The sequence below is a fragment of the Tardiphaga sp. P4_G1 genome (assembly GCF_056401215.1).
On record NZ_JBFUJU010000003.1, the window covers coordinates 503,736 to 561,406 of the forward strand.

Genomic DNA, 57,671 nt, shown 5'->3' on the forward strand with positions numbered 1-57,671 from the left:
ATTCCAAAAGGGGTGCTCAGGCCTTGTCGCCCACCGGGGAGAACAAATAGCCCCCGCCGCGAATTGTACGGATCACGGCGGGTTTCGTCGGATCGGGCTCGATCTTGCGGCGGATTCGCATGATCCGCAGGTCAACCGCCCGGTCGAAGGCCTCTGCATCGCGGGCATTGGCCAGTTCGAGCAGCCGTTCGCGCGAGAGCACGCGCTTCGGATTCGCGGCGAATACCTTGAGCAGGCCAAATTCAGAGGCTGTCAGCGGATGTTCGTTGCCTTCATCATCGCGCAGGGCCTGCGCTTCCAGATCGAGCCATTTCGTGCCGAAGCGCACGAGATGATCCTTGCTCTCCTTGGCAGGCGTTGCGTCTGACGCTGCGCCCTTCACCGGCGTGCTTCGGCGCAAGACCGAGCGGATGCGCGCCATCAATTCGCGGAGTTCGCAGGGTTTGGCGATGTAATCGTCGGCGCCGAGTTCGAGGCCGACGACACGGTCGATCGGGCTCGCGGTGGCGGTGAGCATGATCACCGGCACATTGATACGGCTCTTGAGGTCACGGATGATCGAGAGCCCGTCTTCCTCGGGCATGTTGAGGTCGAGCACCACGAGATCCGGCACCTTGGTCTCGATCTCGCTGCGCAGGCTCTTGCCGCCGTCGCACAGGGTCACGGCAAAGCCGTGCATCTTGAGATAGTCGCCCACCATCTCGCGGGCGGGCGCTTCGTCGTCGACGATGACGATATGCGGGCTCTGGCTCATGACAGGCCCTCACTGGTGGCTGGCAGCAGGATGGTGAAGGTGGCGCCCTGGCCAGGGCTATGTGCATTCACCTCGCCGCCATGCATGTCGATGATGCGTTTGACGATCGACAGGCCGAGGCCGGTTGAACTTTCACCACCGGTCGGCTTGGCTGAAAGCCGCTGGAAACGACCAAACAGGCGGTCGAGATCCTCCGGCGACAGGCCGGGACCTTCGTCGCTGATGCTGATGCGGACATAATCGGCATCGCCTGTGATGAGCAGCGCGATCTTGCCGCCGATCGGGCTGTATTTGATGGCGTTGCTGACGAGATTGTCGATGGCTTCGCGCATCCGGTCGGCGTCGCACATGGTGAGATCGTGGTGAGCCGGCGCGGAGACGGAGAGATCCTGCTGCTTGTTCACCGCAGACGGCCGGTTTGCTTCCGCGACGTCCCGGACCAGCGTCGCCAGATCGACCGGCTCGCGGCGGATGGTGATATCGAAGGCGTCCGCCATGGCGTCGGAGATCAGGTGATCGACCATCGAGGTCAGTCGCTTGGTGGCGTCCCGAATGTGATCGACCTGCGCGGAGATGTTTTCCTTCGGCGATCCCGCGGATATCAGCTCGGTCAGCATCTCGGTGCGGCCGAGGATCACGCCGAGTGGATTCTTCAGGTCATGGGCGACGGTACCCAGAATCTCGTTCTTGAAGCCGTTGGCGCGCTGCAGCCGCAGCCACTGCGCGGAAAGCCGGCGATTGGCCTGCATCAGGGCGCGGGTACGCTGCGCCACGCGGTCTTCCAACTGCGTATTGGCCTCGTGCAGTTGCTGATAGAGGATCACGTTGTCGAAGGCGATCGACAGCCGGCTGCCGAAGATCTCAACCAGAGAACGGTCTGTCTCCGACAATTGCCGCTCCGCCTGCAGCAGCACGACAACCTCACGGCCGCTGCCGGTGCGAATATAGAGCGCCGTCCGATGGTCGGCGAAGTCATGCTTGCGGCGTTTGAAGGCATCTTCGACCATCTGGCGCAGGTCCGGATCGAGCGACTGCGCGGTGGCGGTACCCATGAAGCGGCTGTAACAGCCTGATCCGGCGAGGACGGCATAGTCGTCGCCGACAACGCCGCCATCGCGCAGCACCAGAATGCCGGCGCAATCCACATTCAGCAGCGAGGCGATCTGCGTCAGCACGCCTTCGGCAAGCCGCTGCATCGACTTGAAATCATAGAGCGTCGAGGCGGCGTCGATGATGATTTCGAGGCCGCGCCGTGTCTGCACCATGCGTTCGAGTTGCTGATAGCTGCGCAGCGCGGCCGTCAGCGAGGTGAACAGCTTGTCGGCGGTCAGTTCGGTCTTCGCCTTGTAATCGTTGATGTCGTAGTCGACGATGACCCGGCGCTCCGGCGCCTGACCGGGCTGGCCGGTGCGCAGGATGATACGAACGGTTTCGTTGTGCAGCTCGTTGCGGATGAACTCGACCAGCTCGAGGCCGGCCGCATCCGTCTCCATGATGACGTCGAGCAGCACGGCTGCGATATCCGTGTGCTCGCGCATCAGGGCCTGGCCTTCCGCGGCGGAATAGGCCGACAGGATTTCCAGTGACTGGCCGTTCAGGGTGTAATCGCTCAGCGCGAAGCGCGTGCCCTCATGCACGGCCTGGTCATCGTCGATGACTGCGATCTTCCATTTTCGGTTATTGGATTCTTCCGGGACATCACCGGAGTCTTCAATCAGGTAGAGGACATCGTCCTGGTCGGCCATTGCGTAGTCCCGTCAAATGATCCGGCGGCGCCAGTGGCGGCCCGCGGCATGATAATGCGAAATGTCGTGCCTTGTCCCAGTCTTGACTCCAGCATCATCCGGCCACCCAGCTGCTGGGTCACCAGATTGTACACGATGTGGAGGCCAAGGCCGGTGCCGCCTTCGTTGCGGCGCGTAGTGAAAAACGGGTCGAAAGCCTGTCGCTGGACGTCCGGGCTCATGCCCGCGCCGTTGTCGGAGAAGCTGATCTCGATATCGTCGGTGCCGCGCGGCTTGGCGGTGATGGCAATGGCGCCGGGCTTGCCATCCGGGAATGCGTGATTGGCCGCATTCAGGAACAGATTGGTCAGGATCTGGCCGTAGGACCCGGGATAGCCATCGATCATCAGCCCGTCCGGCACGTCGACCGTCAGTGTGATCGGAGCCTTCTTAAGGACGGGGCGCAGACTGGCGATGATCTGATCGGTGGCCTCGGAGAGGCTGAATTGCCGTCGTTCAGCGTGGGACCGATCGACGGCGACCTGTTTGAAGGACTGAATAAGCTCGCCGGCGCGATGCAGGTTGGCGACCAGTTGCTGCGCCGCATCGCGTGACGTCTTGACGAATTCCTCGAGCTGCGAGCGCCGCAGCGGGGCATTGGAGCGCAGCTCGGCCTCGAACATTTCCGAGCGCCGGGCGAAGCTCGATGCCACCGTCAGGCTGATGCCGATCGGATTATTGACCTCATGGGCCACGCCGGCGACCAGACCGCCAAGTGCGGCCAGCCGTTCGGCGTCGATCAAATTCTGCTGTGCGGCATTTAGTTCGAGCAAGGCGCTCTCGGCCTTCTCCTTCGACGCGCGCAGCTCGTTCTCGGCTTCGCGCTTGGCGACGGCGTTCTCACGGAACACTTCGACCGCGCGGGCCATGGCGCCAACCTCGTCCTTGGCAGCGGTGCCCTGAACCTTGCGATCATAGTCGCCGGAGGTGATTGCGCGCATCGAGGCCATGATCTGCTGCAGCGGCAGGCGGATGCTCAGCGCGATGATGATGCCTGCGGTGATGATCAGCCCAAGAAAGCCCGTGGCGATGACCATGACATTGCGGGAGATCGCCGTCAGCGTACGGTCGAAAGTGGCTTGCGCGGACTGCTCGCGCTGGCGCATCTTGACGGACAGGCCATCGATCGCAGCAATCGTGTCGGCCTGGCTGGCATCGATCGAATTGCGCAGCAGGTCCGTGCGGCTGGAGAGTTGTTCGGACAGTTTTGCGAGCCCCTGGCGGAGGGCAACTGAGCGTCCCTTGAGCCGCTGCAACGCAATACGCTGCAGATCATTGTCGGCGAGGTCGGTCATGACCGGGATAGTACGCTCGATCGTCTCGGTGTTGCGGCGTGCATCTTCGGCCGAGGCGGATGCCAGCGACAGATAATAGGCGTTGGCGGCGACCAGCATCGCGGTGAATGCCTCACGCGACTTGCCGAGTGCCGGCCAGATCAGCGCGTCGCGCTGGCCGGTGGCGCCCTCGATGATGGAGTACAGTCCCGCCATGTCCTTGGCAGGCCCAAGCACCTGTTCTTCGTAGGTCTTGGCAATGGTGGTTTGAAGCGTCCGCAATTCACCGAAGCCGCTAAGGAAGCGTTCGGTGACGCGCTCCAGCTCGGCGACCGAGCCTGACAGCATGGGGTCGGTCGAGGCACGGGTATTCAGTGTCCCAAGCACAGCCTCGCGCAGCAGCAGGATTTCGGCGAACAGTTCGGGGCTGGGCTGATTGATATAACGATGGATCAGGTTCTGCAGCCGGCCGGTCTCGCTCTCGAGCAGGGCAAGAACCTGATCGGACTGCCGGACCTGGCGCACGTCGTCCCAGGCGGAGGACAACACCCGCGAGCCGCTCCAGATCAATCCCGCCAGGACGAGGACGACCGCCGAGTTCAGGGCTGCGATGGACAAAATGCGCCAGCGGATCGGAATCGCACGGACAGCCGCGACGAGGCCGGTCCGGCCTCGCGCCGCCAGCTCGTCCTGTCCTTCAGAAACTCCGTTGTGCGGGCTCGTCACCACAGGTGTGTCATTCGGCCTTGCGAAAGGTTCAATCGGTGAGACAGCCGTGCGTCGCAACCCGGCAATTCGTTTTTTCTAGTCTGAAAGAGTTTCGTTGAGGTTGCGAGACAGTTCAATGTAGCAAATACAGGCGGTGCTGGCTATTAACCTGCAACAACTGGTTGAACTGGCGCAGTCCCGATTGAACCGAACGCCGCGAAGTCGCAACAGAGTGCTGCGGCCGATCGTGTCCGGTGAACGTCACCGTGCGGGGCAATTTCGATCAAAACTATAATGGAATCATTATTTTATTGGGCGGCGGAAGCTTTGGCCTCCCAACAAGAATGATTAGCACAGCGGGCCGGCAGCCGACGGCGTTGTAAGGGCAGAATGAAATGAAGTTGAAGGCGGCGCTCGGATATCTCGCGCTCGTGATGACAGTCAGCCAGACGGCGACGCCCGCACGCGCCACCGACATTCAGTGGTGGCACGCGATGTCCGGAGAACTCGGGCGGCACGTTGAAAAGCTGGCCGCGGATTTCAACGCCACGCAGACGGGCTATCGCATCGTTCCGGTCTACAAGGGCAACTATACCGAGACCGTCACGGCGGCGATCTTTGCCTTCCGGTCCCGGAGCCAGCCGGCCATCGTCCAGGTCAACGAAATCGCGACGGCCACCATGATGGCCGCCAAAGGCGCAACCTATCCCGTCTATGAGCTGATGCGCGATCAGGCGGAGGCGTTCAATCCGTCAGCCTATCTGCCAGCCATTACGGGCTACTACACCGACATGGCCGGCAACATGCTGTCCTTCCCGTTCAATGCGTCGACGCCGATCCTTTACTACAACAAGGATCTGTTCCGTGCCGCCGGGCTCAATCCGGACGAGCCGCCGCGGACATGGCCGGAACTCGGCGCCGCTGCCAAGCGATTGCGGACGGCAGGCGCGGTTTGCGGCTTCACCACGGCTTGGCCATCATGGATCAATGTCGAGAACTTCTCGGCATTCCACAACATTCCGGTGGCGACCAAGTCCAATGGCCTTGGCGGGTTGGATGCGGTGCTCACCTTCAACAATCCGCTGATGGTGAGGCATATTACGCAACTTGCCGAATGGCAGAAGACCAAGGTCTTCGACTATAGCGGCCGTGCGACAGCGGCTGAGCCACGCTTTCAGAAGAGCGAATGCGGGATTTTTCTGGGCTCGTCAGGCACCCGCGCCGACATTCTCGCCAATGCGAAATTCGAGGTCGGCTATGGCATGATGCCGTACTGGCCGGATGTCACGGCCGCGCCGCAGAATTCGATCATCGGCGGCGCAACGCTCTGGGTGCTGCGGGATCGACCGCGCGAAGAATATAAGGGCATCGCGAAGTTCTTTGCGTTTCTTTCGCAGCCCGAAGTGCAGGCGACCTGGCATCAGAAGACGGGTTACCTGCCGATCACGCGCGCCGCTTATGAACTCACGCGCCAGCAGGGTTTTTACGACCGCAACCCGGGCACCGTGAAATCCATCGAACAGATCACCCTCAAAGCGCCGACGGAGAATTCGAAGGGATTGCGCCTCGGCTCGTTCACGCTGATCCGTGACGCCATCGAGGATGAGCTGGAGCAAGCCTTCAGTGGCAAGAAGCCTGCGCAGGAGGCACTCGACGCTGCAGCAGAGCGCGGCAACAAATTGCTGCGCCAGTTCGAGCGCGCCAATCCGGTGCAGTGATATCTGCCCGGTCGCGGCGCATATGATCTTCGTTAGTCGCTAACGTAGATCATATCTCAATGGAACGTTGAACGCCTCCGTACCGCCGGTCTTCTCCGGCGGAAATGCCGGGAATGGCTGCGCGCGACGAACCATGGCGAGCGTTTCGGCATCGAGCGCTTGATTTCCCGACGATCCCAGGAGGCGGGACGACAGCACGCGACCGCTGCGATCGAGTGTAAAGGCGATCCTGACGACTGCCGTGCCTGACTGACCGGTGCGTGCACTCTGGGGAAATTGCTTGAAGCGTTGCAAGTGTGATTGAACGAGCTGATTGTAAGACGCAGACGCTGCCCTCGAGGCACCGGCCGCTGCAGCCGATGCTGCAGGCGCAACGCGTTCTGCGCGCGGTGCTGCGGTCGTCTGCGGTGTAGCCGGCGTATCGTTGGGCTTCTTCTTGACCTCGGCGCGTATCGGCTTCGGCTTGGGCTTTTCCGGCACCGGCTTTGGCGGATCGGGAATGATCTTGGCGGGCTCGGGCGGGGGAGGCGTCGGCTCGGTCTTCTGCTCGGGCGGCGCTTCGACGACCGGCTTCTCCATCAGCGGCGTCGGCGGAATCTGTTCTTCCACCTGCTTCTGCTGAACCGGTTCGGGCGGCGGCTCGGACGGCGCTTCCGCTTGCTGCATCTCGGGGCCGGGCGCGATATCCAGCGGCTGCGTTTCGGGCGCAGCGGTGGCCGGCGCCATATCGATCATGATGGTCGGCATCGTAACGCCCGGCGGGTTCGGCTGATGGTACCACCAGATGCCTGCGGCGATCAGGCCGGCATGGATCGCGACGATAGCGATCGCCGACCCGGTCCAGCGAAGACCGACGCTGTCGGTCGGCGCATGTAGCGCAAAGACGTTCATGGCGCAGAGGTTCGTCCGTCGAGGCCGACCAGCGCGATCTTGAGATAGCCTGCATTACGCAGCAGGTTCATCACTTCCATCAGATCGCCATAGCTCACGACCTTGTCCGCGCGCAGGAAGATGCGCTCGTCCTTGTTGTTCTTGGTCGCAGCATCCAGCGTGCCACTCAGCGTATCGCGTGGGATGATGTCTTCGCCGACGGCGATCGTCAGGTCCGGCTTGACGGTGACGAAGACCGGCTTGTCGGGGCGCGGCTGTGGTTCTACGGCGCTTGCCGGCAGATCGACACCGAGATCGACCGTTGCAAGCGGCGCCGCCACCATGAAGATGATCAGCAGAACCAGCATCACGTCGATGAAAGGCGTCACATTGATTTCGTGGTTGACCTCGAGGTCGTCACCGCCGCCTGAGCGTCCACCTAATCTTGCAGCCATGATCTATTCCGCCGCCCGCGAGATCGGCATTCCGCGACGGCCGTGATCGCGGCTCATCAGCAGCATGACCTGTGCGGAGGCATCGCCGAGTAGCGCACGGTAAGTCGTGATGTTGCGAACGAGCTGGTTATAGATCACCACGGCCGGAATGGCTGCGACAAGACCGAGTGCTGTCGCGAGCAAGGCTTCTGCGATGCCCGGCGCGACGACGGCGAGGTTGGTGGTCTTGGTTTCCGAAATGCCGATGAAGGCGTTCATGATGCCCCAGACGGTTCCAAACAGGCCGACAAAGGGTGCAGTCGCACCAATCGTTGCGACGACGCCGATGCCGCGGGAAATCCGGCGCGACATCGCCTGTTCGACGCGCTCAAGTCGAAGCGCAATGCGCTCCTTGAAGCCGTCATCGAACAGTCCATGGGAGAGGGCAGTCTCGCGCACCGCCGAATGAATGAGCTGGGCCACGGGATCGCGGGCGTTGGCGCTATCGCGCTCGACCTGGGCTAGCGTCGTGTCGCTTTCCAGTATATCGAGCCGCCGTTTGGCGGACCGCGTTTCGCGGTTGAGTTCGATGGTCTTTGCGAGCCAGACCGTCCAGGTCACCAGCGAGGCGATGGCAAGCCCGATCATCACGGCCTTCACCACGATGTCGGCGTTCATGAACATGCCCCATGGGGACAGATTATGCGGCAGCAACGCGTCCGTGGTCGCAGCTACGGCAAACTGCGGAAGCGCCGCCGTTCCGCTAACCGCCACCAATACGGTTGCAATGGGAGACCAGGATCTTGTCATAGGGCTGCATTCCGTCGGTCGAAGTTTGCAATGGGAGATGATGGCGAAGAATACCTTCGCATGTGAACGATGTCGCCCTCTGGAGGCCGAGTTGAGGCCCAAACTGGAGCGATTCCAAGGTCATTGGGCTCAAAATCTCATACTCGTGAAGAGCCGCACGCCGCGTCCGGGCTGCAACACCTCCGCCTTCTTGAAGGAGATGTGGTTGCGGACCTGCTCGTCGAGCAGATTGTCGCCGGTCACGCCGAAGGTGATGTCGCGCAGGCCGCCGTCGACCTTCGCGAATGTGTGGGTATAGCTCACCTCAGCCTTCAGCAAGTTGTAGCCGGCCGTCGAAGTTTCATTGAGCGCAATGTCATTCTGCGTGAATGCATGCAGGACGCCCAGGCGCGCATACCATTCGGCGCCGCGCCACCAGATGCCGCCGCCCACGCGCATCGGTGCGATGCGCGGAACATTGCTGCCATCGGCGAAGGTCGCGCGAACCACGTCGAACTGGGTGTCGATTCCGAGCATGCCGTCGCTGAGCGGCGTCACGTCGAGTTGTGCCATCAGCTCGGCGCCGCGGAAGTTCGCATCTCGTTGACCGTAGGCCACTTGCAGCAGTGGGCCGGTCGCGCCGCAGCTTGCGAAAGTATCGGTGCAGAAGTTGCCGGTCACCTGCTTGAAGATGAAATCAAGATAGCGCGTGTAGTAGAGGCTGGCCTCGAAGCGAAGCTGGCCGCTGCTGCGTTTCAGGCCGACTTCGACCGACTCTGCGGTTTCGATTTTCAGATCCGGATTGCCGATGACGAAAGTGCCGGATGCGCCGTCAGAGCCGCGCGAATAAAGCTCGGGCGCGGCAGGCGCGCGCTGTGCACGCTGTACGCTCAGATTGGCAACCATATCCCAGGGCAGTGATTTCAGCAGTCCGAAGCTGAAGCTCTTCGGGGTGAAATCGCGCGTCGCTGCGGTCTCGGAAAATGTGTCGGGTGGTGGCAGGAAATTGCTGGGGAAGATTGGCGCCATGCCGGATACTGACAGGCTCTCGATACGGCCTGCGGCCTGGAATTTGAGTGTGTCCGAGAGCTGCAATTGCTCGAACACGAAGCCTGCGACGGTGTCTGTGTTGGTCGGTGCGAGCAAGCCGCCGAGCAGGCCCGCGGTGCCGAGCTTGCGGTTGCTGGCCTGTACGCCCCAGCTTCCGGTCAATGCGCCGAGCGGTGTTGCGACCGCGGCGTGGTCCAGTTCGAAACGGCCTTCGATTTCCTTGTTGGTGATGGTGTTCTGCAGGCCATCGACACCATTGCTGCCGATGCCGAGCTCGCCATGCTTGTAGTCGCTGACGCCGAACGTATAGCGGATCGCGGCGATGCCGTCGCTGGGCGCGCGCCATTCGCCCTTGCTGGTCACCTTGGTCTGCTCGAGATCGATGCGAGTCCGCGACGCGGATTCAGCGATACCTGGGATATGATACAGGCTGGTGATGTGTTGGATCGCGGTGCCGATATAACCGCCGTCGAAGATGTAAGAGCCGCCGACCGACTGGCCTTCCGAGCGTAGCCTCGTATTGGCCTGCACGCCGCCGCCGGGAATTCTGTAATCGCCGGCGCTGCGGCCGAAGGCATCGACGTGAATGGCGACATTGTTGCCTGACGCATCGATGCTGGCCGCGCCGTCGATGCTGCTATCCACCGAGGAGCCGCCACCCTTGATGCGCGCGCTGAAATTGTCCGGCACGAGATTTTCCGGAATGCGATTGTTGCTGGCATTGACGACGCCGCCGATGGCCTGATTGCCATAGCGCAGCGTTGCGGGACCGCGGATCACCTCGATCTTGTCGGCGGAGAGCGGATCGACCGGGACCTGATGATCCTGGCTGAAATCCGAGGCGTCTTGGCTGCCGATGCCGTTCTCCTGAATGCGGACACGATAGTCGTCGAGACCGCGGATATTCGGCCTGCTCGCGCCCGGCGCGAAGGTCGATGCCGCAACGCCCGGCTGGGTTGCCAGCAAGTCGGCGATGGAGGCCGAGGTGGTGCGCTGGAGGGCATCACCGGTCAGCAGGGTGGTGGACTGGAAGGCGTCTGCTTCCTTCTGCCGCTCGGCACTGACCACGATTTCCGACAGCGTTTGCCCCTCCTGGGCCTTCGCCTCTCCAATCCAGATTGATGAGAGGCACGCTGCTCCCGTGATCGACGCCCACAACCTCAAACTCACGCCATTCCCCAAGGTTACTGATCTGATGCGAATGCTAATGCGAACTATTCGCAATAAGGAGACGTAAGCCGTTTATGTCAAGCCGGAATCGGGCGAGTAATGACCGGGCAAGCACGCGGAGTGGTCTAAATTTTATGCATATCAATATCTTTGTATGCAACGTGACTGAGTCTCTGGCGATGCTGACCGTCGGAGGCGTCGCGGAAATGCAAGGTTTATCAGATGCCTAGGCGCGCATTAGGTGTTCGTTAAGCTCTGGCACGAAGTTTGCGATGTCTGTTCCCAAGCCGATCCACTCGCGCCCTTGGGGAGAGCCAGAATGAAGCGTCGTGATTTTCTGAAAACCGCCACAGGCGCCGCGGCCGGCGCCATGGTCTCCGGCCCGGCGATCTTTTCGTCCGCCAAGGCAGACGCCCGATCCGAAACCCTGCTGATCGTCTCCGAAAGCGGCCCCAACAACCTCGATATCCATGGCGTGGGCACCAATGTGCCCGGCTATGAAGTGTCCTGGAATTGCTACGACCGCCTGATCGGCCACGAGATGAAGGCCGGCCCCGGCGGCGTGCCCTATTACGACCGCGACAAGTTCAAGCCCGAACTCGCCGAGGACATGACCATCAGCGACATGTCGGCGACCTTCAAGCTGCGCAAGAACGCGAAGTTTCACGACGGCACGCCGGTGACGGCGAAGGACGTCAAGTGGTCGCTGGATCGTTCGGTCAGCGTCGGCGGTTTTCCGACCTTCCAGATGAGCGCCGGATCGCTGAAGAAGCCCGAGCAGTTCGTCATTGTCGACGATCACACCGTGCGCGTCGATTTCGCCACCAAGGATCGCCTGACGATTCCGGATCTCGCGGTCATCGTGCCCTGCGTGATCAATTCCGAGCTGGTGAAGAAGAACGCCACCGAGAAGGATCCGTGGGGGCTCGAATACACCAAGATGCAGACGGCAGGTGGCGGAGCCTACAAGGTGACCAAGTGGACGGCAGGCACCGAAGTCATCCTCGAGCGCAATGATGATTGGGTCTCCGGCCCGATGCCGAAGATCAAGCGCGTGATCTGGCGCATGGTGCCGCAGGCCGGCAACCGGCGCGCGCTGCTCGAGCGCGGCGATGCCGATATGTCCTATGAACTGCCCTACAAGGATTTCCAGGAGATCAAGGCCAACGGCAAGATGAATGTCGTGTCGCTGCCGTTCTCCAACGGCATCCAGTATATCGGTATGAACGTCACCAAGCCGCCCTTCGACAATCCGAAGGTGCGCCAAGCCGTGGCCTATGCGCTGCCCTACCAGAAGATCGTCGATGCCGTGCTGTTCGGTCTCGCCAATCCGATGTACGGCGCATCAGCCGACAAGCCGACCGAAGTCGCATGGCCGCAGCCGCATAAATACAATACCGACATGGCCAAGGCGAAGGCACTGCTGGCCGAGGCCGGCTATCCCAACGGCTTCGAGACCACGATCTCATTCGATCTTGGCTTTGCCGTCGTCAACGAGCCGCTCTGTGTGCTGGTGCAGGAAAGCCTCGGCCAGATCGGCATCAAGACGACCATCAACAAGATCCCCGGCGCCAATTGGCGCACCGAGCTGAACAAGAAGGAGATGCCGCTCTACACCAACGTGTTCTCCGGCTGGCTCGATTACCCCGAATACTTCTTCTACTGGTGCTATCACGGCGACAATTCGGTGTTTAACACCATGAGCTACAAGTCGCCCGAGATGGACAAGTTCATCAACGGCGCGCGCACCGCCGCTGCAACCGGCGATAAGGCGGCTTACGATGCCGACGTGAAGGGCTTCGTCGATCTCGCTTTCACTGACGTGCCGCGAATCCCGCTGTATCAGCCCTATGTCAACGTGGCGATGCAGAAGAACATCTCCGGCTACCAGTACTGGTTCCACCGTCGACTCGACTATCGCGCGCTCGTGAAGGCGTGATGTGATGGGTGCGAGGAAGCTCGCCTGGTTCGATGACGGGGCGGTTCTATCGTCCCCTCCCCCCTTGCGGGGGAGGGTGGCGCGAAGCGCCGGGAGAGGGGGGAGCCACGAACTCTGGCGCTTGGTGCTCCCCCTCTCCCCAACCCTCCCCCGCAAGGGGGGAGGGGGCGCCTTGAGTTTGTTTGCAACTACGTCGATGAACACGAGGCATGCACCATGCTCAGCCTGATCGGCAAACGACTGATGTTCGCGATCCCCTCCCTGATCGGGGTCGTGATCGTCACATTCCTGCTGACGCGCGCGCTGCCCGGCGATCCCGCCGCCTATTTCGCGGGGCCGTCGGCGGACAAGCAGGCCATTGAGGAGATCCGCAAGAAGCTCGGTCTCGACAAACCGCTGATCGAGCAATTCTTCCGCTATACGGCGGATCTGGCCAAAGGCGATTTCGGCAACTCGCTGACGACCGGCCAACCGGTGGCGACTGAAATTCGCAATCGCCTGCCGGCCTCGGCCGAGTTGACGCTGCTGGGTCTGCTGGTCTCGGTCATGATCGCCATTCCGCTCGGCATTCTCGCCGCCACCCGGCCGGGCTCGTGGATCGATCATCTCTGCCGGGTGACGACGACGGCCGGCGTATCGCTGCCGGTGTTCTTCACCGGCCTGGTACTGGTCTATGTCTTCTATTTCAGGCTGGGCTGGTCGCCGGCTCCGCTCGGACGACTGGATGTGTTCGCATCGACGCCGCCCAACGTGACCGGCTTCTATCTGATCGACAGTCTCATCGCCCGTGACTGGGAAGCTTTCAGGTCTGCCTTCAACCAACTGATCCTGCCGACAGCGACGCTGGCGATCTTCTCGCTGGCGCCGATCGCGCGCATGACGCGCGCGTCGATGCTGGCGATCCTGTCATCGGACTTCGTGCGAACGGCCCGCGCCAGCGGACTGTCGCCACGCGCTGTGATCGTCACTTACGCCTTTCGTAACGCCATGCTGCCGGTCATCACCACRCTGTCGATGACGTTCTCGTTCCTGCTCGGTGCGAACGTCTTGGTCGAGAAGGTTTTCGCCTGGCCGGGCATCGGCTCTTACGCGGTCGAAGCACTAATCTCGTCGGATTTCGCACCGGTGCAGGGCTTCGTGCTGACAATGGCCGTCATGTATGTGCTGATCAATCTGATCATCGACATTCTCTACGGCGTGATCGATCCGCGCGTGCGGCTGGAAGGGTGAGGTGTAAACCATGAACGCTGTCACGCCTGTCGATTCCGAAGCCGTTCCCGCGCCGAAACCTGAGCCCGCAAAGCGTACGTCCGGCTTTGCCGCGACGCTGTCGCACACCCGCTACATCCTGGGCGAGAACCGCGTCACGGGTTTTGCTTTCGGCCTGCTGGTGCTGATCGTGTTTGCAGCGCTGTTCGGTCCCTATATCGTGCCTTACGATCCGCTCGCCAGCGACACGGCGCAGGCGCTGAAGGCGCCGTCCGCGGCGCACTGGTTCGGCACCGACCAGCTCGGCCGCGACATTTTCAGCCGCGTCATTGTCGCGACACGGCTCGACTTCTTCATAGCGATTGCCTCGGTCATCCTGGTGTTCGCCATGGGCGGCCTCGCCGGCATAGCCTCGGGCTATTTCGGCGGCTGGACCGATCGCATCGTCGGCCGTATCGCCGATACGATCATGGCATTTCCGCTGTTCGTGCTGGCCATGGGTATTGTCGCAGCACTCGGTAACACCGTGCAGAACATCATCATTGCCACGGCGATCGTGAATTTCCCGCTCTATGCGCGCGTCGCGCGCGCCGAGGCGAACGTCCGCCGCGAAGCGGGCTTCGTGCAGGCGGCGCGGCTGTCGGGCAATAGCGAGATGCGCATCCTGCTGGTGCATATCCTGCCCAACATCATGCCGATCATGATCGTCCAGATGTCGCTGACCATGGGTTACGCGATTCTCAATGCCGCGGGCCTGTCCTTCATCGGTCTTGGTGTCCGTCCGCCAACCGCGGAATGGGGCATCATGGTCGCCGAAGGCGCGTCCTTCATGGTGTCGGGCGAATGGTGGATCGCACTGTTTCCCGGTCTCGCGCTGATGGTCGCGGTGTTCTGCTTCAACCTGCTCGGCGACGGTCTGCGCGACATCGTCGATCCGCAGCGACGCACCTGAGGGCCCGGACATGACCGCTCAACCGCTTCTCGACGTCAGCGATCTCACCGTCGAATTCGCCACGCGGCGCGGCATCGTCAAGGCGGTGCAGCACGTCAATATCTCCGTCGCCAAGGGCGAAACTCTGGGCATCGTCGGCGAGTCCGGCTCGGGCAAGTCGGTCACGTCCTATGCGGTGATGCGCATTCTCGATCGCGCTGGAAAGATCGCCGAAGGATCGGTGATGTTCTCTGGTGTCGACATCAAGGGCGCAACCGAGAACCAGATGCGCGACCTGCGCGGCCGCGAAATCTCGATGATCTTCCAGAACCCGCGGGCGGCGCTGAATCCGATCCGCAAGGTCGGTGACCAGATCGAGGATGTGCTGCGCCAGCATGCGCAGGCCGGCAGCGCAGACCGTGCGGAGAAAGCCATCGAGGCGCTGGAGCAGGTCAAGATCGCACGTCCGCGCGAGCGCTATCACGCCTATCCGTTCGAACTCTCGGGCGGCATGTGCCAGCGCGTCGTGATCGCATTGGCGCTGGCCTGTAATCCGCAGCTCCTGATCGCTGACGAGCCGACTACCGGTCTCGACGTCACCACGCAGAAGGCGGTGATGGATCTCGTCGTCGAGCTTACCAAGAGTCGCGGCATGTCGACCATCCTGATCACCCATGATCTCGGCCTTGCCGCTGCCTATTGCGACCGTGTCGTGGTTATGGAAAAGGGCAGGGTGGTCGAGACGGCACTGTCGGCCGATATCTTCGCCAATCCGAAACACGCTTATACGAAGAAGTTGATGCAAGCGACGCCCCGGCTTGGCGTCTCGCTGCGCGATCTGCTGCCGGCCGAAGAACGCGCGGCGATGCCAGTGCAGCAGCCGATTGCTGACAGTGTCAGCGCCGATACTGCCGCAAAGCCGCTGCTGGTGGTCGAAAATCTGGTCAAGGAATATGCTCGCCAGGGCGCAACCGCCTCTCTGGCAAAACTGTTCTCGCGCAAGCCGCCGACCGAGCCGGACAAGTTTCGTGCTGTCGATGGCATCAGCTTTACGGTCGGCCATGGCGAGAGCGTCGGTCTTGTCGGCGAATCCGGTTGCGGCAAGTCGACGACGTCGATGATGGTGATGCGACTGATCGACAAGACCTCGGGGCGTATCTCGTTCGATGGCGACGAGATCGGCGAGATGGCGCCGAATTCCTTTGCGCGGTTGCCGCTGCGCAAGAGCATCCAGATGGTGTTTCAGGATCCCACGGACAGCCTGAATCCTCGTTTCACGGCGGCGCGGGCCATCGCCGATCCGATCATGCAGCTCGGCGATATCAAGGGCTCCGATGCATTGCGTGCAAAATGCGAAGACCTCGCGCGACAGGTTGGGTTGCCGCTCGAGTTGCTCGATCGCTTTCCGCACCAGATGTCCGGCGGCCAGAAGGCGCGTGTCGGCATTGCCCGCGCCATCGCGCTGCAGCCGAAGCTGATCATCCTGGATGAGCCGACGGCGGCGCTCGACGTGTCGGTGCAGGCGGTGGTGCTGAACCTGCTGCAGGATCTCAAGCAGTCGATGGGGATGAGCTATTTGTTCGTATCGCACGATTTGAATGTGGTGCGTTTGTTGTGCGATCGTGTCATCGTGATGCGCACGGGGCGGATCGTCGAGCAGGGCCTGACCGAGGCCGTGCTGGACGCGCCGCAGGACAACTACACGAAGGAGCTGCTGTCGGCGATCCCGCATCCGCCGCTGCCGGTTCATTGAGACAGATCGAGAGAGGGACCGTGGCCGAACCGCTTGATGACTATATCGACGCCGTCGCCGGGGCGTTGGCGCTGCCGATCGAGGATGCGTGGAAGCCATCCGTCCGTGCCAATCTAGCAGTGACGCTGAAAATGGCCAAAATGGTCGACGAATTTGCGCTGCCAGATGAAACCGAGCCGGCGAGCATCTATGCAGCTTGATCCGGTCATCACCCCCGAAGGCGACTGGCGCCCGGCTTCCGAAATCGCCCAGGCGGTTGCCGCGAAGAAGATCTCGGCGCTCGCTGTCACCGAAGCTGCGCTCGCGCGGATCGCGCAGCACAATCCGGTCCTGAACGCATTCACCGATGTCACCGCCGATCGCGCGCGCGCCACGGCCAAGGCGCTGGATGCCGCTATTGCTGCGGGTCAAAGCGTAGGGCCGCTCGCAGGCGTGCCATTCGCCGTGAAGAACCTGTTCGATGTCACCGGCCTGCCGACCCGCGCCGGCTCCAAAATCAACCGCGATCGTCCAGCTTCGACCCGCGATGCGACACTGGTTGAGCGCATGGAGGCGGCCGGCGCCGTATTGGTCGGCGCGCTCAATATGGGCGAATACGCCTATGATTTTACGGGCGAGAATATTCATGACGGCCCGTCGCGGAATCCGCATGACGTGACCCGGATGACCGGCGGCTCATCGGGCGGTTCCGGGGGCGCAGTCGGCGGCACTCTCGTGCCGCTTGCCTTGGGGTCGGACACCAACGGATCGATCCGCGTGCCGTCGTCGTTTTGCGGTATCTTCGGCCTGAAGCCGACTTACGGCCGGCTGTCGCGGGCGCGCTCGTTTCCGTTTGTCGCGAGCTTCGATCATCTCGGCCCGTTCGCACGATCGGTCGAGGACCTCGCGCTGTCCTACGATGCCATGCAGGGACCCGATGCCGAGGATGCGGCGTGTTCAACCCGCGCCATCGAGTCGGTGACGGCGCTGCTCGGACAGGATATCGGCTCTCTCCGCATCGCTGCGGCCGGCGGATACTTCCGCAAGAACCTGTTTCCGGAGGCCCAGGAGGCGGTTGCGCGTGTCACGAAGGCGCTCGGCGTCACACGCGACATCGAGCTGCCCGAGGTCGCCCGCGCGCGTTCGGCGGCCTACGTCATCTCGACCGTTGAAGGCGCCTCGCTGCATCTGGACCGTCTGCGGACACGGCCCAATGACTTCGACCCGGCGGTGCGAGACCGGTTGCTGGCCGGCGCCATGGTGCCGGCGCCGCTGGTTGATCGCGCGCAGAAATTCCGTCGCTGGTACCGCGCGAAGGTGCTCGAACTGTTTGGGGATGTCGATGTGATCATCGCGCCGGCAACGCCTTGCATCGCGCCGAAACTGGGTCAGGCGACTTTCGTGCTCGACGGCATCGAGCTGCCGGTGCGGGCCAATATCGGCATCCACACCCAGCCGATTTCGTTCATCGGTCTGCCCGTGGTCGCCGTCCCCGTGCCGCTCGATCCGATGCCGATCGGTGTGCAGATCATTGCGGCGCCGTGGCGGGAAGACATCGCGCTGCGCGTCGCTTATGCTTTGGAGCGGGCCGGCGTCGTTGCCGCGCCCCGCGCAAAAGGGTTCTGACATGGACATTGATCTGCCGGACGTCATCGCCGAAGTGGGCGCCGCTTTCGCACGCTATGAGAAGGCGTTGACGACCAACGACACGGCGGTGCTCGGCGAGTTGTTTCGCAACGATCCGCGGACGCTCCGTTACGGCATGGGCGAAAACCTCTACGGTTATGACGAGATCCAAGCCTTTCGCGGTGCACGCTCGCCGGTCGGATTGATGCGCCGCACTGCGCGCACGGTGATTTCCGCCTATGGCCGCGACACTGCGGTCGCCTCGACGCTATTTTATCGCGACACGGCTCCGGGTAAGGTCGGTCGACAGATGCAGACGTGGATCCGCTTTCCGGAAGGCTGGCGAATCGTGGCGGCGTCTGTCAGCCTGATCGACGAACCGCAGGGCGCCAAGGGATGAGTTTCGACGACATGCTGATCCAGCCGGGGAAGCCGCGCCGCAAGGCGGGCATCGCCGGGCCGGTCAGCCGGGTTGACCGTGCCGGGACTATCACCGGCAAGATGACGCGCGCCGAAGAACTCCGCCTGCAACTGGCCGACGAGATCGTGCGCGGCGTGCTGGCGCCGGGCACACCGCTCGACGAAACCGATCTGGCACAACGTTTCAATGTTTCGCGCACGCCCGTTCGTGAAGCGTTGCGCCAGCTCACGGCCAGCGGCCTTGTCGACTCGCGCGCGCATCGTGGCGCCGTGGTGGCGCAGCCGTCGATCGATCGCCTCACCGGGATGTTCGAGGCGATGGCGGAGCTCGAAGCGATATGTGCCGGCTTCGCCGCAGAACGGATGCCGGCCGTGCAACGTCACGGGTTGGAGGCCATTCACGAAGAGCTGCGGGTGCTGAGCTATGACGGCAATCCGGATCGTTTCCACGAAGTGAACGAGCGTTTTCACAACGCGATCTATGCGGGTTCGCAGAACGAATATATCGCCGAGATCACGCTGGCGACCCGGGTGCGGGTGCAGCCGTTCCGGCGCGCGCAGTTCCGCAATCTCGGCCGTCTTGCCAAGTCGCAGGCTGAGCATGACCGCGTCGTCGTCGCCATCATGCGCGGCGATCGCAACGGCGCCGCCGCGGCGATGCGCGCCCATATCGAACTGGTGCGCGGCGAATACGAGCATTACGCCGTTTCGCTCTAGGTCCCAATTCCCCGCATAAAATGGGAACCAACGCGTTCTTCGTGGATTGGTCCACGTAGAATGTGACCCTTTGGCGCTGAATCACCCGTCACCGCAAGGTTTCGGGCTTTTCGCGTTGATGTCGATTTCCGCTTGTCCATGGGGGTAGCGAGCAAATGCTCAGGAGCAAGGCGGCATGGCTTATCTGAGCAGCGCGGATATCGCGGCTTCCCCGATGCCGGGCCAGACGCCAGCTTCTGACTCGGATCGTATCATCGAAACTGACATTCCTGCGCGCCTGGATGCGCTGCGCTGGAGCGGCTTTCACACACGGGTTGTCCTGGCGCTCGGTATTACATGGATTCTCGATGGCCTTGAGGTGACCCTGGCGGGGGCGCTGTCCGGCGCGCTGAAGGAAGATCCGGCGCTGCGGTTCTCGAATCTCGATGTCGGCTTCGCCAACAGCGCCTATCTTGCAGGCGCTGTGATCGGCGCGCTGGGCTTCGGTTGGCTGACGGACCGCATCGGCCGGAAGAAGCTGTTCTTCATTACGCTTGCGCTTTATCTCACCGCGACTGCCGCGACGGCGATGTCATGGAATCTTGCCAGCTATGCCGTGTTTCGATTCCTGACGGGCGCCGGCATTGGCGGGGAATATACCGCGATCAATTCAACGATTCAGGAGCTCGTCCCGGCGCGTTATCGCGGCTGGACCGATTTGGTGATCAACGGCAGCTTCTGGTTAGGCGCTGCAATGGGCGCCGTTTGCGCCATTGTCCTGCTGGACCCCGCAGTGATTTCGCAAGCCTATGGCTGGCGGCTGGCCTATTTCACCGGTGCTATTCTGGGTCTCATCGTGCTGTTCATGCGGATGTGGATTCCGGAAAGCCCGCGCTGGCTGATGATCCATGGTCAGCCGCAGCGCGCCGAAGAGATCGTGGCTGAGATCGAAATCTCCGCGCATCAGAAGGCCAAGCCGTCGGTTCTGGCCGCGCTGCCGAAGATCAGGCTGACGATGCGCGATCATACGCCGCTGAAGGAGGTCGCGCAGACACTGTTCGTGCTGTATCGGCAGCGGTCGCTGGTCGGACTCGTGCTGATGGCGTCGCAGGCGTTTTTCTACAACGCGATCTTCTTCACCTATGCGCTGGTACTGACGGATTTCTTCGGTATCCCGTCCAACCATGTCGGCTGGTATATCCTGCCGTTTGCCGCAGGCAATTTTCTTGGACCGCTGCTGCTCGGCCGGCTGTTCGATACGCTCGGGCGTCGCGTCATGATTGCGGTGACCTACGGCATGTCGGGCATCTTGCTTGCGATCTCCGGCTATCTGTTCTCGATCGATGTGTTGAGTGCACAGACCCAGACCATCGCCTGGATGATCATCTTCTTCTTTGCGTCGCCGGCGGCGAGTGCGGCCTATCTCACCGTCAGTGAGACGTTCCCGATCGAGGTGCGCGCATTGGCGATCGCTGTCTTCTACGCGATCGGCACCGGGATCGGCGGCGTTGCCGGCCCGGCGCTGTTTGGCGTGCTGATCGATACCGGGTCGCGCAATAGCGTGTTTGCCGGCTACCTGTTTGGCGCTGTTCTGATGATCGTGGCTGCGATTGTCGGCTGGCGCTATGCCGTCGCGGCGGAACGCCAGCCGCTTGAATCAGTTGCACGGCCGCTGGCCGTGGTGGAGTAACTTGATGAACATGTCTCAGAAAATTATCGAAATTCATGTCGACGATGCGCCGCACTCCGAAGAGGTACTGTATCCGGGTGCGGAATTGCCGCGGCTTAGCGAATGTGCGCTGCTGCTCGATATCGACGGTACGCTGCTCGATCTGGCGCCGACGCCGCGTGAAGTATGGGTGCCGCCGGATCTGGCGACGTCCATGGGCAAGCTGCTGCAGCGCACGAATGGCGCTATGGCGCTCGTTTCGGGCCGCTCGATCAACGATATCGATCTGATCTTTGCGCCGATGCAGTTTCCTGCCGTCGGCGGTCATGGCGCCGAAATGCGATTGTCAGGCGACAATGAATCGGTAGCGTCAGGCGCGCCGCCGATGGACAAGGAATTAAAGCGTCGCCTTGCTGCCATTGCGAAGTTGAGCCCGGGCATTCTGCTCGAGGACAAGGGCTATGCGCTCGCGCTGCATTATCGCCTCGCGCCGCATGCGGAGAAGGCGATCTATGATGCGGTCTCCGCGATCCGTGCCGATCTGCCGAATGCGCCGATCGAAGTGCTGCCCGGCAAGGCTGTCTGCGAGATCAAGCCGGCTGGTGTGACCAAGGCGACGGGCGTGATCGAATTGATGACGCATGAGCCGTTCAGCGGGCGCCGTCCGATCTTCATCGGCGATGATGTCACCGATGAATCGGTATTTGCGATCATGCCCGGCATGAATGGTCTCGCATTCTCCGTCGGTCGCCGTGCGCAAGGCGTATCGGGTCACTTCGACGAGCCGCGCGATGTGCGCGCATGGCTCGCGCGCTTGCTGATCGACGATGCGGCGAAATCGAAGTGATTCAGCTCATGTCTTGATACCGATGCAGATGGAACTCACTGAAAGGTGAGTTCCATCGTCGCGTGCCCGAATTTGGTTTCAATTGGGTCGAATGGTGACGAGGAACCATATTGATGAACGGACGTTTATCAATGTGTGCAATCAGGAGGGGACCCTGTGAATCTCGTCGTAGTCTCAAACCGAGTATCGCGCGCTTCGGCGAATGAGCCGATGACCGGCGGTCTGGCAGCAGCCTTGCTGCCCGTGGTGGAGAAATCTGGCGCGATTTGGGTGGGTTCCAGCGGCCGCGTGCGTGATGGCGCGCAGAAGGAACCGTTTGCCGAAATCGAGGCGCTTGGTGCCGGTGCGCTGGCAATGCTCGATCTGCCTGCCGCGCATTACGGTGGCTATTACGAAGGCTTCGCCAATTCGGCGCTTTGGCCTGCACTGCATTCCCGTACCGACCTGATTTGCACGTCGCACGATGATTATCAGTCGTATCGCGAAGTGAATTCGTTCTTCGCGCGCGCGCTGCTGCGGTTCCGCAAGCCCGATACCGCGTTCTGGATTCAGGATTACCATTTCCTTGCGCTCGGCGCAGAATTGCGCGGGCTTGGCGTGACGCATCCGCTCGGCTTTTTCCTGCATACGCCGTGGCCGGCACGCGATATTTTTGGCGGCGTACCGCATCATCGCGAACTGGTCGAGGCAATGCTCGCTTACGATCTGATCGGCTTCCAGACCGAAGGTGATCGCGACAACTTCCTGTCTTATGTCGATGGCGAGCTCGGCCTGGACACGACGGGTGGTGTGGTGATGTCGCGGTACGGCGTGTCGCGCTGTGCGGTATTTCCGATCGGCATCGATCCCGCGAAGTTTGCTGCGCATGCCGCCAAGGCGGCGTCGCATCCAGATGTGTCGCGGCTGCGCCGCAGCCTGAACGGCGAGAAACTCGCGATCGGCGTCGATCGCGTCGATTACTCCAAGGGTCTCGTCAATCGTCTCGATGCGTTCGATCGCATGCTAACGCGGCAGCCGCAGCTCAAGCGCTCGGTCTCGCTGTTGCAAATCGCGACGCTGTCGCGCGGCACGATCGAGGCCTATGGCGATCTGCAGAACCAGCTTGCCAAGCTGGTGAGCGATATTAACGGGCGTCACGGCGAAGTTGACTGGACGCCGATCCGCTATCTCAACAAGGGCTTCAGCCAGACGGTGCTCGCTGGCCTCTATCGCACCGCGCAGGTCGGCCTCGTTACGCCGCTGCATGACGGCATGAATCTGGTCGCCAAGGAATATGTCGCTGCACAGAACCCGGTCGATCCCGGTGTGCTGGTGCTGTCGAAATATGCCGGCGCCGCCAACGAGCTCGATACGGCCTTGCTGGTCAATCCGCATGATGTGGACGGCATGGCGCGCACCATCGCGACCGCATTTTCGATGCCGTTGCTGGAGCGCCGGATGCGCTGGGAAGCCATGATGGCGAAGCTGCGCGCCGGCACCATCCAGGACTGGTTCGCCGATTTCGTCGAGGCGCTTCAGCAGGCCCATGTCGCCAATGACAAGACGCCGGTGGAAACGCTGCCGGTTGAGCCGGCCGTACTCTGGCCGGTCCAATCGCTGGGCGCTGGGGTCGGTAGCCGGTTCCACTGAGCCGCGGCGCCGCCCAGGCGAAATGGGGAGGTCCCCCCGCGGCGCGCTAGCGCGGGGATTGCTGTGCCGACGCATCGCAAGCCGATTCGCCGCTCGCCAGGACGGGCAGGTGGCGCCAAGGCTCCCCGGAATTCCCTATATCCTTCAATAATTTGAGAAAAACCGCCGGGCCGAGCCGGCGGTCCCTTGCAAATCTCGCTCCGGCCCGTCATGAGAAGGCGCGCCGGAGAGATGGCCGAGTGGCTTAAGGCGCACGCTTGGAAAGCGTGTGTGCGGGAAACCGTACCGTGGGTTCGAATCCCACTCTCTCCGCCACTCCTCCTGCCTCTTCAGTAGTTGAGTAATATCAATAACTTAAATTGAGCGGTTTGCGCGGTGTCCCCCAAAATGCCCCCCGATGTGTCCCCCAAATTAAGCGTTAGTTTTTTTGGCGGGGTCTATGCTTCTGGGTCGTCGGACGAGCAAGCTGTTCCGTTCGGCCAGTCTCCGGCCCTCTGCTACGGTGGGTCGGCGTTAACGCCTCGATCTGCCGCCGAGCCATCCTGATCTGGTCGTAGACCCTGTTCGCGGGGATCGTGAGGCGTCCGGTATCTTGCTTCAGCAAGTACCGCACGAAGGTATGTCGGACATTGTCCAACCCATGCGGGTAATTGTTCTTGCGCATCTCGTCCCGAACAAAGAGTTCATTGACGCCGGTGGTGAGGGCGATCTGCTCGACATAGGGTGTGGACCCCAGTGCAAGATCAAGGTGGGCTAAACCGCTGTCTTTGATGGCTACCCTGTCGCCGACGCCGATAGCCTTCACGTTAGGGTCCAAAGCTTCGATCAGCCGACGCTCGTACAAGCGGTTCAGAGCCTTCATTACAAGCTCGTCTGCGACGCCACAGCCCTCAAAGAAGGTGCACAGTTCTGATACTGGCCAATGCTTGCTCTCAATGCCCTCATCGCGGACGCTGTTCAGGCGTTGCCGCATTATCCAGAGCAAATAGAAGGCTAATAGTGGTGACGCAGGCCGCATGGGGTTGGTGTAGAAGAGGTTAGATACGAACTCGTTCTCGACTTCGCTGAAGCGGTCGTATTCCCCCTTGAGAAGGGCGCGGTGTGTCCTGTGACGGTCGGCCGTTACGCTCTCGCCCCCGAACTTCGACTTGATAATTTCGTCGATCTTGATTTCTGGCGACAAGAAAATGCGTTCGGCGAGTCGCAACATGACACGGATGTTGAAGTTCCCAAGACGCCCCAGCAGCCCTGACACATAGTCGCTCTCGAGGAAGACCTTGCCGACCGCTTCCGCGAGCATAGCAAGGTCATTGATCTGCACTTGGAAGCCAAGCCGGGAGAAGTAGGTCTTCGCCGCGTCGCCGGGCTTGTTCACCTTCGCCTTCAAAAACTCAACGCGCTTCGCAATGATCTCCTTGGCTTCGGGCACGGGCAAATAGAAGCTGCGCGACGAATAGCTCTGCAGCGCACCGTCCTTCGACAGACGCCACACCGTTCGGTCGGTGATGGGTACGAGGTTGAAGACCACTCCCGCACTCTCATACGAATGAGCGAGCTGGTAGACCATATCCTGAATACCGGGTGCGAACTGGTCGGTATTGTCAAAGATGAGGCACGGCAGCTTGTCGAGGCCGTTGCTCGCCCGCTTCAACAGCCAGCGCACATATTCGTCCGGGTTCTTCTCGCGGCGCTCTTCCATATGGTTGCCGAAGAAGATCTTGAATTGCTCCTTGTCCTGCGCGTAGAGGTGGCGCTGCGACCCCTCGGACAGCCTTTTGTATTCCCAGTGAAAGATGCCCATTAGGTCGTCGTAGGACGGCGGGTCGTTGGCGCAAATTTTCTTCTCAAGAACCGTCCGCAGGCGGTCGATGGCCCAGCCCACGATCATGTTGGGGTCGCCGTGGTAGTCCTCAAGATCGACCCGAGCCACCACGCACTTCTCACGCATACTGAGCGGGAGGACCTGCTCAAAGAAGCGATCAATGAAGGTAGACTTGCCCGAGCCCTTGTTGCCCACGATCAGCACAGTTTCGGACCTTTTGACCCGAATAGTGCGTTCCATCTCTTCCTGAAGTGCACCGCCTTCGCCGGTGTTGAGCGCTGTGATGTTATTCATCACGCGCTGGATGAGCTTTTCTAACTCGAAATCTGCCTTGCGGCTCTCTTGGGTTTCGACGAAGCAGTCGCGCAGCATCTCTTTGTCTTTGTCGTCCGACATACGCGAGAAGAACTGGGAGAACAGCAACGCCGCATCGCTTGCCAGCTCGTCGCGCTTACGCATACGTGCGTCAGCCGGGTCCATCACATAGAACTGTTGCTCTGTGTCTGGTATGCGTAGACCTTCAGCTTCGTTGATGTGCGCCAGATGTAGGCGATCAACGATGGCCCCTCGGCTCAGCAATTCTACGAACTTGCCCATGTTCGCCGTCACAGAGGCGAGGTCGGGGAATAGGACGCCCTTGCCGTCCATCGGGCGCTTGCCGTCTGTTCGGGACGCCTTGAAGAACAGCCAAGTGTTGCCATCAGTGACGCAAGCGACTGGGACACCTTGCTCCAGTGCGTAGGCCATTGCCTGCTTGATGCCAGGTATCAGCGGCTTCACAACGGGGCCGGAGAGACTGACATGCATAACTTCGCTGGACTTGGTCGTCGGCTCTAATTTGCCGTGACGCTTGGCCTCAATGACTAAGGCGTTAACGTTCTCGCCAACGCGTAGTAGGTAGTCGATGTAACCGGAGGCCGTGGGCGGTTCGGCGAGGACCGAGCTATCGCGTTGCCAACCAAGAACTTCAAATAGGAACCGATCAAGCACCTTAAGGCGCGTGTCGGCTTCATTGGGTTCTGCATCAAGCGCAGCCCTAATTTCTGGTTCGAGCTTCGCGAGCCTATCAGCTGCGAGTTCGATCAGGTTAGACATTGAACGTCCCCACAGCACAGCTTCTCGTTGCGGGAACAATGCCCTTGTCGGTCCTGAGCCGCAAGATGCTGTGCCGTCTTGTGGTCGCCACCGGGACGGGCTAGGCCGCAAATACACTGATACGGCCACACGGATCATTAAGCCGCTCGGTCAGCCTTCTGCAGCCAGCTCACAAGCGACGCTTCCGCTCCAGCTCGGTCGTCCTTTATCCGGTAGATCGTCTGCCGACTAAGGCCGGTGGATGCTGCGATCTCGCCGATCCCGGTCGATAGGTCCAGCATGTCGCAGACCGTCGTGAGCTGATCCCGAGTGAAGCTGGGCTTGCGACCGCGATACTTCCTCTCGCTCTCGGATGCCTTCGCAAGGGCGATACCGCCCCGCTGAGCTTCCTTGATCGCTTCCGCGTTGGCCTGTGCGGTCGCCGCCATGAAGGCGATCAGCGCATCTCTAACGGCCATCTGCATGGGGTCCTTGGTCGCGCCGTCGAAGGTCATGTTGTTGATGACAGTACGGACGATGACGCCTCGTCGCATGAACTCGCGGATCGCATCGCAGACGTCGCTGTAGTTTCGGCCCAGCCGGTCAACCCAGCGGACCACCAAGGTGTCGCCGCTCCTTAGGATGTCGAATAGCCGCCTGCCCTGAGGGCGCTCGTCTAGTCGGGTGCTGACGCCAGATACGCCATGATCAGCCAGCTCTCGGTCGATCTTGAAGCCTGCGGCCTCGGCTTGAATGCGTTGATGTGCGAGCGTTTGATCCTTGGTCGAGACGCGAGCGTAGAGGACGGTAGCCACCGGGACATCTCCTTGTACGATAGGCTTATGTCCGTTGAGTATGTTGTCCGTTGATTGATGTCAACCCTATCGGACGCGATCGGTAGCTGATTTGCGATGTCCGTAAGGGCAAACCCTAACGGATACTGCGACTCTCGTGGATACGCTCGTTTGGCGTATGGCCGAGGTCGTCTTTCACCCGTACGTTGCGCTGGGCTGAGGAGAGGATGAATGTCAGACGAGGGACTATCGGACGCAACAGCGTCGCTCGCGCGTGTCCAAAACTACGATACGAGCACACTGCCGAGGCGCGAAGATCTTGGTCGTCAGCTGTCTTTTGAGGAAGCTGTGCCCTATGCCGACAAAGCGGTGACGCTCTTCCGCATGGTCCCACAGGAAGTGCTCCCGCAGCTTTCGAGGACCTTCCGCAACCAAGTCCGGTCATCTGCTGACCAGTTCTACAACATCCTCGACCAAATCCAGACCTTCTCCCCTTCGGATCAGGGTGCAACCGAGCTCAGGCAGAGCTACATCAACGCGCTGCAGGCTCATTGGGAGCCTTGGTACAACGCCTTGATGCCCGCCATCTTGTTCGCAACAAGCACTCAGCGGGACTTCTCCCAGCTCCAGCGTGACGCCCGAGCGGCATCGCAGGCTGCGACTGACGAGGCAACGAGGCTCACTGCGAAGCTGACTGAGCATGAGGCAGAGGCGAACCGCGTTCTGGCAGAAGTACGGAAGGTCGCAGCAGAGCAAGGTGTGGGCTTTCATGCCGCGTACTTCAAGACCGAGGCGGACAACCACGACAAGATCGCCCTGCAGTGGCGGAGCTACACGATCGTTGCGGGCGCGGCTGTTGGCATCTTCGCCGTCTCTGCCATGTTCCTCTACAAGTGGAGTGCCTTGCATCCTGCCGACGCCACGGAGGCGGTACAACTGTCGCTGGCGAAGATAGGCCTCTTCGCCGTACTCGGCTTCGCCTTGGTGCTGTGCTCGAAGACGTTCTTGGCGCACACTCACAACGCCATCGTCAACCGTCACCGGCAGAACGCGCTGCTGACGTTTCAGGCACTCGTCAACGCCGCTAAGGACGAAAACAAGAAGGACATTATCCTCACGCACGCATCAGCATGCATGTTCTCGCCGCAGGAAACTGGCTTCACGAAGCATTCTGCAGAGGGCACGTCGAACATCATTCAGTTACTAACCAAGGCACCCGGAGCTGAGAAGGCTGCAAGCTAACCGTCAGACCCATGTGGGACACGGTATGCGTGCTCTACTTCCGTCGAAGCGAGCTCCAGAGTTCCGGGCACCCGCGAGGTTACTCAGCGTGGGATACGAGGTTCTCGCCGAGTGCGTGCAACTTCGTTCGAGCAAGGGCGATGTCGTCTTGGATCGCCGAGTGTAATGCACGGAGGCTTATGAGAGCTGCGTTAATGGTCGTCTCCAAACTGGCTTCTGCTTCGGCAGCCTTGGCCCGCAACTCTGATTGTCCATCTTCGTTTGGAGCGTCTTCATCGTCCAGATAGACATCCCAGTTCAATACCCATAGCGCATCGGACAGTGATTTGAGCTTGGTCATCAGATCGGCTCTTGCCGCCGCAACCCGCTCTCCATCGAGACGCAGCGCTTTCTGCTCGGATACAAACCTCGAAAAGGCATCGACGTGCTGTCCGGTGTCGTGCGCCCAGAAGCTGACTGAGTCGACGTGATCCGGGTATAACTGCAGCTCTTTGCGCAGAGGCTCAGCTCGCTTCACCAATGTATCGCGCATCTTGCCGAGGGTGGAGACGCGCTCACGAAGTGCCTCACTCTTGAGGATGTCAGTCTGCATTCCTTGCAGACGTACTTGCCGCCAGACCGGAAACACGGCGATAGCTGCAATGGCAGCGGCTATCATCGTCTGGTATCGCGAGAGCAGAAACTCCGCGCAGCCGAACGGCGCGTTCTGTGGGTCAAGCGGGCATCCTGTGGAGAATGTCGCGCCCAGCGCAAAGCCTGCGATCCCGGCGAACACGATTGCCGCCAAGTATCCCACAGCCGTATTCCATGTTCGGTCGCTCAGCCGCTGCATCGGTGTATCCCCCCACGCAGTTGCTTACATGCCTGCGACGAGCATGCCAACGCCGAGTGCAACGGTCGAGTTCGGTGACGATGAACTAGTCCGTGGCGGCGACATCAAAGAGAGCGATTGCGTTTGCTCTGATCGAGGGGGCGCGGGGGAAACGCGGAGGCACATCCCCCTCAAACCCCCTTTCAGAGATTTTCCCCAGATATGCGCGGGTCCCCTGATCGTCGTCCATGTCGTCATGCCAGCTAATGTGGCTCGGAGAACGATGCCGCAGTTGTCCCAAATTCCACCGAGGGCTCCCGGTCCACGGCCCAGTTCGACCACGGATCAATCCGCGCGACGTAGCCCTTCCGTGTCATGGCGTTGACGAGCCGGTGGACATCGGGCGGCAGGTATTCGTTCGCAAAGAACCTCAGGTCGCGGTCAGCGGCGTACTTGACCGCTCGCTGTAGAACGGCAGTGCCGTATCCCTTGCCCTGTTGGTCGTGTTGCATGCTGCCGATGTGCAGCAGTATCAACGCGCCGTCCAGGATCTTCGTACCCATGTTGAACCCGCCCGGAAGTTCGAAGGTAACCTCCATCGCAGGGGCGGCATTGGCATGGTCGTGGTAAGGCCGCTCAGCAATCGCGACAGACCGCGCAGTTTCGGAGAGGTCGTCTATCACCTCACGCGGTGTCACGTTGGAGGGTATGACCGGACGCCTAGCGGCATCGGACGATCTTGCGGTCGGAGCTGACGGTTCATCAGGGTTCATGGGCTCTCGCATTGAACGGTTTCTGGAGGGGCTGGGGGCGCTCTGGGCGTGTGCTGCGGTGCGCTAGGCGAGACGGCGAGAGCAGCGCTATCGGGCCTGCAGATCGATCTGAGGCAACATCGGCAGGCTGTGTCGGGTAGCGCGTGGTCTTGCTAGGGTCTCAGTCGGGCATTCGCGACAGCCGGTCGGCCAGCTCGCGTTCGTAGCCCACCATCAGTTCCTTCGTCTCGGCGTCCCCCCCCCCCGACCCACAGCTTGAGCAATCGCCTCACGGTGGACAGCTTCCGAACCACCTCTTGGCGTTCTTCCTCCGGGTCAACGTACATACCCGCACCTCAGGCTCATCCTTCTTGGGGATCATAACGAGGACACTGCTTAGGGGTTCATTCGTATTGGACCTCCCAGTCCACCATCCCATACACCCTCTCATGGTCTTGCTTAGGTCTCATCCTTCACAGGGGACCCCCAAGCTACCATCGGTCTACGATAGCTAACCATCAGCCCCCCTCAGTGTCCCTATAGTGTAACGGAGGGGAGCATAGGAGTAAGAGTGCAACCTATTCCAAGCTAGGGTTGTACCCTATCGCGGCTGCCCACTCATGATAGAGCTGGCGAAGCGGTCATTGGAGCGGCGTCGAACCTTCATCACGGGTTGGCCGGGTAAAATTCTCTCAGCAGCCAGACGGGGAAGGTGGGTTCGGCGCTTGCGCTGTAGCTGACGCCGTGTCGCTCGCACATCGCTATAAGGTCCTTTGCGTCGGCAGCGAAGGTGCCGAGCGGGTTGTCCAGCAACTGGATAGGTTCGTCGAACTCAGCCCAGTAACTAGCGACCGAAAGCATGCGCAAAGGATCGGCAGCGGCCTTCCGCCCCTTGGCAATGGCAGCAGCAGTTATTGCGTGAATGTTATGATTGCGGCGCATAGCGATCCCCTTGATGATCTGCATCAGTTGTCAATCGCAGATATTCTACGATTGGAAGGGGATATATTCCCTTCACAGATACACAACGGCGGGGGTGACCGTCAAGGCGCTCAAGTCGTGGGAAGCGATTGGTCTTGCTTGTCAGGGCCGCGCTTCACGACCTTCAACCCATCATCGGGCCAAGGTCGCTGCAGCGTCAGTGCATCTGCAGGCGGCGCGGTCAGCCAACGATCCCAGTCGTCTTCGTGCAAGATGACCGGCATTGCTTTCGGATGGATCGGTCCCACGACTGCATTCGGCTCGGTGGTCAAGAAGCCGTAGAGCAGATGGTCGCCTTCGATTGGATTGGCCTTCGTCCCTCGTGCTCCGGTCCACGGCGTCCATATGCCAGCGAAGGCAAACAGAGGCCGACTGTCGTCCAGCGCAAACCACACGATTTCCTTCTTGCCGGTGGTTGGGTTCTTCTCTGGTGCGTATTCCGAGAAACTGGTGACGGGCACCAAGCAACGGCTCGACGGTCCCAGCCAGCGCCGCCAGTGCGGTGACTTCGTATTCCTGATGTTGGTGACGGGCGGACCACCGAACTGCGGTGGGCTCGGCATGCCCCAGCGCATCATGGTCAGCTCACGCTCCCCATTGACGGTGCGGACCACCGGGGCGGCATTGTCAGGGAACACGGAGGGGAGGGGCGGGAGGTTGCCGGTGGTGTCGTTGACGATGCTGAAGAGGCGTCGGATCGCGTCTTGGTTGCGTGTGATCGAGTAGAGGTTACACATTGACCAGCCTCTTGTGTGCCGCCGTGGCACTTGCCGCGAATGGTAGTGGATTGATCCTCGTCGCCAAGAGGGCTCATTCTGGGCCATGGGTGGCAAGACAAGACAGCGCATTTTCGGTGACCGCGTCATGGCGGCGAAGGTCTATGCCACGAATGCTGCTGAACGCGCTGTCGAGGCCATACGTGAGCGTGACCGAACGGCATGCCTATTGTGGTCGGAGCAAATGGAGGGCTTCGGTGGCCCTGCACAGCCTTCTCCAAGCATCGCTGAATGCCTCAACGGTGGGTACGGTTGGCTGGAGATAATGTGCAAGCGATGTGAGACGAGAGCGAGTATCCCGCTTGTCCATGTCCGCCGCCCTCGGGACACGCCGGTCTGGAAGTTGGAAGCATCGTTCCGCTGCGAACAGTGTGGCAACTTCCGTTATCGGCCCCCTGTGAGGTTGATACGGTTGACTGAGAAGCGCAGCGTATCGCCACAGCCATGGGTGCATCCCGACGACGACCGTCGATGATCCCTGCCGCTACGCAGCCTTGCGCGGGATGAGGCGGCGCTTCACCCTCCGAAGTCCCTTGCCGCCAACAACATCACTGACCAAGTCTTCGCGATCTATCGGAGCGCCCGGTGGGAGGCTTACCGCATTGACGCAGGCTGTCATCGCTTCCCACGAACCTACGCCGGGGTAGCGGCCCATTGTCATGCCAAGCGGCAACGAGACGCCCTCCAGCTTCCCTCCCTCGACCTTGTGCCCGACAACGTTGGCGATAGTCCAAGGTGTGTATCCCGCAGCGGCCTTGCCTAACTGATCTACGGCCTTTCGGACGAACCATCGACGCCAACTATGGAAGTCTACGTTTGACTGCCGCTGGGCTTCGGATGCCCGCTCATCGACCTTGAGCCGTTGCCGCTCACGAGAGAACGACTGGCTGATCGGTGCCGAACGCCCGCGCTTAGAGTTAGGCTTCTGTTCGGGGAGTTCCTCGAATAGATAGGCGTCTGGCTTCTTGTCAGCGCTGCGACGGGTGATGAGCTGCGCCAACATGGGGTGGGCGGGGATGATGCGCTTGCCGCTAGGGGTCTTTGTCGCAACAACTGCGATCTTCCCGCCTTCGCAGTTCCTAACGCGCAGCATTGCGATCTCGTCTACCCGAAGACCGCTGAGTGCCGCGAACAGTGAGAACTCGAAGTCGCGCCGTATCCTGATCCCGCTCAGCAGCGTCGTGACTTCGTCGTCTGTGAAGGGCCGCTTTTCCCCACCTTCGATAGCATGCCTGTGGTTCGGCGGGTCGATCCGCTGATCATCCCAAGGGTTGACCTTCGAGAAGCCCCGACGCCTGCCGAGCCATTTCCAATACGAGTGCAGGCATGAAATATCCTTGTTCGCAGTCGCGTAGTGCGTCTTGGGGCGGATATACTGAGCGTGGCAAAACAGGCCCGCTTCTCCAGCCGCGATAGCTTCGATAGTTGGCGGCGTGGCGGTCGATGCGCACCATGCTTCCAAGCGTGCTATTGCCCGTTGCACGTCCGACTTGTATCCAGCGGAATGGCTCTTCTCCTCGAACCAGTCCTCGACGTAGGCGCGTAGTGGGGTGGCCTTCCCGGAGGCGACGGCAGCGAAGGCCAGAGCCGCCTGCCTCCCGTGCATCGCCTCGATCTGCTCCACTCGGTCGGAGAGGGCCTCTGCGATGGTGGTTTGGTCGCCGTGATGGTCCGGCTTCAACTTCTCCTCTTGCGCAGCCTCTCGCCACTGCAAAGCCTGTTGCGTCAAAGGCACCTTCACCGTAGCGGCCTTCTCGCCAGCAATCTCTGCTCGCATGGCACGGATGACATCGACCTTCTCGCGTTCAGCTTCGAGGGGGTCGGTTGTCTCAAGCGTATCCTTCAGCTGTGTTCTGCCGATCCTCTCGACCTGACTGGGAGGCACCCGGATCGCAACCCGGATGCGGTTGCCGTGCCATTCAAGATGTTTTCCGAGCTTCCGCTTCCGCATCGCCTAGCCATGGAGGAGTTATTGATGTCCCCCACTCTGTCCCCCATACTGTCCCCCAAATCAAGCTGCTTAACGTATTGACATAGTTATAATTCAACGGCTTAGGTGGGTTTGAGCGGAGTGTCCCACTCTCTCCGCCAGCACCCCCTCCTAACCATCTGATCCATTTGCGAGCCGGCCGTCGTCCTTCCGCGCCCCGCGCGCGGTAACAGGATGACGTCTGCGTCGATGCCTGGGTTTTTAGCGAGCCTGTTTAGGCAGGCTGGACTGGAAAAGGAATCTCTCGCTCTGGGAGGCGGACCTTCCGGAGTGGCGCAAAGTCTGGCAACGCCAAAATGGCCTAATACGTCAGGCTCGTTGGCTTGATTTGAGCCTGAATCATTGGGTAGCCTTTTTGCGTCGTGTCCGGGGCATCAATTGCGTAGATCTCGAATTGTTATCGCTGCTGCGTCTGTCGGAGCTCTCGCTGCGGCCCTGACGTTATGCGCGTATGTTCGAGAGCCTCAAAATGTACTGAGCTTCTTTAAGGCCAAAAATCCAAGTAGTCCCCAGCTCGGCGACATCTCGTTCGTTCAGCGTTTTCCGCAAGCATTTGATTTTGAAGTGTCGGCTTCTAATGTCGAATTGGAAGTTCAGCGGGCTAAGTCGCAGCTCGCGCAAGCAATGCGATCGCAGCCAGTGCTTCCCGCCGACAGCTCGCTCGGAATCTCGGCGGCGAATGGAAAAGTGCCGCTACCGAGAGTCCGGCCGTCGGCGGCCAATTTGATTGCTGTGTCTCTGCCCGATCAAGCGTCAACACCGTCTGATCCTTTGTCCAACGTAAGCGCAGCACTTAAAAAAGTCTTTGCGATGCTACAGCCGTCTGAAACTGTTTTGGCATCTGCGTCACCCGAGGGCGGAATCTCCGGCGACGGAAAGGACAGTGCACCTCCAACGTTGGCGGAAACGCGGACGGCGCTTTACGACATTTCCGCGCGCATCGTTTACATGCCTGACGGAACGCGGCTCGAGGCTCACTCCGGACTTGGCGAACTGATGGACGATCCAACGCAAGTCCACGTCCATGATCGAGGTGCGACGCCACCGCAGATATATGAACTGAGCAAACGAGAGAAGCCGTTTCACGGCGTTGAAGCATTGAGAATGAAGCCGGTGGGTCAAGGTGATCTGTTTGGCCGCGCCGGATTGCTTACGCACAGCTACCTGATGGGACCAAAGGGAGATTCGAACGGTTGCGTATCGTTCAAGGACTACGCAACGTTCTTGCAGGCTTACAAGGCAGGCGCCGTGAAGCGATTGATCGTCGTACCGAGCCTGGCCGATCCGACCGTTATGGTGGCACAAAAAACGTCGATGTAGCCGTGTCTGTGAATACTCAGATATCGCACCGGCTTGAGATTGATCGTCAGAACTAATTTTCGCCCAGATTTAGATTGGTAGTATGCCAACGCCGAATCGGGGGATTCGCATATGACACCCAGTGACTACGCGCGAATGGCGAAAAATTGCGCTGAGCGAGCTGACGCCTTGGAGCCCGGCCCGAAGAGAGACGAGTTGCTTAAGAAAGCACAGCAGTTTCGTTTTTACGCGAAGGTCGAAAATTGGGTGGCGTCACCGGGGCTGCAACCCCCGGATTGAATCTTGCGCAGTCAAAGCGGCAAACTCCGCAGTGCCTGGAAGACGGGACGCAGATAGTCCAGCATTTTTGGCGCGTTCTCCGTCATCGGAAAATGCCCGAGCTCCGGCATCTCTGTCACCACGGCGCCCTCGATCCATTCGGCGAGCGCGTAGGCATCGCTCACGGTGGCGGAGAAGTCGTAGTGACCGATCAGGAGATGTACGGGGATCTTGTGGCCATCGATGAGCTTGGCGGTCTGCTCGCCGTCGAACTCGTCCGAATAGAAAGCCAGATCGCCGTCATAGATGCCCGGCGCACCCTGTGAATAGATCCATGCAGCACGTCGGCGATCCTCAGTGGGGCTGGACGGGCTCATCAATCCGCGCACATAGGCTGCCGAATGCCAGCCGCCATTGACGCCTGCATGCGTGAGATAGTCGTTACGACGGCCGCGTGGGCGCAAGGGCGCTTCGAGCGCGATCACGGCCTTCACGAGATCAGGTCGCTCTGCGGCGAGCGCCATGGCAATGCCGGCGCCCATCGAGCAGCCCATCACCACAACGGGTTCGCCGATCGCCTGTTCGATGAAGCTTACGCACCAGTCCAGATAGGTCGGCTGATCGAGCTGATAGATGCTGCCATCCCAGCCGATGGGCGGCATCGAGCGGCCGTGATGCGGCATGTCGAAGCCGATCAGGCGCCAGTCGCGCCCGAGTTCGGGATCGCACATCACGCCGTGAAACTGCCGCGTATCCGCTCCGGCTGTGTGGAGGCACAGCACTGGCCTGCCGGTACCCGTGGCCTCTGAATAGATTTCGGCAATCTGCCCGCCGGCGCTGTGCACGCGGTGATAGCGGCCCTCAAGGCGCGTGAGATCGACTTCGACCGCATGCGCGGCCGGCACCGTCAGATTCGCAAACACGGCTTCTAGAAATGCGCGGGCCTGCGCAATGACCAGCGCATCGCCGCTCACGGTGAAGCTGGTGTTGCGCAGCTGGATCGATGAAAATGAATGATAGGTCGGCGGCGGGCAGGGCGCCAGCACCTTCAGCCATGCTGTGGCTGGTCCAGATAGCGCGATATCCGGCGCATTGCTGGGTATACTGACAACCGGCTGGTTGTTGCGACAAGCGATCGCGACGGCGGCCTCGTCGACCCCAAACTGAATTTCAAGATCCAGTCCGCGTGCAAAGGACTGCGCCTCCGGCGCGGCAATCGCGACCGCAAGTCGATTGCGAAGCTCGTCGATCAGGCCCATGCCCAACGTTACCTACTTCCTGGCAGTGAGATAGCGGCCGATCTCGACATGGTCGGCCGACGGTCCGAGTTTTTCCAGTGCGGCATCCCACAATGCAGCGACCTCGTCTGCCAGCGGCGCATTGACGCCGATCTGGTGGGCGAGTTCGTCGGCGGTGCGGATATCCTTCGCCATCAGGGCCATCGCAAAGCCCGAGGTGTACTTTTCGGGAATGACGAATTGCTTGAGCTTGTTTTCGGTCGAGTTGTTGCGTCCGGTGGAGGCATTCAGCACGTCGACGAGGACATTCGGATCGATGCCGAACTTTCCACCGATGGCAACGGCTTCGGCGGCAGCGGCGAGGCCTGCTGCCGAGACGTAGTTGTTCAATGCCTTGGCGGCGTGACCGGAGCCGAGCGGACCGGTGCGGAACACCGACTTGCCCATGGCATTCAGCACGGGATCGGCGCGATCGATGGTCTTGCCGTCGCCGCCGGCCATGATCGCCAGCGTGCCGTCGATGGCGCGTTTCACGCCGCCCGACACCGGAGCGTCGATGAGAGCGAGACCCGCTGCAATCAATTCTTCGCCGAGGGCGCGCGTGCCCATCGGAGCGGAGGAGCTCATGTCGATCACCACCGTGCCCGGCGCGAGCTTCGCCTTGAAGCCTTCGACGGCGGCGCGCACGATCTTGCCGTCGGGCAGCAGCGTGATGACGGCGGCTGCATCCTTGACGGCTTCATCGACTGTCGCAGCTGACGTGCCACCGGCTTCGGCATATTTGGCGCGGGCTTCTGCAAACGTATCGAAGCCAACCACCTGATACCCTGCGCGCGCAACACAGGCGGCCATGGGACGTCCCATATTGCCGAGGCCGATGACTGCGATTTTGGCGGGCGGATTGATGGCGGCTGAATTTGACACGGGCGTTCCTCTTTACGTTCTTATTTTATTCGATATCTGGCGCGGCAGGTGATCGCGCCTGTCAGGGATTATCGCGCCGCAACGCTTCCAGCGCTATCGCGGCGGCATTCTTGATGTGCTGGACGCAAGCCTGCTCGGCGCCATCTTCGTCGCCGGCCTCGATCGCCACAAGGATGGTCTCGATTTCGGCAAGACTGCGGCCGATGCGATTGGACTGGGTCATCGATGTCATGCGCAGTACCGTGACGCGGTTCAGCAGCATCTTCAGAAAGCGTTCGACGAAAACATTGCCGCAGCCTTCGAGCAGCGCAGCATAGAATTCGGTCTTGGCGGCCAACAGGTCGCTGCGGTCTTCCTGACCGGCAACGGCGCCCATCTGGACGAACTGTTTGCGCAATCGTCCGATAATCACCGGGTCGCGCAGCCGCGCACATTCGCGGCCGGCATAGCCCTCCAGCAGCGCGCGCAGATCGTAAAGCTGCTCGGCTTCCTCGACGCTGATGGTGCTGACGATCGGGCCGCGATGCGGGATCGTGGTGACGAGGCCCTCTGCCTCAAGCTGCCGCAACGCCTCGCGGATCGAGGTGCGGCCGACGCCGACCTGCTCGCACAGCTCACGCTCGATCAGCCGCTGACCAGGCTTGAACAGCCCGCTACCGATTGCAGAGCGTAGTCGGTTTTCAACCAACAGTCGCAGGCTGGTCGATTCCCGCGAGACATTCAGGTCCGATTCGATCTTTGCCATGCGTCAAGTTGACCGCTTATCAGACAATCTGTCAAGCAGCTTGACCGCTCGTCTGTTTTATGTCGAATTGCCGACGAAGCCGCAAAGGCCGTTCTGCATTTGGAGAAAACGCCCATGTCCAAGACAACCTCCCATCGTGGTGGCCTGAGCCGCCGTACGCTGCTTGCCGGAACGGCGTCGCTGCTGGCGAGCCCGATGGTGCTGTCGCCCGCCCGCGCGCAGGCGAAGCCGGTCAATATCGGCGTGATCATGCCGCTGTCGGGCGCCAATGCGCAGTTCGGCATCAATTCGCGCAACGGCATCGAGCTGGTTGCCGACGAAATCAATGCAGCCGGCGGCATCAAGGCGCTCGGCGGTGCAAAGATCAATCTGATCGTGGCCGATGCGACGTCGACGCCCACCACGGCGGGCACCGTTGCGCAGCGCCTCATCACCCAGAACGAAGTGACGGCGATCCTCGGCGCATTCGCGTCATCGCTGACCATTGCCATTTCGGAAGTCACGGAACGCCGTGACATTCCACTGCTCACCATGTCCTTCGCTGACCAGATCACCGGTCGCGGCTTCAAGAACATCTTCCAGATCGTCGCCAAGGCCTCCGCGCTCGGCAAGGCGCAGCTCGACTATACGCTGGCGATTGCGCAGGCATCCGGCGCCAAGATCGACAAGATCGCGATCATGTATGAGGACACTGCCTATGGCACTGCGCAGGCGGCCGGCCTTCGTGCCGCTGCCAAGGCAGCCTATATCGACATCGCGATGGACGATGCCTATCCGCTGGGGATCACCGACACCACGCCGCTGATCAACAAGCTGCGTGCGTCCGGTGCCCAGGCCGTCTTCCCGGTGTCCTATCTCAATGACAGCCTGCTGCTGATCCGCACCATGCGCCAGCAGCGCATCACGATTCCGGCCATCGGTGGCGCGGCAGGTTATGTCATTCCGGATTTCGAGAAGGGGCTCGGCGAATTCGCCGAGAACGTGCTGTCGATCGCGCCCGCCAATTATGATCTCGCGCCGGATCTCACCGAGCGCTTTCGCAAGCGCTTCGGCTATTTCATGGTGCATGAGGCGCTGGAACATGCCGTCGCGCTCGACGTGCTGGTGCAGGCGATCGAGAAGGCGAAGTCGGCCAAGGCAGAGGACGTCACCATGGCGCTGCGCGGCGCGAAGTTCACCGGCGGCTGGACCAAGGCGATGACCGGCGGCGCCGTCGAATTCGACAGCACTGGCCTCAATACCCTGTCGGTTCCCGTCATGGCGCAATGGCGCAACAAGGAGCTCGTCACTGTCTGGCCGAAGGACGTCGCCAAGGGCACCGCGGTCTGGAAGTCCTGACGAACTGAAGAAAGATCGCAGTGTCATTTCTACAAGCAATAATCGATGGGTTGTTGGTCGGCGGCGTCTACGCCGTCATCTCCATCGGCCTGACGCTGGTCTATGGCGTCATGGGCATCGTGAATTTCGCGCAGGCGGAATTCCTGATGATCGGCATGTTCGTGTCCTGGTTCGCCTGGGCCTATCTCGGCCTTGATCCGGTGCTGGCCGCGCCGCTGTCCTTTGCGGTCGCATTCGGCATTGGCTGGCTGGTGCAGGGGCAGTTGATCGCACGCGTGCTGAAGGCGCCCTCGGTGGCCCAGATCTTCCTCACCGTTGGTCTGTTGATCGTCATCGAAAACGGCTCACTGCTGCTGTTCGGCTCGCAGTTTCGTTCGGTGACCACGTCCTATCAGACCATGTCGCTGTCGCTCGGCGCGCTGTTCATCAGCGTGCCGTATCTGATCGCCTTCGGCATGTCGCTGGCCTGTGGTCTGGCCCTGTGGTGGTTCATGCGCACGAGCTGGTTCGGTCGGGCGATGCGCGCGACTGCGCAGAACCCGATGGCCGCACAGCTGATGGGGATCGACACAGCGCTGATGTACAAGATCGCCTTCGCGCTCGGCGTCGGCCTCACGGCCTTCGGCGGCGCAGTGATCCTGCCTTATGTCACGGTATTCCCCGGGGTCGGTGGCCAGTTCGTCGTGCTGATGTTCACCGTCGTTGTCCTCGGCGGTCTCGGCAGCGTTGCGGGAGCAGTGGTCGGCGGGCTCGCGGTGGGCGTCATTCAGGCATTGTCCTCGCTGTTCTTTCCGATCCAGTTGCAGAACCTCATTCTGTTCATCGTCTTTATCTTCGTGCTCGCGGTGAGGCCGCAAGGCCTCGTGGGAGCATCCCGATGAAACGCTTGATCGCAATTCTGGCTGTGATCGCCATTGCGGCTGTGTTGCCGCTGCTGCTCAGCCCGACCGGATACTGGATCCGCGTGCTCACCTTCACGCTGCTATTCGCCGCGATGGCACAGGTCTGGAACATCATCGGTGGTCTGGCCAACCAGACGTCGCTCGGCCACGCTGCCTTCTTCGGCATCGGCGCCTATACGTCCACCATCCTGGTGCTGAAATTCGGCATCAGCCCGTGGATCGGCATGTTCGCCGGCGGCTTTCTCGGTGGCATCGCCGCGCTGATCATTGCCGTCCCGACCATGCGACTGCAGGGGCATTACTTTGCTCTGGCAACGCTGGCCTTCGGCGAAGTGATGCGCGTCATCGCCAATGTCGGGACGTCACTCACAGGCGGGCCGGTCGGCCTGTCGGTGCCGTTCGTGCCGCCCAGCATTGCCGCCTATTCCTTCAAGCAGCTATTGCCGCATGCCTATATCGCGCTCATCGCCTTGATCATCGTGACGGTCATCTTTGAATGGATTCGGCGTAGTGCCATGGGCTATCGGCTGCGTGCCATCAAGGAGAATCCGGCCGCTGCGGAAGTGATCGGCATCGACACCACAAAGGTGAAGCTGCAGACTGCCGTGATCTCCGGCGTCCTGATGGCCATGCTGGGCACGCTCTATGCGCAGGTCGCCGTGTTCTTCGATCCGGATACAGTATTCAGCGCAGCATCCATCTCCATTCGTGTCGCACTGATCGCCATTCTGGGCGGCGTCGGTACGGCGATCGGTCCGATCCTCGGCGCATTGTTCATCATCCCCGTGGAGGAGCTGATGAACGATCTATTCTCGTCGGGCGCGGCGGGCCTGTCGCAACTGATCTTCGGCGTCATCCTGATCGCCGTCATTCTGTGGCGTCCACGTGGCTTCATCACGGTGTTCGACTCGTTGATGGCACGCTTCTCGAAGAAGGCACGCTCATGACCATTCTCGATGTGCGTGGCATCTCGCGTCGCTTCGGCGGCCTTCAGGCGCTGTCCGACGTGACGTTCTCGATACCGAAAGGCCAGATCGTTGGCCTGATCGGGCCCAACGGTGCCGGCAAGACGACGTTCTTCAGTACGCTGGTTGGCCTCATTCGTCCGGACAGTGGCTCCATTCAACTCGACGGCACCAGTGTCGTCGGCCAGAAGCCGCATAGGGTTGCGGCGCTTGGCATGACCAAGACGTTCCAGAACGTGGCGCTGTTTGCCGAGAGCTCGGTGCTCGACAACGTGCTCACCGCTGGCCTGTTGCGCCACGATGTGGAGACCGCGCGCAAGGAGGCATTGATCTGCCTCGACCGCGTCGGGCTCAAATCCGTTGCTCACAAGCTTGCCGGCAATCTCTCGTTTCCCGAGCGCGCGCGCGTCGAACTGGCACGCGCATTGTGTACCGGCCCCAAGGTGCTGCTGCTCGATGAGGTGATGGCCGCGCTCAATCCGGTGGAGATGCAGGAGATCATGGATCTGATCCGCTCGCTGCGCGACGACGGCATCACGCTGCTGGTCGTCGAGCATCACATGCGCGCGATCATGACGATCTGCGATCGCATCCTGGTGCTGAATTTCGGTCGCCTTCTGGCCGATGGCACGCCGGAGCAGGTGGCGAATGATCCGGTGGTGGTGGAAGCCTATCTCGGCCGTTCGATGGAGGCCCATAAATGAGTGCGTCTCAGCCATTGCTCGAGATCAAGGGCCTCAATGCCGGTTACGGCGAGATCGAAGTCCTGCACGGCATCGATCTGCAGATGTTCGAAGGCGAGTTCGTCTGCATCATCGGCGCCAATACCGCCGGCAAGAGCACGATCCTGCGCGCGATCTCGCGCCTAGTGCCACATGTCACCGGTATGTTGCGTTTTGCAGGCAATGATCTGTCGAGCCGCGCCTCGCATGACATCCCCACGCTGGGCATTGCGCATGTTCCCGAAGGGCGCCATGTGTTTTCGGATATGATGGTGGAAGAAAACCTGATGCTCGGGGCCTTCACCGCACGCCATGCCAAGGATCTGTCGTCGCGCATGGAAGGCATCTTCGAACTATTCCCGCGTCTGCGGGAGCGGCGCGGGCAGTTGGCCGGCACGCTCTCGGGCGGTGAGCAGCAGATGGTCGCTGTCGGGCGCGCGCTGATGCTGCAGCCGAAGCTGTTGCTGCTGGACGAGCCGAGCCACGGTCTGGCGCCAAAGGTCGTCGAAGAGATGCACGATGCCTTCACCAAGATCCACAGGCGTGGAACGTCGATCCTGCTGGTGGAGCAGAATGTCGGACTGGCGCTCGACGTCGCGACACGCGGCTATGTGCTGGAAAGCGGTCGCATCGCACTGCAGGGCACGTCTGCAGAATTGAATGAAAATCCTGCCGTTCGCGCGGCCTATCTCGGCATATGATCGAGGCGGACGGGCGAACGACGTCGAACCCTTAGCAATCGCAAACGGAAGGACTACAATATGAGCTACGATCAGAACATCACACTCGGCGGAATGTTCGACATCGGTCTTGCCGCGCGGCGCGAAGTTCTCGGCGCGGCCTATGTCGACAAGTCGATGCAGTCGACCAATGACTTCATGATGTCGTTCCAGCACATCACCACCGAATGGTGCTGGGGCTATGCGTGGAATCGTCCGGGCCTCGATCGCAAGACCCGCAGCATGCTGAACCTCGCAATGCTGACGGCCCTGAACCGCGCGCCGGAAATCAAGCTGCATACCCGCGGTGCGATCACCAATGGCGTCACTGTCGACGAGATCAAGGAGGTGCTGCTGCACGCCACGGTCTATTGCGGCATCCCGGCCGGCCTCGATGCGTTCAAGGCCGCCAACGAAGTGCTCAAGGAAATGGGTAAGGTGGAGTAAGCCGCCGGCCTAACAACGACACCTCAAACGCAAATTCAACTGTCCGCTTGATCTGCGCAAGATCAGGCGGACTTCGTTATTCGCGGCGATGATACGCACAAGAGCAATTGGCGCAGATATCTACGCCGGAAGCTTCTGTTGTACCCATGCCAGTCCCGCAAACTCAGGCAGCGGGCTTGGATGCCGTGGACGTGGATGCCGCTGGTGCTGCCTGAGCCTGGGGTTCGACCGTGGCCTTGGCGAGCGCGTTCCTGAGCGCCTGCTCCTTGGCATCGTCCAGGGACGTCTTCAGCACAGTGCCGCCGGCGTCCTGGATTTCCTTGAGCACCTTGTCTGCAGTGATGCTCTTGATGAGAACGAACAGCGCCGCATTTCCCGGCTGAAGGCTTGCCGATAGCTCCTTCATGAAGTCGTCATTGATGCCATAGTCCGTCAGTGCCCCGCCCAATGCACCGGATGCGGCGCCCAGTGCTACGCCGAGAAGGGGATTCAGGAACAGCACGCCGATCAATAATCCCCAGAAGCTGCCGGAGGCCGCGCCGGCCATGGTGGTATTCATCAGCTGGTTCAGCTTCACGGGGCCGGCTTCGGTTTTCACCGCGATAACGGCATCGCTGATCGTGATCAGATATTCCTTCTGCAGCTTGAACAGACGCTGCCGCACCTCTTCGGCTTTTGCCTCGGATGGATAGATGATCGCAACGAGATCTGACATTTCTATTCCTCCTGACTGAGAGATTTCTATGGTGCCACGTGGCCTTCGTCGTTGATGGTTCCTTCTGCCGCTATGCTGCCTTGGTTCTCAGCTGCCACGCGTAAGCGAGCCACGCCAGACCGTGGGAGATCATGTCGACGGCCAGCAGAGAGCCGAGGACCCACAGGCCCGTCCTGGGAAAACCTGTCAGAATAACCAGACCTGCCAGAACGCCGAACAGTCCTGAAGCCAGCATGATCCAGCCCCCGTTGCTCCAGCGGCTAAATCCAAGCAGCACGCGAATGACGCCGGAAACCAGCAGCAATATACCGAGGACATAGGTGAGGATGATCGCGCTGGCGACGGGTTGCTGCACCAGTACGATGCCGAATGCGATGTAGAGAATGGCGAGGAGGATCTGCCAGAGAAATCCTCCCCATCCCTTGGTCCAGAACGCATGGATCATTTCGAACGCGCCAGCGGCAATGGCCGTCCAGCCGATGAACAGTGTGCTGATGACGGTAGCAAGAACGACGTCGCCGAGGATCAGCAGCCCGGCCAAAATCAGAACGATGCCAAGCAGTACGCATATCCAGAACGGCGGTGAAGACAAGCCGGTGACGCTTACCGAGGAACTATTGCCATACGTCGTCATCTTGTCCTCCCGCTCCTGCGTTGCTTTTGCGCTATGAATTGAGGCCGCTCGTGTCACCGCGCATGCGCTTCATACCATCAGCGCCAAGCGCAGACGCGGCGACCATGGCGCCACCAACACACACGGCGACGACGTCGCCACGATCGATGCGGATGGTGAAGGACCCTGCGTGGCGGCCGGCCTGCCACAACCACCTGGGCGTTTTCGGTGAGGGGCTCCAGCTTGTTGGCAAGGTCTTTCTGCAGCGGGATTGGCGCGGCCTTGGCAGTCGTCAGAAAGACGCTCGTGCCAAGGCCCGTGGCGACCGCGCTGAACAGAAGGCCCTGCAAGAGGTTTCGCCGATCCATCGCTTCCATAGAACTTCTCCTTTCAAGAATAGAAAAGGAACGTCAGGGATATAAGGAGGAACCGGAACTGCACGGCAGAGCCGATAATCGTAGCGACTCCGAATGGCGACGGCATCGCAAGATCAACGGTGAGGCGCGGACGTGCATGGGCCCGCAAATGGCGGCCGCGAATGATAGTTCACCCATGAAAGCTGTTGTGAAGCGGCGACGGGTTTCAGGCGCCAGCCCTTGAACAGTCTCCGACCAGGTCGATTGCCCAGTCGGGACATCAGGCCGTTCAGCCTGTGTTGCGATCGATTGCGAGTCCATGGGACTCCGTTCCGGCTTTTTATCAGCCTGATTTTTGATATCGCACGGGGCGAATGGATATTACCAAAGGCGTAGTCCGTCAATCAGAACGGGAAGATGCGCTCGATATGGGTATGCCTCGCTGTCTCAATTTTCAGAAGTCTTGAACCGCCTAATTAGATCTGCATGCCGCAACATGTTTGAGAAATTGAGTGATATTTTCAGTGACCTGTCTCTATTTGCCGCGCTCATCTCTCGCCATGCTTCGGTAATTACATCATACGAGCGGTGATGTTGCATCGGGTCAAACCCTGACGCGCGCGGATGTCGTCGAAGATGTGATAGCGTCACTCTGGTGAGAGGAACATGCCTGCTCACAAGAGGCGATGCCATGAAGAGAGGGGATGCGGGAGACGACGAGCCAACGAAGGAGTGGAACAGGGAAACGATCGACCCGCGTAGGGGCGATATCGAGGACGATGCCGCCAGTCCTGAACAGCGAACCCTGTTCTCCATGGCGGGGAGCCTGCTTGTTGAAGTCAGTCTGCCGAAGCTCCTGTTTGCCTGGACGGTATCGTTGTTATTGCCAGCGGTGTCGTTGGGCCTCGCGGCATTGGTCGCCTCTGCCTGGCTCTCAACTCTGTCGGACAAGGTTCTCGTCCTGACCGAGATCGGCGCGCTGCTGGTGGCAATCGGGATTGTCGCGCTGGGGTGGATCGGCTGGAAGCCTCTGTTTCGGTTCGCCGAGGTCAACTTCTGGTCTCTTAACGCGCTTGCCATCCAGCCCGGATATGTCTTCGGCCGCGAAGGCTTGCAGCATCTGACGGAGAAGGTGCTGGGGAGACATCTGACCGTGCATGGCAGAGCGCGGCTCCGCGCGGTGAATTCGGCCGCGGCGGGAATCGCCATTTCCATCTGCGCCGTGGCGGTCGCGATGTGGGCCTGGCCGGCCTCGCGCTGGACAGGAGGTCTGGAGGATCTTGGTGTTCCTCATCGTTTGATCATTCCGACGCTGGCAAATGCCGCAGTCTTGATATGCGGCTATCTTGCCGGCGCATCGCTTGTCTGGGGCTTGGCCGATGCCCGTATGGCGCAGCCAGTTGATCTTGTCGCGTTCGATGCAGCACCGACACACACCAGGATCTGGCGCGTAGCTCACTTGTCGGACCTCCATGTGGTTGGCGAACGTTATGGTTTTCGCATTGAAAGCGGGCGCGCGGGGGCGCAGGGAAACGAGCGTCTGCAGCAGGTGATGGCGCGGCTGGCCGCCATTCACGCTGTTGATCCGCTCGACCATGTGCTGATCAGCGGCGATATGACCGATGCCGGACGGACGACCGAATGGGCGGAGTTCCTGGACGTCCTGTCGCGCTATCCAGACCTCTTTTCGCGTACGTTCGTGCTGCCCGGAAATCACGATATCAACATCGTGGACCGGGCGAATCCGGCCCGGCTGGATCTCCCGTTCAGCCCGGGCAAACGGCTGCGGCAGGTCCGCACGCTTTCGGCCATCGCTGCCATTCAGGGCGATCGCGCGTTTGTTGTGAAAGACGGAAAAGGTCATACAACGACACTCAACGACGTGCTGGCGCCGTATCGCCGTCAGATGGCCGATTTCGCGGATCTCGGTGGCCTGCAGCGTGCAGCCCGGTTACGTGGGGTCTTCGATGACTTGTATCCGATGGTGGTTCCGCCTCTGGAGGAGAATGGAATCGGCATAGCGCTGCTCAATTCCAATGCTGAAACACATTTCTCCTTCACCAATGCACTTGGCCTGGTCTCGATCGAGCAGACCCGCCGGCTGGAGGCCTTTATCGCTCAGTTCCCGAAAGCGCGTTGGATAATCGGATTGCACCATCACCTGATGGAGTATCCGATGCCAGTGACTGCGTTCGCTGAACGCATCGGCACGGCGGTGATCAACGGCAGCTGGTTTGTACGTCGGCTGAAGGCCTTTGCTGATCGGGCCGTCGTCATGCACGGGCATCGCCATATCGACTGGATCGGCACCTTTGGATCGTTGAAGGTCATTTCGGCTCCGTCACCGATCATGGCCGCTGCTGATGCGGCCAGCACGCACTTCTATATTCACAGGCTTGCGGCCGGGCCGGGTGAGCAGCTTTGCTTGCTTGAGCCGGAGCGGATCGACGTGCTGGCGGGCGCGAGTGACCGAGCGGATGCGGCGGAGGATACGACTGCCAGATCATCGATCGCGTAATGCGATCACTCGCAATCGTCTGCGGAAATGTATCGACCAGAAAATAGCGCCGGGCGCATCGCGTTATAACTATTCGAATCGAAATCGAGTCAGCTTGCGAGTTGTGCCTGACGTGGCGATCTTGCGGCGCTGAATAGCCACTGCCATATTCTCGCGCAGAAAGTGGAGGCTCCCATGATCAAGAAGGCCCTGCTTGGACTTTTCGGTGCATCCCTTTTGCTTTGCGTTTCATCGCTGCCGGCTTCCTCTGCCGCATTCAGGGCAGGAACGCTGACATGTATGAGCAATCCCCGGATTGGCCTGATTATCGGCTCGCGTCAGACGCTGCGATGCGTGTTCAGGGTACGAAATGCGTCACGGCAGTACATCTATGAGGGAACGGTGCGCCGTATCGGCCTGGATCTCGGGGTGACTCCGTCGAGCGCGCTGGTCTGGCGGGTCCTTGCCCGAAACTCACAGGTCGGCCGGGGTACGCTCCGTGGAAATTACGTCGGCGCGAGTGGCAGCGTTGCGTTTGGCCCGGGTCTGGGCGCGAATGTTCTGATCGGGGGATCTCGCAGGACCGTGATGCTCCAGCCACTGTCGCTTGAGCGCCAGATTGGCGTGAGCCTTGCCGCGGGAATAGCGACGATGACGTTACGCTAGCGTCACTGACCTGATTTTTGTTGCCGGCGCAGCCGCAATTGTCGCTCGCTCGGAGGTCGCGGCATGGCGTGCAAGCGTGGTCGCCCCCTGCGGTGCAGTGTCTGTCCTTGAGGTTGCCGCGGTTGTTCTACGTTGAGCGGGGACGCTGGTGTCTTCAGGCGGTTGGTGCGGACATCGTCCCGAATTGCTTCAGAATCCAGCCTTTGACCACGCTCGACGGAGTCGCGAGGGTCTGCAGTCGCGGAGAACGCAGCGCACAAGAAAATCACCCCTGAACCTGCCGCAGCAATAAAGCGCTTCATGATATCTCCTGCTGAGGATCGCCCGAACGAAAACTCTTAAATGAAAAAACTGCGCATCTCCATGCGGCCTAAACGCAGCTTCCTGGTTTGTCAGATCCGCTAATCGTCGCTTAGCCCAAGGCGCCGGCGAGCTGCTTCGATGTCCGATGTATCTTCGTCCGATGTGTCTTCGTGACCGGCAACCGGATCGCCCCGCGAGGCGGGCCGTGAAGACGCCGTTCGCTCAGATCGACGCGTATCCGTCCGGAGCGACCAGAAAGCCATGGCAAGGCCGATTACGAAGACCACAACCAGAATCAGAAAGAGCGCCGATTGCTTGATCCAGGAGATCGCGGGAACTGCCAGTGCCATCGAGAGGCCGAGAAAGCCCATTTGCAGCGACATAAGGTTCAGCCCGGCGAGAAAAGTGCCAAGCGCCAGCAACATCAAAAGCACGAGACTCGTCGCAGGCGCAGGCAGAAGCTGTTGAACGCCCGCCAGCAGCATGATGTTCATCGTAACAAGAACCGCGATCCAGTGAAGCGCTTGCGTCCATACCAGTCGAACCCGAGCCTGCCTGTCGTCGAGCTCGGTCCATTCAGTCACGACGCATACGACACCAATTGCGAGGGCGAGGAACTCCCAATAGCCAATGAGCGGTTTGCCTGAAAAATTCGTATAGGCCACGCCCGCGATTGCGAGCGCGAGGATCGCGAGAAAGGGGAGCTGCCTGAGGACGATACTTCTCGTTCTGAAGCGAATGTCCTCAGTATCCCGGCTCGGCGGCAGGTCCAGTTCACTCATCGGCGATCCAGTCGTAATTCTGTCCGCTGTCGCGAATTCCGAAACGGCGCTGCCTCCTTCAAAAAGCTAGCCTAAGCTTCTGTGAGGCCGATGCGATATCGGATGATCACCTTAGGGGACCTAGGGGATTTCCCGATGAGTTCGCAGGCATCAATTTGTTTCCGGTCTGGCTGGGGCGTCGCCGGACGCAACAAATGCAGGCGCAATCGGCGTTCCCTAATCTGGATCCTGCATCTCGCCCTAGGGGAAACACCTGATTGTACTGGTGGTAGCGTCAATGATCTGCTGGGATTTCTCGGCTCGTCGGACATTCCCTGCGACCGCCGTGCCGGCACGCCTCGTTGCTCGAAGACGATCGAGAAAGGCTATGAGAAACCGTTCGACCGAAGGGGCACAAGTCGGGCGAATAGAAATGAAGCTTCGCAAGGTATCGCAGCTCTTCGATACGCTCGATCCGTCTCCGTTCCGCGAGACTGATCTCGCGCTACAGGCTGAGGATTATATCGTTGATCGAGTGCTGGAGTTTTCCGACCGTGTCCCAATTGAAATCGTCATCTATCTGCCGCCTGACGAACTGCGGAAAACGAACGTATCCGATATCGCTGCCGCCGTCAGATACTACTTTGGCCTTCGAAGTCAGGCCGTCTCGCGTGAACTGAGCGAGTTATTCAAGACCGGCCGGCTGTCACTCGTCGTCGGAATGGTGATCCTTTTCATTTGCCTCTTGCTCGGCTGGGTCTTCGCTCAGCGAATGACGGAGGGACCATTTTCAAGGGTTCTGTCAGAGAGCTTTCTTATTCTAGGCTGGGTTGCGATCTGGAAGCCTTCGGAAATCTTTCTTTACGCCTGGCCACCCGTTGCAGCTCGCAGAAAACTCTTTGACCGGCTTTCCAGGGCGGCTGTTCTGCTCGATGAGGACGACACCGTGTTGTCGACTGCAGAAGGTGAAAACGGATAGCCGGAACGATCTCGGAGGGACCCGGAAACGGTGCCCTCCTATTGCTGCGCCAATACCGGTCCTTCTTCATTCGACCGCTCATCGTCGAGCGTCAGGTTCAATAGAAAAATGGGAACATCATCCAATTCATCCGATCAGAAGCTCTCGCGCGGCGCGTTGATTGCGCTCGTGGTTGGCTCGATGGTCGGCTCCGGGATCTTTGCATTACCATCGGCATTCGGTCGCGCCACGGGCGGTCTCGGCGCCCTGATTGCCTGGTGCATCGCCGGCACCGGAATGCTGATGCTCGCTTTCGTCTTTCAGACGCTGTCCCGGCGTCGGCCCGATCTCGATACGGGCATTTTCGCCTATGCTGAAGCTGGCTTCGGCGACTATGCCGGCTTTGCATCTGCGGCCGGTTACTGGATCGGATGCTGCCTTGCCGATGTTGCGTGTCTTGTGCTGATCAAAGCGACATTGGGACAGTTCTTTCCGGTGTTTGGCGACGGCACCACACCCGTTGCGATCGCGGCCGCATCGTTGCTGCTCTGGAGCGTTCATATCCTCATCCTCCGGGGCATCAAGGAAGCTGCCGCACTCAATACGATTGCGACATTCGCGAAGATGATACCGATACTCCTTTTCATCATCGTTGCCACTTTTGCGTTCAAGGCTGACGTCTTCGCGGATAATTTCTGGGGTGGTGAGGAGCCGAGCTTTTCCAGTGTGTCGAACCAGGTTCGCAACACGATGCTTGTCACCGTATTCGTGTTCGTGGGGATCGAAGGAGCAAGCGTCTATTCGCGCTACGCAAAGGACCGTAACGATGTCGGGATCGCGACGGTTCTCGGCTTTCTTGGTGTGCTCGCTTTGCTTGTCCTGGTCACCATGCTGTCCTACGGAATTCTTCTGCGCCCGGAGCTGGGCGCGCTCGCGACGCCCTCGATGGCAGGCGTACTCGAAGCGATCGTTGGGCCTTGGGGCAAGGTATTCATCAGCATCGGCCTGCTGATCTCCGTGCTTGGAAATTACCTGTCCTGGTCATTGCTCGCCGCCGAGGTTCTCCATTCCGCAGCCGTCAGTGGCACGATGCCGCGCTTCCTCACGCGCGAGAACGTCAACAAGGTACCCGCGGGCGCGCTGTGGCTTACCAACTGCCTGATCCAGCTTTTCCTGCTCGTCACCTATTTTGCTGAATATGCCTTCACGCTGGCATTGAAGATGACGAGTTCAATGACGCTCATTCCCTATCTGTTTGTCGCTGCATATGCACTTAAACTCGCATGGACCGGTGAAACATATCAGGCGGAGCCACGTAGCCGCGCTGTCGACTGGGTGCGCGGTGCGCTTGCCACGATTTACGCGGCTGTGATGATTTACGCAGGCGGTCCCACCTTCCTGCTGCTTTCGGCACTTCTCTATGCACCGGTCACAATCCTGTTCGTGATCGCGCGGCGGGAACAGAAAGCGACGGTCTTTGCGTCTGCCGAGGGAATCCTGTTCGGAGCGATCCTCGTGGCAGCCGCTGCTGGCCTCTACAATCTTGCGATGGGCAATATTTCCATCTAGTCGGAGCTTCCCGCGTCTATCTAAGGTGAGGACCGTCGTTCAGGTCATCTCCCAGGCAGTCCTCTACATAGAGCCGAAGAACGGCGACGCGCCCGATCGCGAATAGCGGCATCGCAAGCGCAATTCCCAAGACGCCGAACAGAGAGCCGAGCAGGACGATGGCGACCAGCGTCCATGCGGGCGGCAGCTCCACCGCGCGCCGCTGAATGAGCGGGCCGATCACATAGCCCTCGATGGATTGAATAACGGTGTAGATTCCGATGGCCCAGATCACCATCGAGGGACCAAGCGGCATTGCCACCAATCCCACGGGGATACTGGCCAATATCGGGCCGAGATAAGGCACGAAGTTCGACAGACCGGCCTGCAGGCCAAGCAGAAAGGCGCTTGGAAGGCCGAGCAAATAGAGCGCCAGCCACACGCAGGCGGTCATCAGGACGATCCGGATCAGTTGTCCCATGAGCCATGAGCGCAGCACGGCGCCCATTTCATCCAGAACAGAACGCATGCGCTCGCGTGAGGCGGGCTTGACCAACAATACGACGCCGTCGCGATAGGCCTGCGGATCGAGCGAAAAGAGAAGGCCGAGAAATATGATGACGAGCGTATTGGCAAGAAAACTCGAGGCGGTCCCGACGGCCGATTGCGCGTGGCCAAAGAGCTTGTCGTGATCGGGAAACCAGCGGGAGAAGTCGCGCCCTCCGTCCGGGCCGAACAGATCCACGCCAAAAGCCAGCAGACGTTGTTGCAGGATATCCAGTTGGGCGTCCATGACGCGCATCAGGATCCGGGCCTGCTGGGGGATTTTTCCAATCCCCCATATTGTCCCCAGCACGACCACTGCAGTCAGGATGACGATCACGATGGCTAGCCGCCACGCGCGCCCGATCGGAATGTATCGACCAAGCGACCGAGCGCAGGCATCGAGAAGCGATGCAAGCAGGATCGCCGCAAATATGATGAGAAGGCTGGACGACGCGCGCCATGCGAGGAAGATGCCGCTGGCAACACCCAGAATAACGAGTGCTCCCCCGAGGGTCAGCCGCCGGCCGGCGTTCGCGCCTGCCGTCGGAAGATCCTGACTTCGAACGTCCTTGGCTAGGATGGCTTGATCCACTCTCGGCTCAGGCATGGTCCCCCACATTTCCTATGGCAGCTAGGGTCCAATCAGTTTCATGCGAATTGCATACCGGACCAGTTCGGCAGTGGAGGAAACTCCAAGTTTGCGCATGGCGGATGCGCGGTGGGCTTCGACAGTTTTCACGCTGAGATTCAGTACCGTGCCGACGGACTTGTTGGTGTGTCCTTCGGCGATCAGCTGAACAACGTTTTGCTCGCGTAACGACAGCAGGACTTTCGATTTGTCCTTCTTGCTGGCCAGGTAGTCGTGAAGCAATTTTTCCACGACCACACCGGTGAAGTAAGGCCGGTGATTGAGTAATGCGTCGATCGCTGCAATGAGATGATGTCGCGCATCTGACTTTAACAAGAAGCCTCGTACCCCTGCCAAGAGGGATTCGGTGAGGATTTCATTGCTTTCATGCATTGTCAGGATGAGCACCTCCGTCCGGGGGTAATGCAACTTGATCTGACGGCTCACCTCCAGACCATTCAGGACGGGCATGGAATAGTCGACAATTGCTATATCGGGCTTCAACTCCCTGATCATGGCGACCGCGGCCCTGCCATCGCTCGCTTCTCCGCTCACAGCCCAGTCCGCACGGCTTTCGACGATCGCGCGCAATCCGGATCGCACGACTTCATGATCGTCTGCAATCAAGATCTGCTTCACAGTGCCGTTCCCATTCGTTGGAACCACTGGCCATGTCCAATTGACGAAAGCAGCTCGCTAGAACGACCGCCTCGAAATGATATGCGTCACGGCTGCCAAATCCGTGAAGGCCGTCGACCATGTTTGCGCAATCACGCTTCTACTAGATTGTTTCGTACGGCGTACCGAACCAGACCTGCAGTCGATTTTACGTTAAGCTTGCGCATCGCTGCAGCTCGGTGGGTCTCGGTCGTCTTGATACTCAAATTCAAGGTCTCGCTTACACGCTTATTGCTGTAACCCTCGGCAACCAGTTTAACGATTGTCTTCTCGCGCGGCGAAAGCGATCGGCTTGTGCCAATATTTCCGTCAGCTGATCCGACCATTGTGCCGCAAGTCTCGCCGGCATGAAACGATCTGTGATGCATCAGTGATTCAACGGCCGCCAGGAGCATTTTGTTGGCATCGGATTTTCGCAGGAATGCGCGAACGCCAACTTGAGATGCCTGTAGCTCGAGCGCGATCGAGTCGTGCATCGTGAAGATAAGCACCTCTGTTGGAAGTTTGTACTCCTTCATCCGCCTCGCAACTTCGAGGCCGGTCATGAATGGCATCGAGTAATCAACGATAGCGACATCCGGCTGCTTCTCGATGGCGCAAGCAACGGCTTCTTTACCATCGCGAGCCTCGCCAACGACCTCCCATCCGGGACGTCGTTCCAGAATTGCACGAATTCCAGCCCGCACCGCGTCATGATCATCGGCTATCATAATCTGCTTCATGGTCCTTAGTACTCCGATGTCATTTCCTTACAGGCGGCAAAATACTTTCATCGAGAAGATCCAGCCCCTGGAGTTCGTTGCCCTCGCTGAGCGTCAGATTGTTGAATCCGTTAGCTGACCTTTAGCCATGCGACGGTCGGATCTTCGTCGATCCTCGGCCGCCCTGGTGGATATCCGCTGGTTTGTTTCCTTTGCGCGAGATGGCTCGTGGAATAGTCGCGTACACCGTTGTCCCGCTACATGCCGCTGTGGATGACGAGTGGATCTCAAATGTGCCTCCCATCTGATCCAGTCTCGTTCTCATGGCCGGAATTCCAACACCAAGCGGCACTGCCTTATGGCGATCTCTCGCCTGAGAAATCGGCATTCCGCAGCCATTATCGCTGATCCGAAGCGTGACGTTGGTATCTGTGGCCTTGACCGAGATATTCACCTGCGTCGCTTTCGCGTGCCTGAAGACGTTCGCGAGCGCTTCCTGGATAACTCTCAGCAATGAGCGCTGCGTTTCGTTAGGCAATGCATCGACCGCAGCATCGATCTTGAGACGCGTTTCCAGCGATGTCCGCGATGAAAGCCCCACCACAAACTCCTCGATCGCCGACTTCAATCCGCCGTCGAGCAAATTCTGGGGATGCAGGAGGTAGGTGAAAGCCCTGATTTCCCTAAGGGCCTCACAGATCGACGCGTCGGTCTCATCGCAAATTTTTATAGCGCTGCCGATGCCAGCAACGGCGCACCTCATTCGCATCATATTCAAACTAGCGGCCAGCAGATGCTGGCAAGTCGAATCGTGAAGGTCTGATGCAATCCGCTGCTGCATATCCTCCTGAAGCGCTAAGAGCTGCTTACCAGGGCCTGATTTGCCAAGTTTCAATTTTGTTCGTGCACTAGCAGCGCCGTTGAAAGTGTCGTGAACCACGATCTTTTCCCGAACGTGAATTCGACACGAGTCGTCTACCTGAGCCTTGTGGGCCATCATGTAGTCCGATGCATCTTGGATCGAGTGGCGAGTAACCACTAAGGTTAAATGCCATCGTTCTCTTGCGCGAAGTTATCCTTACTAAATACCCTTGATTGAATCGGCGTCAAGTAAGATGTCGCCAGATCGTCCGATGTCGCGACTGACTGTACTCAGTCTCAAAATATACGAAGTAACAATAGAAGTAATTTCAGTTAATTGCCGCGTTTGCTCTGCACAAGGAACCTCATCGTCTTCAACTGAGCGCTTGAATCTTGCTGCGGTTTGAGAGTGTCAGCACGGCGCCAGAGAATCGTTGGTGCGATCAGTAGTTTCCCCGATACCGGGTAGATATCCGCACCCCCAGAATAGTTTGAGTCATAGAAGAATTGGCGGGCAGGCGATCACGCAGGCAAAAGCCAGCTATCTGCTTTTGCGAGGTGGTCAGCGAATCTGGTGTGCAATTTTGCTCAGCGAGGGTTTCTTCATGCCTGCGTATGCGCGTCATGCCTTCCTATGTCGAGTTACACGATATAGGACGATTATAATTATTCTAACCATTGTGCCGGCGTTTCTGCTGACCGCGTGCGGCAGAGAGTCTGATGAAGCCGCTCCTGTCGTGCGGCCCGTGCGTACAGTCACTGTTGCGAAGAGCATTGCGGGCGCGCCGCTTTCATTCACCGGCCGTATCGAAGCGGAAGACGAGGTGGCGCTGGCATTTCGCATCTCGGGCCGACTGATCGAAAACAACGGGAAAACCGGAGATCGGGTTCAGCCCGGTCAGGTCATCGCGCGGCTTGAATCCCAGAATGAGTTGAACACGTTGCGCCAGGCCCAGGCGGCAGTCGCGGCCGCGCAGGGGCAGCTGACCCAGGCACGCAATCACTTCGATCGTCAGCAGACGCTGCTTGCACAGGGCTGGACCACCCGCGTCAACTACGACCAGGCAACGCAGGCGCAACAAACCGCTCAATCGCAGGTCGATGCCGCCGAGGCCCAGCTCAAGACGGCACATGATCTGGTGAGCTTTACCGAGCTGAAGGTGGACGCACCTGGCGTCATAACCGCTGTCGGACCTGGCGCCGGAGAGGTTGTCCAGGCCGGGCAAATGATTCTCAGGCTGGCGCGGCAAGATGGCCGCGATGCAGTCTTTGACGTACCGGCTCAATTTTTTCGATCGGCACCGAGCGATCCGCAAATAACCGTCAGCCTGACCGACGATCCCGCGGTGACAGCTCACGGTCGTGTCCGTGAGGTCGGCGCCCAGGCCGATCCCGTCACGCGCACCTTTGAAATCAAGGTTGGCCTGACGGATCCGCCGGCCGCCATGCGGCTTGGCGCGACCGTCGTGGGGCGCATGGAAATGGATGCCGTCCCCATGATCGAGATCCCGGCATCGGCATTGACGAGGGCCAATCAACAGCCCGCAGTCTGGATTGTCGATTCCGCGAGTCGCACGGTTTCGATCCGAAACGTGGACGTCTTGCGCTTCGAGCAAGCGCAGGTCGTGGTGTCTCAGGGACTCGACACGGGAGAGGTCATCGTGACCGCGGGTGTGCAGGCGCTGCACCCCGGCCAGAAAATACGTCTTCTTGGGTCAGAGCAATGACCGGCTTCAACCTCTCGGAATGGGCACTTAAGCACCGCTCCCTGGTGGTTTATGTCATGATTGTTGCCGTTATCTTCGGTGTCCTGTCCTACTTCCGCCTCGGTCGCAGCGAGGACCCGTCATTCATCATCAAGACGATGATCGTTCAGGCGGCATGGCCCGGAGCAACGGTTGAGGAGACCGTCAAACAGGTCACCGAGCGGCTTGAGCGCAAGCTGCAGGAAACACCGCATCTGGACTTCCTGCGCAGTTTCACGCGGGCAGGCGTCACCACAATCTTCGTCAACCTGCAGGGGAACGCGAACGCCGCGCAAGTGGCCGACACCTGGTATCAGGTCCGCAAGAACATTGGCGACATCCGCCATACGCTGCCGGCAGGGGTGGTCGGACCCGGGTTTAACGATGATTTCGGCGATACGTTCGGAATTATCTATGGCTTTACGAGCGACGGTTTCACGCACCGCGCGCTTCGCGACTATGTGGAAGGCGTCCGCTCGAAGCTTCTTCTAGTCCCCGACGTATCGAAGATCGAGTTGCTGGGAGCTCAGGACGAGCGGATCTTTGTTGAATTTTCGATGAAGGAACTGGCAAGCCTTGGCATCGACCGCACCGCACTGCTGTCCGCTCTCCAGACGCAAAATATCATAAGGCCAGCTGGCACGATTCAAACGGGCGACGAGACACTATCGCTTCGGGTATCGGGTGCATTTCAGTCCGAGCAGGATGTCGCTGACATCAATTTCGTTGCTGGCGGGCGCATGATCCGCCTGAGCGACATCGCCCGGATTACGCGCGGCTATTCCGATCCGCCGCAGCCCCTTTTTCGCGTCAACGGCGAGCCAGCCATTGGCCTGGCCATCTCGATGCGTGACGGCGGAGACATTCTCGCGCTCGGCAAGAGTCTCAAGCGGGCGATGGCCGCGATCACGGCGGATCTGCCAATTGGCATCGAACCGAAGCTCATCGCCGACCAAGCTGTCACGGTCGAGAGCGCCATCTCCGAATTCATGATGTCATTGCTGCAGGCAATTGCCATCATTCTCG

Annotated in this window: 50 protein-coding genes and 1 tRNA gene (1 of these 51 only partly in view); 27 read left to right on the forward strand and 24 right to left on the reverse strand. The window is 60.2% G+C overall.

Going from position 1 to position 57,671, the window contains the following annotated elements; genetic code table 11:
• Positions 1 to 16: 16 nt before the first annotated feature.
• The 3 genes from AC1DUY_RS10070 to AC1DUY_RS10080 are packed head-to-tail and all read right to left on the reverse strand — an operon-like array spanning position 17 to position 4,496.
• Positions 17 to 754, reverse strand: coding sequence for a response regulator (locus tag AC1DUY_RS10070; RefSeq protein WP_478113920.1), 738 nt, complete (start codon positions 752 to 754; stop codon positions 17 to 19).
• Entirely contained in the window at positions 751 to 2,499 is a 1,749-nt protein-coding gene (locus tag AC1DUY_RS10075; RefSeq protein ID WP_478113922.1) for an ATP-binding response regulator, read from the reverse strand. Before AC1DUY_RS10075 ends, AC1DUY_RS10070 begins: the two co-directional genes overlap by 4 nt.
• The gene (locus AC1DUY_RS10080) at positions 2,469 to 4,496 is read right to left on the reverse strand and encodes a sensor histidine kinase (protein WP_244558258.1); all 2,028 of its coding nucleotides are present in this window, start codon (positions 4,494 to 4,496) and stop codon (positions 2,469 to 2,471) included. Before AC1DUY_RS10080 ends, AC1DUY_RS10075 begins: the two co-directional genes overlap by 31 nt.
• Positions 4,497 to 4,915: 419 nt before the next feature.
• On the opposite strand from AC1DUY_RS10080, the gene ugpB reads away from it, so the two are divergent.
• Entirely contained in the window at positions 4,916 to 6,238 is a 1,323-nt protein-coding gene (gene ugpB / locus AC1DUY_RS10085) for a sn-glycerol-3-phosphate ABC transporter substrate-binding protein UgpB (RefSeq protein WP_478113924.1), read from the forward strand.
• A 39-nt stretch (positions 6,239 to 6,277) separates the two neighbouring features.
• On the opposite strand, the gene AC1DUY_RS10090 is transcribed toward ugpB, so the two are convergent.
• The 4 genes from AC1DUY_RS10090 to AC1DUY_RS10105 all read right to left on the reverse strand — a co-directional run bounded on the left by AC1DUY_RS10090 (position 6,278) and on the right by AC1DUY_RS10105 (position 10,551).
• Positions 6,278 to 7,129, reverse strand: a complete 852-nt coding sequence (locus AC1DUY_RS10090) for an energy transducer TonB family protein (protein ID WP_089263502.1) — start codon at positions 7,127 to 7,129, stop codon at positions 6,278 to 6,280.
• Positions 7,126 to 7,563 (reverse strand): TonB system transport protein ExbD, encoded by a 438-nt coding sequence (gene exbD / locus AC1DUY_RS10095; RefSeq protein ID WP_089263503.1) that lies wholly within the window; start codon positions 7,561 to 7,563, stop codon positions 7,126 to 7,128. The genes AC1DUY_RS10090 and exbD overlap by 4 nt, the downstream gene beginning before the upstream one ends.
• A 3-nt stretch (positions 7,564 to 7,566) precedes the next feature.
• The gene (exbB, locus tag AC1DUY_RS10100) at positions 7,567 to 8,352 is read right to left on the reverse strand and encodes a tonB-system energizer ExbB (protein WP_478113927.1); all 786 of its coding nucleotides are present in this window, start codon (positions 8,350 to 8,352) and stop codon (positions 7,567 to 7,569) included.
• 129 nt (positions 8,353 to 8,481) lie between these two features.
• A complete protein-coding gene (locus AC1DUY_RS10105; RefSeq protein ID WP_478113929.1) occupies positions 8,482 to 10,551 on the reverse strand; it encodes a TonB-dependent receptor in 2,070 nt (689 codons plus the stop codon).
• A 319-nt stretch (positions 10,552 to 10,870) separates the two neighbouring features.
• Between AC1DUY_RS10105 and AC1DUY_RS10110 the strand changes: the two genes are divergently transcribed.
• The 12 genes from AC1DUY_RS10110 to AC1DUY_RS10165 all read left to right on the forward strand — a co-directional run bounded on the left by AC1DUY_RS10110 (position 10,871) and on the right by AC1DUY_RS10165 (position 23,564).
• Positions 10,871 to 12,490 (forward strand): ABC transporter substrate-binding protein, encoded by a 1,620-nt coding sequence (locus AC1DUY_RS10110; protein ID WP_478113931.1) that lies wholly within the window; start codon positions 10,871 to 10,873, stop codon positions 12,488 to 12,490.
• Positions 12,491 to 12,706: 216 nt separating this feature from the next.
• Complete coding sequence (locus AC1DUY_RS10115; RefSeq protein WP_309942071.1) at positions 12,707 to 13,720, forward strand: ABC transporter permease; 1,014 nt, start codon at positions 12,707 to 12,709, stop codon at positions 13,718 to 13,720.
• Positions 13,721 to 13,730: 10 nt separating this feature from the next.
• Entirely contained in the window at positions 13,731 to 14,651 is a 921-nt protein-coding gene (locus AC1DUY_RS10120) for an ABC transporter permease (RefSeq protein ID WP_478113934.1), read from the forward strand.
• Positions 14,652 to 14,661: 10 nt separating this feature from the next.
• Positions 14,662 to 16,383 carry a dipeptide ABC transporter ATP-binding protein gene (locus tag AC1DUY_RS10125; protein ID WP_478113935.1) on the forward strand — a complete coding sequence of 574 codons (1,722 nt, stop codon included), beginning with the start codon at positions 14,662 to 14,664 and terminating at the stop codon, positions 16,381 to 16,383.
• A gap of 20 nt (positions 16,384 to 16,403) precedes the next feature.
• Positions 16,404 to 16,583: a DUF4089 domain-containing protein gene (locus AC1DUY_RS10130; RefSeq protein WP_231078813.1), complete on the forward strand. Its 180-nt coding sequence runs from the start codon at positions 16,404 to 16,406 to the stop codon at positions 16,581 to 16,583.
• Positions 16,573 to 17,988 (forward strand): AtzE family amidohydrolase, encoded by a 1,416-nt coding sequence (locus AC1DUY_RS10135; RefSeq protein ID WP_478113937.1) that lies wholly within the window; start codon positions 16,573 to 16,575, stop codon positions 17,986 to 17,988. Before AC1DUY_RS10130 ends, AC1DUY_RS10135 begins: the two co-directional genes overlap by 11 nt.
• Position 17,989: 1 nt before the next feature.
• On the forward strand, positions 17,990 to 18,388 hold the full coding sequence (hpxZ, locus tag AC1DUY_RS10140; protein ID WP_089263511.1) for an oxalurate catabolism protein HpxZ: 399 nt from the start codon (positions 17,990 to 17,992) through the stop codon (positions 18,386 to 18,388).
• 11 nt (positions 18,389 to 18,399) lie between these two features.
• A complete protein-coding gene (locus tag AC1DUY_RS10145; protein ID WP_478114058.1) occupies positions 18,400 to 19,125 on the forward strand; it encodes a GntR family transcriptional regulator in 726 nt (241 codons plus the stop codon).
• Between the two features lie 214 nt (positions 19,126 to 19,339).
• Entirely contained in the window at positions 19,340 to 20,794 is a 1,455-nt protein-coding gene (locus tag AC1DUY_RS10150; RefSeq protein WP_231081268.1) for an MFS transporter, read from the forward strand.
• A 10-nt stretch (positions 20,795 to 20,804) separates the two neighbouring features.
• A complete protein-coding gene (otsB, locus tag AC1DUY_RS10155; protein WP_093758174.1) occupies positions 20,805 to 21,620 on the forward strand; it encodes a trehalose-phosphatase in 816 nt (271 codons plus the stop codon).
• Positions 21,621 to 21,776: 156 nt separating this feature from the next.
• Positions 21,777 to 23,249 (forward strand): trehalose-6-phosphate synthase, encoded by a 1,473-nt coding sequence (locus AC1DUY_RS10160; protein WP_478113939.1) that lies wholly within the window; start codon positions 21,777 to 21,779, stop codon positions 23,247 to 23,249.
• A 225-nt stretch (positions 23,250 to 23,474) separates the two neighbouring features.
• Positions 23,475 to 23,564, forward strand: a tRNA-Ser gene (locus AC1DUY_RS10165).
• Positions 23,565 to 23,667: 103 nt separating this feature from the next.
• Here AC1DUY_RS10165 and AC1DUY_RS10170 read toward each other — a convergent pair.
• Positions 23,668 to 26,166 carry an ATP-binding protein gene (locus AC1DUY_RS10170; protein ID WP_478113941.1) on the reverse strand — a complete coding sequence of 833 codons (2,499 nt, stop codon included), beginning with the start codon at positions 26,164 to 26,166 and terminating at the stop codon, positions 23,668 to 23,670.
• Positions 26,167 to 26,303: 137 nt separating this feature from the next.
• Positions 26,304 to 26,960, reverse strand: coding sequence for a recombinase family protein (locus AC1DUY_RS10175; RefSeq protein WP_478113943.1), 657 nt, complete (start codon positions 26,958 to 26,960; stop codon positions 26,304 to 26,306).
• Between the two features lie 210 nt (positions 26,961 to 27,170).
• Between AC1DUY_RS10175 and AC1DUY_RS10180 the strand changes: the two genes are divergently transcribed.
• A complete protein-coding gene (locus AC1DUY_RS10180; RefSeq protein WP_478113945.1) occupies positions 27,171 to 28,181 on the forward strand; it encodes a hypothetical protein in 1,011 nt (336 codons plus the stop codon).
• Between the two features lie 79 nt (positions 28,182 to 28,260).
• Here AC1DUY_RS10180 and AC1DUY_RS10185 read toward each other — a convergent pair whose 3' ends face one another.
• The 5 genes from AC1DUY_RS10185 to AC1DUY_RS10205 form a co-directional block, all read right to left on the reverse strand.
• Complete coding sequence (locus AC1DUY_RS10185) at positions 28,261 to 29,013, reverse strand: hypothetical protein (protein ID WP_478113947.1); 753 nt, start codon at positions 29,011 to 29,013, stop codon at positions 28,261 to 28,263.
• A 242-nt stretch (positions 29,014 to 29,255) separates the two neighbouring features.
• A complete protein-coding gene (locus AC1DUY_RS10190; protein ID WP_478113949.1) occupies positions 29,256 to 29,765 on the reverse strand; it encodes a hypothetical protein in 510 nt (169 codons plus the stop codon).
• 645 nt (positions 29,766 to 30,410) lie between these two features.
• On the reverse strand, positions 30,411 to 30,710 hold the full coding sequence (locus AC1DUY_RS10195) for a hypothetical protein (RefSeq protein WP_478113951.1): 300 nt from the start codon (positions 30,708 to 30,710) through the stop codon (positions 30,411 to 30,413).
• 86 nt (positions 30,711 to 30,796) lie between these two features.
• Positions 30,797 to 31,462 carry an SOS response-associated peptidase gene (locus AC1DUY_RS10200; protein WP_478113953.1) on the reverse strand — a complete coding sequence of 222 codons (666 nt, stop codon included), beginning with the start codon at positions 31,460 to 31,462 and terminating at the stop codon, positions 30,797 to 30,799.
• A gap of 523 nt (positions 31,463 to 31,985) precedes the next feature.
• Positions 31,986 to 33,452: a tyrosine-type recombinase/integrase gene (locus tag AC1DUY_RS10205; protein ID WP_478113955.1), complete on the reverse strand. Its 1,467-nt coding sequence runs from the start codon at positions 33,450 to 33,452 to the stop codon at positions 31,986 to 31,988.
• Between the two features lie 417 nt (positions 33,453 to 33,869).
• Here AC1DUY_RS10205 and AC1DUY_RS10210 point away from each other — a divergent pair, with 417 nt between their 5' ends.
• Entirely contained in the window at positions 33,870 to 34,811 is a 942-nt protein-coding gene (locus AC1DUY_RS10210; RefSeq protein WP_478113957.1) for a DUF2778 domain-containing protein, read from the forward strand.
• Positions 34,812 to 35,101: 290 nt separating this feature from the next.
• On the opposite strand, the gene AC1DUY_RS10215 is transcribed toward AC1DUY_RS10210, so the two are convergent.
• The 3 genes from AC1DUY_RS10215 to AC1DUY_RS10225 form a co-directional block, all read right to left on the reverse strand.
• On the reverse strand, positions 35,102 to 36,328 hold the full coding sequence (locus AC1DUY_RS10215) for an alpha/beta fold hydrolase (protein WP_478113959.1): 1,227 nt from the start codon (positions 36,326 to 36,328) through the stop codon (positions 35,102 to 35,104).
• Between the two features lie 12 nt (positions 36,329 to 36,340).
• Positions 36,341 to 37,231 carry an NAD(P)-dependent oxidoreductase gene (locus AC1DUY_RS10220; protein WP_478113961.1) on the reverse strand — a complete coding sequence of 297 codons (891 nt, stop codon included), beginning with the start codon at positions 37,229 to 37,231 and terminating at the stop codon, positions 36,341 to 36,343.
• A 61-nt stretch (positions 37,232 to 37,292) separates the two neighbouring features.
• Positions 37,293 to 37,976, reverse strand: a complete 684-nt coding sequence (locus tag AC1DUY_RS10225) for a GntR family transcriptional regulator (protein ID WP_478113963.1) — start codon at positions 37,974 to 37,976, stop codon at positions 37,293 to 37,295.
• A gap of 114 nt (positions 37,977 to 38,090) precedes the next feature.
• Between AC1DUY_RS10225 and AC1DUY_RS10230 the strand changes: the two genes are divergently transcribed.
• The 6 genes from AC1DUY_RS10230 to AC1DUY_RS10255 are packed head-to-tail and all read left to right on the forward strand — an operon-like array spanning position 38,091 to position 43,069.
• Positions 38,091 to 39,314, forward strand: coding sequence for an ABC transporter substrate-binding protein (locus tag AC1DUY_RS10230; RefSeq protein ID WP_478113965.1), 1,224 nt, complete (start codon positions 38,091 to 38,093; stop codon positions 39,312 to 39,314).
• A 20-nt stretch (positions 39,315 to 39,334) separates the two neighbouring features.
• Positions 39,335 to 40,195: a branched-chain amino acid ABC transporter permease gene (locus AC1DUY_RS10235; RefSeq protein WP_089263519.1), complete on the forward strand. Its 861-nt coding sequence runs from the start codon at positions 39,335 to 39,337 to the stop codon at positions 40,193 to 40,195.
• Positions 40,192 to 41,163 carry a branched-chain amino acid ABC transporter permease gene (locus tag AC1DUY_RS10240; protein WP_478113967.1) on the forward strand — a complete coding sequence of 324 codons (972 nt, stop codon included), beginning with the start codon at positions 40,192 to 40,194 and terminating at the stop codon, positions 41,161 to 41,163. The genes AC1DUY_RS10235 and AC1DUY_RS10240 overlap by 4 nt, the downstream gene beginning before the upstream one ends.
• Entirely contained in the window at positions 41,160 to 41,885 is a 726-nt protein-coding gene (locus tag AC1DUY_RS10245) for an ABC transporter ATP-binding protein (RefSeq protein ID WP_478113969.1), read from the forward strand. Before AC1DUY_RS10240 ends, AC1DUY_RS10245 begins: the two co-directional genes overlap by 4 nt.
• A complete protein-coding gene (locus AC1DUY_RS10250) occupies positions 41,882 to 42,604 on the forward strand; it encodes an ABC transporter ATP-binding protein (protein WP_478113971.1) in 723 nt (240 codons plus the stop codon). The genes AC1DUY_RS10245 and AC1DUY_RS10250 overlap by 4 nt, the downstream gene beginning before the upstream one ends.
• Before the next feature lie 60 nt (positions 42,605 to 42,664).
• A complete protein-coding gene (locus AC1DUY_RS10255) occupies positions 42,665 to 43,069 on the forward strand; it encodes a carboxymuconolactone decarboxylase family protein (RefSeq protein WP_170849614.1) in 405 nt (134 codons plus the stop codon).
• A 163-nt stretch (positions 43,070 to 43,232) separates the two neighbouring features.
• Here AC1DUY_RS10255 and AC1DUY_RS10260 read toward each other — a convergent pair whose 3' ends face one another.
• Together AC1DUY_RS10260 and AC1DUY_RS10265 are read right to left on the reverse strand one after the other, a co-directional pair.
• Positions 43,233 to 43,784, reverse strand: a complete 552-nt coding sequence (locus AC1DUY_RS10260; protein WP_478113974.1) for a DUF1269 domain-containing protein — start codon at positions 43,782 to 43,784, stop codon at positions 43,233 to 43,235.
• 70 nt (positions 43,785 to 43,854) lie between these two features.
• Positions 43,855 to 44,418 (reverse strand): HdeD family acid-resistance protein, encoded by a 564-nt coding sequence (locus AC1DUY_RS10265; RefSeq protein WP_478113976.1) that lies wholly within the window; start codon positions 44,416 to 44,418, stop codon positions 43,855 to 43,857.
• A gap of 1,026 nt (positions 44,419 to 45,444) precedes the next feature.
• Here AC1DUY_RS10265 and AC1DUY_RS10270 point away from each other — a divergent pair.
• A complete protein-coding gene (locus tag AC1DUY_RS10270; protein ID WP_478113978.1) occupies positions 45,445 to 47,271 on the forward strand; it encodes a metallophosphoesterase family protein in 1,827 nt (608 codons plus the stop codon).
• Positions 47,272 to 47,445: 174 nt separating this feature from the next.
• Positions 47,446 to 47,916: a DUF992 domain-containing protein gene (locus AC1DUY_RS10275; RefSeq protein ID WP_478113980.1), complete on the forward strand. Its 471-nt coding sequence runs from the start codon at positions 47,446 to 47,448 to the stop codon at positions 47,914 to 47,916.
• Between the two features lie 401 nt (positions 47,917 to 48,317).
• On the opposite strand, the gene AC1DUY_RS10280 is transcribed toward AC1DUY_RS10275, so the two are convergent.
• Positions 48,318 to 49,001, reverse strand: a complete 684-nt coding sequence (locus AC1DUY_RS10280) for a hypothetical protein (RefSeq protein WP_441230936.1) — start codon at positions 48,999 to 49,001, stop codon at positions 48,318 to 48,320.
• Positions 49,002 to 49,413: 412 nt separating this feature from the next.
• Here AC1DUY_RS10280 and AC1DUY_RS10285 point away from each other — a divergent pair, with 412 nt between their 5' ends.
• A complete protein-coding gene (locus AC1DUY_RS10285; RefSeq protein ID WP_441230935.1) occupies positions 49,414 to 49,959 on the forward strand; it encodes a hypothetical protein in 546 nt (181 codons plus the stop codon).
• Between the two features lie 108 nt (positions 49,960 to 50,067).
• On the forward strand, positions 50,068 to 51,507 hold the full coding sequence (locus AC1DUY_RS10290; protein WP_478113982.1) for a basic amino acid/polyamine antiporter: 1,440 nt from the start codon (positions 50,068 to 50,070) through the stop codon (positions 51,505 to 51,507).
• 16 nt (positions 51,508 to 51,523) lie between these two features.
• Here AC1DUY_RS10290 and AC1DUY_RS10295 read toward each other — a convergent pair whose 3' ends face one another.
• The 4 genes from AC1DUY_RS10295 to AC1DUY_RS10310 all read right to left on the reverse strand — a co-directional run bounded on the left by AC1DUY_RS10295 (position 51,524) and on the right by AC1DUY_RS10310 (position 54,979).
• On the reverse strand, positions 51,524 to 52,624 hold the full coding sequence (locus AC1DUY_RS10295; RefSeq protein ID WP_478113984.1) for an AI-2E family transporter: 1,101 nt from the start codon (positions 52,622 to 52,624) through the stop codon (positions 51,524 to 51,526).
• A gap of 39 nt (positions 52,625 to 52,663) precedes the next feature.
• Positions 52,664 to 53,299, reverse strand: coding sequence for a response regulator transcription factor (locus AC1DUY_RS10300; RefSeq protein ID WP_093757590.1), 636 nt, complete (start codon positions 53,297 to 53,299; stop codon positions 52,664 to 52,666).
• A gap of 131 nt (positions 53,300 to 53,430) precedes the next feature.
• Entirely contained in the window at positions 53,431 to 54,060 is a 630-nt protein-coding gene (locus AC1DUY_RS10305; protein WP_478113987.1) for a response regulator transcription factor, read from the reverse strand.
• Positions 54,061 to 54,181: 121 nt separating this feature from the next.
• The gene (locus AC1DUY_RS10310; protein ID WP_478113989.1) at positions 54,182 to 54,979 is read right to left on the reverse strand and encodes a sensor histidine kinase; all 798 of its coding nucleotides are present in this window, start codon (positions 54,977 to 54,979) and stop codon (positions 54,182 to 54,184) included.
• A gap of 526 nt (positions 54,980 to 55,505) precedes the next feature.
• On the opposite strand from AC1DUY_RS10310, the gene AC1DUY_RS10315 reads away from it, so the two are divergent.
• Both AC1DUY_RS10315 and AC1DUY_RS10320 read left to right on the forward strand, forming a co-directional pair.
• Complete coding sequence (locus AC1DUY_RS10315) at positions 55,506 to 56,627, forward strand: efflux RND transporter periplasmic adaptor subunit (protein ID WP_478114061.1); 1,122 nt, start codon at positions 55,506 to 55,508, stop codon at positions 56,625 to 56,627.
• A protein-coding gene (locus tag AC1DUY_RS10320) for an efflux RND transporter permease subunit (protein WP_478113991.1) crosses the window boundary here: on the forward strand, positions 56,624 to 57,671 show its 5' end (the start). The gene runs 2,018 nt beyond the window's last position; only the first 1,048 of its 3,066 coding nucleotides appear in the window; it begins with the start codon at positions 56,624 to 56,626; its stop codon lies beyond the right edge, outside the window. The genes AC1DUY_RS10315 and AC1DUY_RS10320 overlap by 4 nt, the downstream gene beginning before the upstream one ends.

Excerpts from the sequence above, each read along its gene's own strand:
- AC1DUY_RS10070 (WP_478113920.1), bottom strand. The coding sequence starts at position 754 with ATGAGCCAGAGCCCGCATATCGTCATCGTCGACGACGAAGCGCCCGCC.
- AC1DUY_RS10075 (WP_478113922.1), bottom strand. The coding sequence starts at position 2,499 with ATGGCCGACCAGGACGATGTCCTCTACCTGATTGAAGACTCCGGTGAT.
- ugpB (WP_478113924.1), top strand. The coding sequence starts at position 4,916 with ATGAAGTTGAAGGCGGCGCTCGGATATCTCGCGCTCGTGATGACAGTC.
- AC1DUY_RS10090 (WP_089263502.1), bottom strand. The coding sequence starts at position 7,129 with ATGAACGTCTTTGCGCTACATGCGCCGACCGACAGCGTCGGTCTTCGC.
- exbD (WP_089263503.1), bottom strand. The coding sequence starts at position 7,563 with ATGGCTGCAAGATTAGGTGGACGCTCAGGCGGCGGTGACGACCTCGAG.
- exbB (WP_478113927.1), bottom strand. The coding sequence starts at position 8,352 with ATGACAAGATCCTGGTCTCCCATTGCAACCGTATTGGTGGCGGTTAGC.
- AC1DUY_RS10110 (WP_478113931.1), top strand. The coding sequence starts at position 10,871 with ATGAAGCGTCGTGATTTTCTGAAAACCGCCACAGGCGCCGCGGCCGGC.
- AC1DUY_RS10120 (WP_478113934.1), top strand. The coding sequence starts at position 13,731 with ATGAACGCTGTCACGCCTGTCGATTCCGAAGCCGTTCCCGCGCCGAAA.
- AC1DUY_RS10125 (WP_478113935.1), top strand. The coding sequence starts at position 14,662 with ATGACCGCTCAACCGCTTCTCGACGTCAGCGATCTCACCGTCGAATTC.
- AC1DUY_RS10135 (WP_478113937.1), top strand. The coding sequence starts at position 16,573 with ATGCAGCTTGATCCGGTCATCACCCCCGAAGGCGACTGGCGCCCGGCT.
- hpxZ (WP_089263511.1), top strand. The coding sequence starts at position 17,990 with ATGGACATTGATCTGCCGGACGTCATCGCCGAAGTGGGCGCCGCTTTC.
- AC1DUY_RS10145 (WP_478114058.1), top strand. The coding sequence starts at position 18,400 with ATGCTGATCCAGCCGGGGAAGCCGCGCCGCAAGGCGGGCATCGCCGGG.
- AC1DUY_RS10150 (WP_231081268.1), top strand. The coding sequence starts at position 19,340 with ATGCCGGGCCAGACGCCAGCTTCTGACTCGGATCGTATCATCGAAACT.
- otsB (WP_093758174.1), top strand. The coding sequence starts at position 20,805 with ATGTCTCAGAAAATTATCGAAATTCATGTCGACGATGCGCCGCACTCC.
- AC1DUY_RS10170 (WP_478113941.1), bottom strand. The coding sequence starts at position 26,166 with ATGTCTAACCTGATCGAACTCGCAGCTGATAGGCTCGCGAAGCTCGAA.
- AC1DUY_RS10180 (WP_478113945.1), top strand. The coding sequence starts at position 27,171 with ATGTCAGACGAGGGACTATCGGACGCAACAGCGTCGCTCGCGCGTGTC.
- AC1DUY_RS10185 (WP_478113947.1), bottom strand. The coding sequence starts at position 29,013 with ATGCAGCGGCTGAGCGACCGAACATGGAATACGGCTGTGGGATACTTG.
- AC1DUY_RS10190 (WP_478113949.1), bottom strand. The coding sequence starts at position 29,765 with ATGAACCCTGATGAACCGTCAGCTCCGACCGCAAGATCGTCCGATGCC.
- AC1DUY_RS10195 (WP_478113951.1), bottom strand. The coding sequence starts at position 30,710 with ATGCAGATCATCAAGGGGATCGCTATGCGCCGCAATCATAACATTCAC.
- AC1DUY_RS10200 (WP_478113953.1), bottom strand. The coding sequence starts at position 31,462 with ATGTGTAACCTCTACTCGATCACACGCAACCAAGACGCGATCCGACGC.
- AC1DUY_RS10205 (WP_478113955.1), bottom strand. The coding sequence starts at position 33,452 with ATGCGGAAGCGGAAGCTCGGAAAACATCTTGAATGGCACGGCAACCGC.
- AC1DUY_RS10215 (WP_478113959.1), bottom strand. The coding sequence starts at position 36,328 with ATGGGCCTGATCGACGAGCTTCGCAATCGACTTGCGGTCGCGATTGCC.
- AC1DUY_RS10225 (WP_478113963.1), bottom strand. The coding sequence starts at position 37,976 with ATGGCAAAGATCGAATCGGACCTGAATGTCTCGCGGGAATCGACCAGC.
- AC1DUY_RS10230 (WP_478113965.1), top strand. The coding sequence starts at position 38,091 with ATGTCCAAGACAACCTCCCATCGTGGTGGCCTGAGCCGCCGTACGCTG.
- AC1DUY_RS10240 (WP_478113967.1), top strand. The coding sequence starts at position 40,192 with ATGAAACGCTTGATCGCAATTCTGGCTGTGATCGCCATTGCGGCTGTG.
- AC1DUY_RS10245 (WP_478113969.1), top strand. The coding sequence starts at position 41,160 with ATGACCATTCTCGATGTGCGTGGCATCTCGCGTCGCTTCGGCGGCCTT.
- AC1DUY_RS10250 (WP_478113971.1), top strand. The coding sequence starts at position 41,882 with ATGAGTGCGTCTCAGCCATTGCTCGAGATCAAGGGCCTCAATGCCGGT.
- AC1DUY_RS10255 (WP_170849614.1), top strand. The coding sequence starts at position 42,665 with ATGAGCTACGATCAGAACATCACACTCGGCGGAATGTTCGACATCGGT.
- AC1DUY_RS10260 (WP_478113974.1), bottom strand. The coding sequence starts at position 43,784 with ATGTCAGATCTCGTTGCGATCATCTATCCATCCGAGGCAAAAGCCGAA.
- AC1DUY_RS10265 (WP_478113976.1), bottom strand. The coding sequence starts at position 44,418 with ATGACGACGTATGGCAATAGTTCCTCGGTAAGCGTCACCGGCTTGTCT.
- AC1DUY_RS10270 (WP_478113978.1), top strand. The coding sequence starts at position 45,445 with ATGAAGAGAGGGGATGCGGGAGACGACGAGCCAACGAAGGAGTGGAAC.
- AC1DUY_RS10275 (WP_478113980.1), top strand. The coding sequence starts at position 47,446 with ATGATCAAGAAGGCCCTGCTTGGACTTTTCGGTGCATCCCTTTTGCTT.
- AC1DUY_RS10280 (WP_441230936.1), bottom strand. The coding sequence starts at position 49,001 with ATGAGTGAACTGGACCTGCCGCCGAGCCGGGATACTGAGGACATTCGC.
- AC1DUY_RS10285 (WP_441230935.1), top strand. The coding sequence starts at position 49,414 with ATGAAGCTTCGCAAGGTATCGCAGCTCTTCGATACGCTCGATCCGTCT.
- AC1DUY_RS10290 (WP_478113982.1), top strand. The coding sequence starts at position 50,068 with ATGGGAACATCATCCAATTCATCCGATCAGAAGCTCTCGCGCGGCGCG.
- AC1DUY_RS10305 (WP_478113987.1), bottom strand. The coding sequence starts at position 54,060 with ATGAAGCAGATTATGATAGCCGATGATCATGACGCGGTGCGGGCTGGA.
- AC1DUY_RS10315 (WP_478114061.1), top strand. The coding sequence starts at position 55,506 with ATGCCTGCGTATGCGCGTCATGCCTTCCTATGTCGAGTTACACGATAT.